Source organism: Amycolatopsis sp. NPDC114484, assembly GCF_055633755.1.
On the sequence record NZ_JBVKDQ010000003.1, the window covers coordinates 115344 to 169406 of the forward strand.

General features: G+C 68.4%; 61 protein-coding genes (2 of these 61 running past the window's edge). 28 read left to right on the forward strand and 33 right to left on the reverse strand.

Annotated elements, in window-relative coordinates; genetic code table 11:
- The 3 genes from ACZ7SW_RS09955 to ACZ7SW_RS09965 all read left to right on the forward strand — a co-directional run.
- Positions 1 to 383: the final stretch of a VOC family protein gene (locus tag ACZ7SW_RS09955; protein ID WP_470230029.1), read on the forward strand. Its footprint begins 538 nt before the window's first position; 383 of the gene's 921 nt are visible here — the last part of the coding sequence; its start codon lies off the left edge, out of view; it ends in the stop codon at positions 381 to 383.
- Positions 384 to 405: 22 nt separating this feature from the next.
- Complete coding sequence (locus ACZ7SW_RS09960; RefSeq protein WP_470230030.1) at positions 406 to 921, forward strand: SRPBCC family protein; 516 nt, start codon at positions 406 to 408, stop codon at positions 919 to 921.
- Positions 922 to 1000: 79 nt separating this feature from the next.
- Positions 1001 to 1888 carry an SDR family oxidoreductase gene (locus tag ACZ7SW_RS09965; protein WP_470230031.1) on the forward strand — a complete coding sequence of 296 codons (888 nt, stop codon included), beginning with the start codon at positions 1001 to 1003 and terminating at the stop codon, positions 1886 to 1888.
- On the opposite strand, the gene ACZ7SW_RS09970 is transcribed toward ACZ7SW_RS09965, so the two are convergent.
- A complete protein-coding gene (locus tag ACZ7SW_RS09970) occupies positions 1872 to 2312 on the reverse strand; it encodes a hypothetical protein (RefSeq protein ID WP_470230032.1) in 441 nt (146 codons plus the stop codon). The two genes, ACZ7SW_RS09965 and ACZ7SW_RS09970, sit on opposite strands and share 17 nt — an antisense overlap.
- Before the next feature lie 318 nt (positions 2313 to 2630).
- Here ACZ7SW_RS09970 and ACZ7SW_RS09975 point away from each other — a divergent pair, with 318 nt between their 5' ends.
- Positions 2631 to 3839 (forward strand): hypothetical protein, encoded by a 1209-nt coding sequence (locus ACZ7SW_RS09975; protein ID WP_470230033.1) that lies wholly within the window; start codon positions 2631 to 2633, stop codon positions 3837 to 3839.
- Positions 3840 to 3905: 66 nt separating this feature from the next.
- Here the strand turns inward: ACZ7SW_RS09975 and ACZ7SW_RS09980 are convergent, their stop codons facing one another.
- On the reverse strand, positions 3906 to 4364 hold the full coding sequence (locus ACZ7SW_RS09980; RefSeq protein ID WP_470230034.1) for a MarR family winged helix-turn-helix transcriptional regulator: 459 nt from the start codon (positions 4362 to 4364) through the stop codon (positions 3906 to 3908).
- 76 nt (positions 4365 to 4440) lie between these two features.
- Here ACZ7SW_RS09980 and ACZ7SW_RS09985 point away from each other — a divergent pair, with 76 nt between their 5' ends.
- Together ACZ7SW_RS09985 and ACZ7SW_RS09990 are read left to right on the forward strand one after the other, a co-directional pair.
- Positions 4441 to 5298, forward strand: a complete 858-nt coding sequence (locus ACZ7SW_RS09985) for an NAD(P)-dependent oxidoreductase (RefSeq protein ID WP_470230035.1) — start codon at positions 4441 to 4443, stop codon at positions 5296 to 5298.
- Positions 5295 to 5756: a VOC family protein gene (locus tag ACZ7SW_RS09990; RefSeq protein WP_470230036.1), complete on the forward strand. Its 462-nt coding sequence runs from the start codon at positions 5295 to 5297 to the stop codon at positions 5754 to 5756. The genes ACZ7SW_RS09985 and ACZ7SW_RS09990 overlap by 4 nt, the downstream gene beginning before the upstream one ends.
- 9 nt (positions 5757 to 5765) lie before the next feature.
- On the opposite strand, the gene ACZ7SW_RS09995 is transcribed toward ACZ7SW_RS09990, so the two are convergent.
- The 11 genes from ACZ7SW_RS09995 to ACZ7SW_RS10045 form a co-directional block, all read right to left on the reverse strand.
- Positions 5766 to 6221 carry a hypothetical protein gene (locus ACZ7SW_RS09995; RefSeq protein WP_470230037.1) on the reverse strand — a complete coding sequence of 152 codons (456 nt, stop codon included), beginning with the start codon at positions 6219 to 6221 and terminating at the stop codon, positions 5766 to 5768.
- Between the two features lie 31 nt (positions 6222 to 6252).
- Complete coding sequence (locus ACZ7SW_RS10000) at positions 6253 to 6600, reverse strand: hypothetical protein (protein WP_470230038.1); 348 nt, start codon at positions 6598 to 6600, stop codon at positions 6253 to 6255.
- A 173-nt stretch (positions 6601 to 6773) separates the two neighbouring features.
- Complete coding sequence (locus tag ACZ7SW_RS10005) at positions 6774 to 7028, reverse strand: hypothetical protein (RefSeq protein WP_470230039.1); 255 nt, start codon at positions 7026 to 7028, stop codon at positions 6774 to 6776.
- Positions 7001 to 7231 carry a hypothetical protein gene (locus ACZ7SW_RS10010; protein ID WP_470230040.1) on the reverse strand — a complete coding sequence of 77 codons (231 nt, stop codon included), beginning with the start codon at positions 7229 to 7231 and terminating at the stop codon, positions 7001 to 7003. The genes ACZ7SW_RS10005 and ACZ7SW_RS10010 overlap by 28 nt, the downstream gene beginning before the upstream one ends.
- A 23-nt stretch (positions 7232 to 7254) precedes the next feature.
- A complete protein-coding gene (locus ACZ7SW_RS10015) occupies positions 7255 to 8769 on the reverse strand; it encodes a DHA2 family efflux MFS transporter permease subunit (protein WP_470230041.1) in 1515 nt (504 codons plus the stop codon).
- 29 nt (positions 8770 to 8798) lie between these two features.
- The gene (locus tag ACZ7SW_RS10020) at positions 8799 to 9701 is read right to left on the reverse strand and encodes an NADP-dependent oxidoreductase (protein WP_470230042.1); all 903 of its coding nucleotides are present in this window, start codon (positions 9699 to 9701) and stop codon (positions 8799 to 8801) included.
- A complete protein-coding gene (locus tag ACZ7SW_RS10025) occupies positions 9698 to 11260 on the reverse strand; it encodes a carboxylesterase/lipase family protein (protein ID WP_470230043.1) in 1563 nt (520 codons plus the stop codon). The genes ACZ7SW_RS10020 and ACZ7SW_RS10025 overlap by 4 nt, the downstream gene beginning before the upstream one ends.
- A gap of 270 nt (positions 11261 to 11530) precedes the next feature.
- A complete protein-coding gene (locus ACZ7SW_RS10030) occupies positions 11531 to 12247 on the reverse strand; it encodes a TetR/AcrR family transcriptional regulator (protein WP_470230044.1) in 717 nt (238 codons plus the stop codon).
- A 217-nt stretch (positions 12248 to 12464) separates the two neighbouring features.
- On the reverse strand, positions 12465 to 13277 hold the full coding sequence (locus ACZ7SW_RS10035) for a class I SAM-dependent methyltransferase (protein ID WP_470230045.1): 813 nt from the start codon (positions 13275 to 13277) through the stop codon (positions 12465 to 12467).
- A gap of 9 nt (positions 13278 to 13286) precedes the next feature.
- Positions 13287 to 13739: a GbsR/MarR family transcriptional regulator gene (locus tag ACZ7SW_RS10040; RefSeq protein WP_470230046.1), complete on the reverse strand. Its 453-nt coding sequence runs from the start codon at positions 13737 to 13739 to the stop codon at positions 13287 to 13289.
- 33 nt (positions 13740 to 13772) lie between these two features.
- Entirely contained in the window at positions 13773 to 14705 is a 933-nt protein-coding gene (locus ACZ7SW_RS10045) for an alpha/beta hydrolase (protein WP_470230047.1), read from the reverse strand.
- A 108-nt stretch (positions 14706 to 14813) separates the two neighbouring features.
- On the opposite strand from ACZ7SW_RS10045, the gene ACZ7SW_RS10050 reads away from it, so the two are divergent.
- The 3 genes from ACZ7SW_RS10050 to ACZ7SW_RS10060 all read left to right on the forward strand — a co-directional run bounded on the left by ACZ7SW_RS10050 (position 14814) and on the right by ACZ7SW_RS10060 (position 16062).
- The gene (locus ACZ7SW_RS10050; protein WP_470230048.1) at positions 14814 to 15152 is read left to right on the forward strand and encodes a PadR family transcriptional regulator; all 339 of its coding nucleotides are present in this window, start codon (positions 14814 to 14816) and stop codon (positions 15150 to 15152) included.
- A complete protein-coding gene (locus tag ACZ7SW_RS10055) occupies positions 15149 to 15469 on the forward strand; it encodes a hypothetical protein (protein WP_470230049.1) in 321 nt (106 codons plus the stop codon). The genes ACZ7SW_RS10050 and ACZ7SW_RS10055 overlap by 4 nt, the downstream gene beginning before the upstream one ends.
- Positions 15470 to 15531: 62 nt before the next feature.
- Complete coding sequence (locus ACZ7SW_RS10060) at positions 15532 to 16062, forward strand: hypothetical protein (protein WP_470230050.1); 531 nt, start codon at positions 15532 to 15534, stop codon at positions 16060 to 16062.
- Positions 16063 to 16246: 184 nt separating this feature from the next.
- Here the strand turns inward: ACZ7SW_RS10060 and ACZ7SW_RS10065 are convergent, their stop codons facing one another.
- Positions 16247 to 17116 (reverse strand): cyclase family protein, encoded by an 870-nt coding sequence (locus ACZ7SW_RS10065; RefSeq protein WP_470230051.1) that lies wholly within the window; start codon positions 17114 to 17116, stop codon positions 16247 to 16249.
- 44 nt (positions 17117 to 17160) lie between these two features.
- Positions 17161 to 17517, reverse strand: coding sequence for a winged helix-turn-helix transcriptional regulator (locus tag ACZ7SW_RS10070; RefSeq protein ID WP_470230052.1), 357 nt, complete (start codon positions 17515 to 17517; stop codon positions 17161 to 17163).
- 86 nt (positions 17518 to 17603) lie between these two features.
- On the opposite strand from ACZ7SW_RS10070, the gene ACZ7SW_RS10075 reads away from it, so the two are divergent.
- A complete protein-coding gene (locus tag ACZ7SW_RS10075) occupies positions 17604 to 18899 on the forward strand; it encodes an MFS transporter (protein WP_470230053.1) in 1296 nt (431 codons plus the stop codon).
- Here ACZ7SW_RS10075 and ACZ7SW_RS10080 read toward each other — a convergent pair.
- The 3 genes from ACZ7SW_RS10080 to ACZ7SW_RS10090 form a co-directional block, all read right to left on the reverse strand.
- Positions 18883 to 20490, reverse strand: coding sequence for an ABC-F family ATP-binding cassette domain-containing protein (locus ACZ7SW_RS10080; protein WP_470230054.1), 1608 nt, complete (start codon positions 20488 to 20490; stop codon positions 18883 to 18885). The two genes, ACZ7SW_RS10075 and ACZ7SW_RS10080, sit on opposite strands and share 17 nt — an antisense overlap.
- A 275-nt stretch (positions 20491 to 20765) precedes the next feature.
- Positions 20766 to 21176 carry a Dabb family protein gene (locus ACZ7SW_RS10085; protein WP_470230055.1) on the reverse strand — a complete coding sequence of 137 codons (411 nt, stop codon included), beginning with the start codon at positions 21174 to 21176 and terminating at the stop codon, positions 20766 to 20768.
- Positions 21177 to 21188: 12 nt separating this feature from the next.
- Complete coding sequence (locus ACZ7SW_RS10090) at positions 21189 to 22031, reverse strand: SDR family oxidoreductase (RefSeq protein ID WP_470230056.1); 843 nt, start codon at positions 22029 to 22031, stop codon at positions 21189 to 21191.
- Positions 22032 to 22147: 116 nt separating this feature from the next.
- Between ACZ7SW_RS10090 and ACZ7SW_RS10095 the strand changes: the two genes are divergently transcribed.
- The gene (locus ACZ7SW_RS10095) at positions 22148 to 24814 is read left to right on the forward strand and encodes an AAA family ATPase (RefSeq protein ID WP_470230057.1); all 2667 of its coding nucleotides are present in this window, start codon (positions 22148 to 22150) and stop codon (positions 24812 to 24814) included.
- On the opposite strand, the gene ACZ7SW_RS10100 is transcribed toward ACZ7SW_RS10095, so the two are convergent.
- The 4 genes from ACZ7SW_RS10100 to ACZ7SW_RS10115 are packed head-to-tail and all read right to left on the reverse strand — an operon-like array spanning position 24811 to position 26477.
- Positions 24811 to 25038 (reverse strand): hypothetical protein, encoded by a 228-nt coding sequence (locus ACZ7SW_RS10100; RefSeq protein ID WP_470230058.1) that lies wholly within the window; start codon positions 25036 to 25038, stop codon positions 24811 to 24813. The two genes, ACZ7SW_RS10095 and ACZ7SW_RS10100, sit on opposite strands and share 4 nt — an antisense overlap.
- A gap of 32 nt (positions 25039 to 25070) precedes the next feature.
- Entirely contained in the window at positions 25071 to 25520 is a 450-nt protein-coding gene (locus ACZ7SW_RS10105) for a DUF2269 family protein (RefSeq protein WP_470230059.1), read from the reverse strand.
- The gene (locus tag ACZ7SW_RS10110; RefSeq protein WP_470230060.1) at positions 25517 to 25789 is read right to left on the reverse strand and encodes a hypothetical protein; all 273 of its coding nucleotides are present in this window, start codon (positions 25787 to 25789) and stop codon (positions 25517 to 25519) included. The genes ACZ7SW_RS10105 and ACZ7SW_RS10110 overlap by 4 nt, the downstream gene beginning before the upstream one ends.
- A 43-nt stretch (positions 25790 to 25832) precedes the next feature.
- Positions 25833 to 26477 carry a DJ-1/PfpI family protein gene (locus tag ACZ7SW_RS10115; protein ID WP_470230061.1) on the reverse strand — a complete coding sequence of 215 codons (645 nt, stop codon included), beginning with the start codon at positions 26475 to 26477 and terminating at the stop codon, positions 25833 to 25835.
- A 122-nt stretch (positions 26478 to 26599) separates the two neighbouring features.
- Here ACZ7SW_RS10115 and ACZ7SW_RS10120 point away from each other — a divergent pair, with 122 nt between their 5' ends.
- The 10 genes from ACZ7SW_RS10120 to ACZ7SW_RS10165 all read left to right on the forward strand — a co-directional run bounded on the left by ACZ7SW_RS10120 (position 26600) and on the right by ACZ7SW_RS10165 (position 37832).
- Positions 26600 to 27559, forward strand: coding sequence for a GlxA family transcriptional regulator (locus tag ACZ7SW_RS10120; protein ID WP_470230062.1), 960 nt, complete (start codon positions 26600 to 26602; stop codon positions 27557 to 27559).
- Between the two features lie 97 nt (positions 27560 to 27656).
- Positions 27657 to 28697: an ABC transporter permease gene (locus ACZ7SW_RS10125; protein ID WP_470230063.1), complete on the forward strand. Its 1041-nt coding sequence runs from the start codon at positions 27657 to 27659 to the stop codon at positions 28695 to 28697.
- A complete protein-coding gene (locus tag ACZ7SW_RS10130; protein WP_470230064.1) occupies positions 28694 to 29659 on the forward strand; it encodes an ABC transporter permease in 966 nt (321 codons plus the stop codon). The genes ACZ7SW_RS10125 and ACZ7SW_RS10130 overlap by 4 nt, the downstream gene beginning before the upstream one ends.
- The gene (locus ACZ7SW_RS10135; RefSeq protein WP_470230065.1) at positions 29656 to 30663 is read left to right on the forward strand and encodes an ABC transporter ATP-binding protein; all 1008 of its coding nucleotides are present in this window, start codon (positions 29656 to 29658) and stop codon (positions 30661 to 30663) included. The genes ACZ7SW_RS10130 and ACZ7SW_RS10135 overlap by 4 nt, the downstream gene beginning before the upstream one ends.
- The gene (locus tag ACZ7SW_RS10140) at positions 30663 to 31673 is read left to right on the forward strand and encodes an ABC transporter ATP-binding protein (RefSeq protein WP_470230066.1); all 1011 of its coding nucleotides are present in this window, start codon (positions 30663 to 30665) and stop codon (positions 31671 to 31673) included. The genes ACZ7SW_RS10135 and ACZ7SW_RS10140 overlap by 1 nt, the downstream gene beginning before the upstream one ends.
- Positions 31666 to 32607 (forward strand): LysR family transcriptional regulator, encoded by a 942-nt coding sequence (locus ACZ7SW_RS10145; protein ID WP_470230067.1) that lies wholly within the window; start codon positions 31666 to 31668, stop codon positions 32605 to 32607. Before ACZ7SW_RS10140 ends, ACZ7SW_RS10145 begins: the two co-directional genes overlap by 8 nt.
- Positions 32607 to 34307: an ABC transporter substrate-binding protein gene (locus ACZ7SW_RS10150; RefSeq protein WP_470230068.1), complete on the forward strand. Its 1701-nt coding sequence runs from the start codon at positions 32607 to 32609 to the stop codon at positions 34305 to 34307. The genes ACZ7SW_RS10145 and ACZ7SW_RS10150 overlap by 1 nt, the downstream gene beginning before the upstream one ends.
- A 35-nt stretch (positions 34308 to 34342) precedes the next feature.
- Positions 34343 to 35413, forward strand: coding sequence for a zinc-binding metallopeptidase family protein (locus ACZ7SW_RS10155; protein WP_470230069.1), 1071 nt, complete (start codon positions 34343 to 34345; stop codon positions 35411 to 35413).
- Positions 35414 to 35467: 54 nt separating this feature from the next.
- On the forward strand, positions 35468 to 36493 hold the full coding sequence (locus ACZ7SW_RS10160; protein WP_470230070.1) for a LysR family transcriptional regulator: 1026 nt from the start codon (positions 35468 to 35470) through the stop codon (positions 36491 to 36493).
- A 742-nt stretch (positions 36494 to 37235) separates the two neighbouring features.
- Positions 37236 to 37832, forward strand: a complete 597-nt coding sequence (locus ACZ7SW_RS10165; RefSeq protein ID WP_470230071.1) for a TetR/AcrR family transcriptional regulator — start codon at positions 37236 to 37238, stop codon at positions 37830 to 37832.
- 297 nt (positions 37833 to 38129) lie between these two features.
- Here ACZ7SW_RS10165 and ACZ7SW_RS10170 read toward each other — a convergent pair whose 3' ends face one another.
- Together ACZ7SW_RS10170 and ACZ7SW_RS10175 are read right to left on the reverse strand one after the other, a co-directional pair.
- The gene (locus ACZ7SW_RS10170) at positions 38130 to 39062 is read right to left on the reverse strand and encodes a TIR domain-containing protein (protein WP_470230072.1); all 933 of its coding nucleotides are present in this window, start codon (positions 39060 to 39062) and stop codon (positions 38130 to 38132) included.
- A gap of 162 nt (positions 39063 to 39224) precedes the next feature.
- On the reverse strand, positions 39225 to 39806 hold the full coding sequence (locus tag ACZ7SW_RS10175) for a TetR/AcrR family transcriptional regulator (RefSeq protein ID WP_470230073.1): 582 nt from the start codon (positions 39804 to 39806) through the stop codon (positions 39225 to 39227).
- 31 nt (positions 39807 to 39837) lie between these two features.
- On the opposite strand from ACZ7SW_RS10175, the gene ACZ7SW_RS10180 reads away from it, so the two are divergent.
- Positions 39838 to 40236 carry a PaaI family thioesterase gene (locus tag ACZ7SW_RS10180; RefSeq protein ID WP_470230074.1) on the forward strand — a complete coding sequence of 133 codons (399 nt, stop codon included), beginning with the start codon at positions 39838 to 39840 and terminating at the stop codon, positions 40234 to 40236.
- A gap of 3 nt (positions 40237 to 40239) precedes the next feature.
- Here ACZ7SW_RS10180 and ACZ7SW_RS10185 read toward each other — a convergent pair whose 3' ends face one another.
- Both ACZ7SW_RS10185 and ACZ7SW_RS10190 read right to left on the reverse strand, forming a co-directional pair.
- Complete coding sequence (locus ACZ7SW_RS10185) at positions 40240 to 41037, reverse strand: hypothetical protein (RefSeq protein WP_470230075.1); 798 nt, start codon at positions 41035 to 41037, stop codon at positions 40240 to 40242.
- Positions 41038 to 41104: 67 nt separating this feature from the next.
- A complete protein-coding gene (locus ACZ7SW_RS10190; protein WP_470230076.1) occupies positions 41105 to 42331 on the reverse strand; it encodes an MFS transporter in 1227 nt (408 codons plus the stop codon).
- Between the two features lie 171 nt (positions 42332 to 42502).
- Between ACZ7SW_RS10190 and ACZ7SW_RS10195 the strand changes: the two genes are divergently transcribed.
- Positions 42503 to 43063 carry a hypothetical protein gene (locus ACZ7SW_RS10195; protein WP_470230077.1) on the forward strand — a complete coding sequence of 187 codons (561 nt, stop codon included), beginning with the start codon at positions 42503 to 42505 and terminating at the stop codon, positions 43061 to 43063.
- 9 nt (positions 43064 to 43072) lie between these two features.
- Here the strand turns inward: ACZ7SW_RS10195 and ACZ7SW_RS10200 are convergent, their stop codons facing one another.
- On the reverse strand, positions 43073 to 43720 hold the full coding sequence (locus ACZ7SW_RS10200; protein ID WP_470230078.1) for an O-methyltransferase: 648 nt from the start codon (positions 43718 to 43720) through the stop codon (positions 43073 to 43075).
- Entirely contained in the window at positions 43717 to 44307 is a 591-nt protein-coding gene (locus ACZ7SW_RS10205; protein ID WP_470230079.1) for a nuclear transport factor 2 family protein, read from the reverse strand. The genes ACZ7SW_RS10200 and ACZ7SW_RS10205 overlap by 4 nt, the downstream gene beginning before the upstream one ends.
- Positions 44308 to 44443: 136 nt before the next feature.
- On the opposite strand from ACZ7SW_RS10205, the gene ACZ7SW_RS10210 reads away from it, so the two are divergent.
- On the forward strand, positions 44444 to 45214 hold the full coding sequence (locus tag ACZ7SW_RS10210; protein ID WP_470230080.1) for an AraC family transcriptional regulator: 771 nt from the start codon (positions 44444 to 44446) through the stop codon (positions 45212 to 45214).
- A 3-nt stretch (positions 45215 to 45217) separates the two neighbouring features.
- On the opposite strand, the gene ACZ7SW_RS10215 is transcribed toward ACZ7SW_RS10210, so the two are convergent.
- Together ACZ7SW_RS10215 and ACZ7SW_RS10220 are read right to left on the reverse strand one after the other, a co-directional pair.
- Positions 45218 to 46537: a carboxylesterase/lipase family protein gene (locus ACZ7SW_RS10215; RefSeq protein WP_470230081.1), complete on the reverse strand. Its 1320-nt coding sequence runs from the start codon at positions 46535 to 46537 to the stop codon at positions 45218 to 45220.
- 14 nt (positions 46538 to 46551) lie between these two features.
- Positions 46552 to 47457: an MBL fold metallo-hydrolase gene (locus ACZ7SW_RS10220; RefSeq protein ID WP_470230082.1), complete on the reverse strand. Its 906-nt coding sequence runs from the start codon at positions 47455 to 47457 to the stop codon at positions 46552 to 46554.
- A 102-nt stretch (positions 47458 to 47559) separates the two neighbouring features.
- Between ACZ7SW_RS10220 and ACZ7SW_RS10225 the strand changes: the two genes are divergently transcribed.
- Entirely contained in the window at positions 47560 to 48471 is a 912-nt protein-coding gene (locus tag ACZ7SW_RS10225; protein ID WP_470230083.1) for a helix-turn-helix domain-containing protein, read from the forward strand.
- Here the strand turns inward: ACZ7SW_RS10225 and ACZ7SW_RS10230 are convergent.
- The 3 genes from ACZ7SW_RS10230 to ACZ7SW_RS10240 form a co-directional block, all read right to left on the reverse strand.
- On the reverse strand, positions 48398 to 49972 hold the full coding sequence (locus ACZ7SW_RS10230) for a hypothetical protein (RefSeq protein ID WP_470230084.1): 1575 nt from the start codon (positions 49970 to 49972) through the stop codon (positions 48398 to 48400). The genes ACZ7SW_RS10225 and ACZ7SW_RS10230 overlap by 74 nt on opposite strands.
- A gap of 109 nt (positions 49973 to 50081) precedes the next feature.
- The gene (gene add / locus ACZ7SW_RS10235) at positions 50082 to 51125 is read right to left on the reverse strand and encodes an adenosine deaminase (RefSeq protein ID WP_470230085.1); all 1044 of its coding nucleotides are present in this window, start codon (positions 51123 to 51125) and stop codon (positions 50082 to 50084) included.
- A 247-nt stretch (positions 51126 to 51372) separates the two neighbouring features.
- Positions 51373 to 51771 (reverse strand): hypothetical protein, encoded by a 399-nt coding sequence (locus ACZ7SW_RS10240; protein WP_470230086.1) that lies wholly within the window; start codon positions 51769 to 51771, stop codon positions 51373 to 51375.
- Positions 51772 to 52720: 949 nt separating this feature from the next.
- Here ACZ7SW_RS10240 and ACZ7SW_RS10245 point away from each other — a divergent pair.
- From ACZ7SW_RS10245 to ACZ7SW_RS10255, 3 genes are all read left to right on the forward strand, one after another.
- Positions 52721 to 52951, forward strand: a complete 231-nt coding sequence (locus tag ACZ7SW_RS10245) for a DUF397 domain-containing protein (protein ID WP_470230087.1) — start codon at positions 52721 to 52723, stop codon at positions 52949 to 52951.
- Positions 52952 to 53101: 150 nt separating this feature from the next.
- Positions 53102 to 54004 (forward strand): Scr1 family TA system antitoxin-like transcriptional regulator, encoded by a 903-nt coding sequence (locus ACZ7SW_RS10250; RefSeq protein WP_470230088.1) that lies wholly within the window; start codon positions 53102 to 53104, stop codon positions 54002 to 54004.
- A gap of 30 nt (positions 54005 to 54034) precedes the next feature.
- Positions 54035 to 54063, forward strand: partial view of an SAM-dependent methyltransferase gene (locus ACZ7SW_RS10255; RefSeq protein WP_470230089.1) — the 5' end (the start) only. Its footprint extends 859 nt past the window's final position; only the first 29 of its 888 coding nucleotides appear in the window; the start codon lies at positions 54035 to 54037; the stop codon falls past the right edge of the window.

A 54063-nucleotide genomic window follows, 5' to 3' on the forward strand; every position in this document is an offset into this window, starting at 1 on the left:
TGCGCTGCTCAGTCGATCACCACAATGTACTGGCGCTCGCGGCGCCGGTGAACTTCCTGCACCACACGTCCTGGCAGGTCGACGACATCGACGACGTCGGCCGCGGCGCCGCGGCGATGCTCACGGGGCGCCCCGAGCGGCACGTCTGGGGACTCGGCCGGCATCACGCGGGTTCCAATTTCTTCTGGTATCTCAAAGACCCGGCGGGGAACTTCAGCGAGTACTACGCCGATATGGACTGCATCCCCGAGGACGAGATCTGGACGCCGGAGGTCTTCGAAGGCGCCCAAGGACTGTTCAGCTGGGGACCGCCCCCGCCGCCGTCGTTCCTCGAACCGGACGACCTCGGCGCCCTCATGACCGGACAGCACTCCCCCAAGTAATCACCGAAAAAGGAGAGAAATCATGACCGCAGACCTGTACGTTCCGCAGATCCCGGACAACCTGAACATCCGGTTCGTCGAAAACCGCATTGTCGTCAACCGCCCGGCGCAAGAGGTGTACGACTGGGCGACCACCTGGTCGAACCTGCCGAAGTGGCTGCCGATGGCGTCGGGGACCGAAGTGCGGCGCGGCACGGCGGACGTCCCCGCGGAACTCGGCGACGTGCTGCTCGAAAACATCGTCCCGGAGCTGAACGAAAAGCCGAAGCTGTACACCGTCGTCGCGCGGGTCCCCGGAAAGCTCTGGACCGTGGTCGGCCGCGACGTGCTCGACGACGGCACCCTGGCCCCGGCGATGCACGCGATCGCCACCTTCACCACCTTCGACCTCGGCGACGGGACCACCCTGTTCTGCCGCCTGTTCGAGCGGCTGGTCCCGCCCACCGAACCGGCCGGCCCGCACCCGGTCGAGGACTCGGCGCGCATCCAGCCCGGGCTGGAACTGCTGAAGGCGCACATCGAGGGCACCGCCGCGTAGTTCCGCGGTTGACCTCCACCAAGGTCGAGGGAACAAGATCTCGGTGGAGGTCTGAACCACACCGCGGAGGAGACTGCTGATGATCTTGGTGACGGGTGCGACCGGAAACATCGGGCGCGCGCTGGCCGGACGACTCGCCGAGGCCGGTGCCGAGGTCCGCGCACTGACCCGGTCCCCCAGCCGGGCAACGGTTCCGCACGGAGCCGAAGTCGCGGAAGGCGATCTCACCGATCCGGAATCGCTCCGACCGGCGCTGAGCGGCGTAGAAGCGATCTTCCCGCTGAAGCCCGGAACCACCGACATCAGCCAGGTCCTGAAGGCGGCGGCCGAAGCCGGCGTGGCGCGAGTCGTGACAGTGTCGTCACTGCTCGCGCAAACCCACCCCGGCTCGTTCATCGGCCGGAATCTGCGCCGCAGCGAACAGGCCGTGCGGGACAGCGGCCTCGAGTGGACCCTCCTGCGGCCTTGGGAATTCTCCTCGAATCTGCTGCATTGGGCCCCCGCGATCCGCTCGGACGGCGTCGTGCGAGCGCCTCGCTCGGGCCTGCCGTCGCCCGCCATCGATCCGCGGGACATCGCGTCGGTAGCGGCCCACGCGCTGCCGGAGGACGGCCACTGCGGAAAGACCTACCCGCTCACCGGTCCTGCGGCCTTGACGCCGCAGGAAAAGATCGCGGCGATCAGCGCGGCGCTGGGCCGTCCGCTGGTTTTCGAGGAGGACGCCAGCCTGGCGACCCGGGGAATTCCCCGACGAGGTCGCCGCCGCCGCAGCGTTCCCCGGGGTGTGCGCGGCGGCCAGCCCCGGCGCACTGTCCACAGTGGAAGAAGTCACCGGCGCTCCGGCGACGACCGTGCGGCAATGGGCGGTCGAGCACGCCGAGTCTTTCCGCTGACCGGCCGCTGGCACTGCGTCGCCCGGCTCAATCCGACGACGCAGTGCCAGCCGTTCGCTACCGCGAGACGGTGATCGTCGGGCCGTCCAAAGTCTCGTACGAGTAATTGTCCCCGACGAACTGGTGCTGAATCACATACTGCCCGAGCTGCGCGTTGGCGAGAACCCCGATGGAGAAGGTGAAGGTTTTGCTGCCGTTGATCGGAACGTCGCCCACGTCGTAGCGAATGGTGTTTCCGGCCTCGTAGCACAGCGCGCAGGTGCTGACGTCGAGGAGTTGATTGATCGCGCCGTTCGCCACGTCCAGTCCCAGCTTTCCGCCTTTCAGCGGATCCGCGTCGGCGTTCGACAAGGTCACCGAGAAGGTCAGGGCCGCTCCAGGCGCGACAGTGGTCGGCGTGATGCTCACTGTGCTCGACGGTGCCGGGTCCGCGCTGGCGGACGTGCTCATCACCAACAGGCCGAGAGCACACAACGCCGCGACAATAGCTTTTCTCATGACAGCTGATCACCCAATCCATGCTTTGGCACAACACGGGAAAAAGGGATAGGCCCGCCTCGGCCCGCCGAGCGCTCGCACGACCATTCGGAGCACGACTGCTCATTCTTTCGGCCGCACTGTATTTCGTCGCCTTCAAGCCGGATTGGCCACGGGCGGGGAATGCGACCTCCTTCTGGGCCAGACCCCCGACAGGTCGACGTTAGCCCGGAAATGATAGCGGGAATCCGGCCCGTCGCGCGAGAACTGTTCGCCGATGACCGCTATCGTCGAAGACGGGCCGCCCATTACCGGGGGTCGGCCGACGGGGGTCGACGCATGTATCTCAGCCCGCAGACTGTCGCTTTGCCCGGCCAGGTCTGGGGTCTGGCGGCACCCGGCCCGGACGGCCCGCTGGTCGCGACCACGTACGACGGCGGCGACCTGTCCCGCACAGTGCTTGTCGCACTCGATTCCTCGGGTGCGGTGCTTTGGGACTACCGCGCTGACGGCCACCCGTATCCGCCACTGGTCAGCGTCAGTGAGACGGTGTGGATCGCCCGCCGGGACGCAGGCTGCTACGTCCTGACCGAACTCGGCCTCACCGGCTCGGTCCTCCGCTCAGTGACGCTCGAACACGAACCGCACGAGCATCTCGGCGCGTTCGTCCTGATGCCGGACGGCTTCTGCGCGTCGTGGCTTCCCGCCGACAGATTCCACATCGTGCCGCCTGGCCGCACCCCGCGAGTAGCCCGCCACGACGAGCGCGGCCGGACAGTCTGGTCCACCGCCATCCCGCTCGACTCGCTGAAACCGGAGGACACCGACTCTCCCGAGCACCGCCCGGGGCCACCGCGAGAGCCCCGAACGCTCACCGCGGCGCACTGGCAGCCACTGCTCGTCTCCGCCGACCGCATCGCGGCCGGCTTCGCGGACGACGGCAGCGGGATCGGCGTGACACTCTTCCTCGACACCGCACACGGCAGCGTGATCTCCCAAACCCGGCCCGGCCCGCGCGGACGGTGCGCCATCGCGGCACCCGGCGAATTCCTGATCGGCGAACAGGGCTACAGCTTCTTCCGCACCACCCGGTACGACCGCACCGGAATGGCGACGCGAAGGTGGTCCAGCCACGGTTTACCGCTGATCGATCGACACGGCGGCATTCGCGGTCCCGAATCCGAAAACATCTGCGGTTCACTCTTGCGATTCCGCGGCCTGGCCGAAAACGGCACCCTGCTCGACGGGCCGGTGGTGCGCGGTTACCACACCACGTACCCGGCGCTGGACCGCAAAGGCACGGCAGTGTTCTGGCGCGAAGGCCGCCTGCTCACCGTCGACGCGGACTTTCACCTGCGCAAGCTCTTCCTCAGCGAAGACGACCGCGGGGCGCTGGGCCGGATCCTGCTGCTCGCGGACGGACTGGTCGTCTTCAGCCTGGGCAGCGAACTGCTGTTCTTCCGCGACACCGGCCTCGACCCCCTGGACGACGGGCCGTGGCCGTGCGACGGCGGCAATCTCAACGGCAACCCGGTGAGATACCAGTAGCGCTCAGCTGGAACGGCTGTCCGGCCTCGCCACTCAGCCGGAACGACTCTCTCTCCCCACACACACTCAACCGGAACCGCTCTCCAACCCCTCCACACCGAGCAAGCGCAGCCCTTCCTCCAACTCCGCCAATGCCGCCCCGTCAAGGAAGTGCTCTCGAACCGCGCGCGCATGAACGGGCAGCGCGGACTCATACGTGCGCAAACCCTCCTCAGCAAGGGAAATCCGCATCAACCTCCCGCGCCCCGCAGCCGCGCGGTCGACCAGGCCTCGCCGGTGCATGCGGGCGAGCTGGTGCGAAAGCCGGGTCGCGGTCCAGCCCGTCAGTTCGCCGAGCAGTTTCTGGCTCAGCTGCCCGTCCTGAGCCTCGTGCAGCCGCGCCAGGATCTGGAAATCCGCGCCGGACAACCCCGTCGCGGCGAACAGATCCCGCTCGACCGCCGCGACCACCGTGCCGCTGAACTGCACGAACGAACGCCACACCAGCGTCTCTCGCGAGGCGAGCGGATCCGGGTCGCGGTTCATGATCTCCCTTACGTCGTCGCTTGCGGTAGTATCGGACCTCTGACTTGATACGTCAAGTTGACACATCAGGAGGAACATGATGCGAACAGTGGCGGTGCTCGGCACGGGCGACGCGGGTTCCGCGATGGCGCAGCGGCTCCGGGAGCACGGTTTCGCAGTCCGCGCGTGGAACCGGACCGGATCCCGCGCCCGGCCGTTGGCGGCGAACGGCGTGGCGGTCTTCCCCACCGCAGCGGAGGCGGTGCGCACCGCCGAGGTCGTGCTCGTCACGGTCTTCGACACGGCAGCGGTGCTGGAGGTACTGAGCCAGATCGCCCCGGCCCTCGGCTCCGAAGCGGTCGTACTGCAGAGCGCGACCGTCGGCGCGGACATCGGCGGGATCGCCGAAACCGCGGAACGGCTCGGCGTGAGCCTGCTCGACGCGCCGTTCCTCGGCAATCCTCAGCGAGGCGGACTCACGATCATGGTCGCGGGAGCCGCCGAACCCAAGCGGCTGGCGAGCCCGGTTCTCGAGGCGCTCGCGTCCACTGTGGTCGATGTCGCGGACCGGCCGGGCGGTGCGAGTCTGCTGAAACTGGCCTGCAACGCCTGGCTTTTCGGCTTGAACGCGATGGCCGCACAGGCCGCTGTGCTGACCGAATCGTTCGGGCTGGACTTCCGGCTCTTCCTCGACGCTGTCGCCGGCTCGAAAGCTGACAGCCCGTACCTGCGATATCGCGCGGCCCAGCTGACCGGCGAAACCGACCAGGTGCTGAGCCCGGTCCGCGCGGCGGTCAAGGACCTCGCGCACCTCCGCGCCGCCGCGTCGTCGGCCGGAGTACCGGATCTGCTGCTGGACCGGCTCGCGCGGCTCTACACCCAGGCCGCGGACAACGGCCTCGGCGACCACGACCTGGCCGCGGTCCGCGCCGTCCTCGGAAAGCAGGCGGCATGACGAGCCTCTCCGGAGTGCACCACCTGAAGTTTCCGGTGAGCGACCTGGACCGCAGCCTGGGCTGGTGGGAACGCGCGTTCGGCGCGGCACGGCAGCCGCGGTGGGACCATCGCACGCCGGACGGGACGCTGTTCGGATACATCATCGCCGTCCAGGGAATAGCAGAGCCGATCGAACTCAGGCTCGCGCCCGGAACGGCCTCCGCGATGTCCGGCTTCGATCCGGTGACCTTCGCGGTGACCGACCTGTCCGCTGTGCGGGCATGGGTCAGCCGGTTCGACGCGGCGGGCGTGCCGAACTCCGGCGTGTTGCGCGGGTTGCTCGGCTGGCTGGTCGTGGTGCACGATCCGGACGGCGCGTCGATCCGGCTGTACAGCGAGCAAACCCATGACTGGGACGCCGAACGCGCGGACCTCGAATCTCCCTGGATCGCACCGCCGGCCCGCGACCGGCCCTGAACCGGCCAGTCACCGCACCGCGACGTAGTCTCCGCCGCCCCGGGCCGCGGCGGGATCGGCGTGCGTTGACGCGCTGGTCAGGAAACGCCCCCGCACGACGCGGACCCAGGAGCCGTCGAGCGGAAAGACGAGCACGACCTTCGCCCCGTCAGTTCCGCGCAGCATCGAGCCATCTCTCAGGTCGCCGAGAAATTCGATGATGTCGCGCTCGATTTCCTCGGCGAATTCGCGCTGGCTTTCGCGAGAGATGTCGTACAGATCGGTATCGATGTCGTAGGTGACCCGCTTGCCGGTCGCCGGATCACGGGCCTCGAACTCCACCCCGAGCCAGCGCCGCGGGTCAACGATCACCGTGGCCTGCCACGTCAACCCGCTGAGTTGCCATCTCACCGAGGCGTCGTCGGCGACCACCGTCCAGGCGGTGGTCGCTTCCAGCCCGCGAAGGAAGGCAAGGAGGCCGGTCATGCGGCCGATTCTAGGCCGCGGGCCACCCGCCTCAGCGGACGGTGAACGGCAAAATCGAGTACGAATGCTGACAGTCCAGCGCCACCCAGTAGTCCCCGTTTCCCGCCGGAGTGACGTCCGGCCGCACACTCGCCTGCGCGGTGCCGACGTAGGTGGGCGGGTTCGTCGGGAACCCGGTGAGCACGTTCGACCACAACTGGCGCACCGGACCGTCGTCCTTGCTGCATTGCCAGCTCATCGTCACCGGATCGCCGGGTGCGCCCGAGTTCGGATCGAGAGTCAGCCGCGAAGTCCTCGGCGCCGCGGCCGAAGCGGGTGCCACCGCGCCGATCCCGGCCAGCCCCAGCACGCCAAGCAAGACAATTGTCCGACGAATCATGACCCCTCCCCAGGTTCGAACTCCTTACGATAGAACCACGCGCTTCGCTCTGTCCAGGCAGATCCGCGACCAGACGCCGCCCAGCGCGGTTAGAGGGCGGCGTCTGGCGCATCGCGAAACCGGCGGTTCCGTGCCGCGGGTCCGGCGGGTGGCACCGGTTCGCGAAGTGCGGGTCAGGCCCCGGGAATCCGGGGCAGCAGCAGCTGCGGTCGCTGATTTTCGGTGCTGTGCAAGGTAGTCCGGCCGCGGTATTCCGCCCGGTCGCGATCGCCGGGAAGTTCGTGCCAGTACGCACCGCTGCCCCGGACTTCACGGCCGTAGGTCAACTCGTGCGGGCCGGGCAGATGGTGCTCGTAGTCCTGGCCGCGCACGGACACCCCGAGCGCATACCCGGCCGGCATCACGATCGACAACGGCCAGATCTCCACATCGGCCTCGTGACGGCGACGTCGAGGACCAGCGACTCGATCCGTCCCCACCGCCGGTAGATCGTCACCTCGTGCACACCCGACCGCTCGGACTCTTCCCGCACCGACGGCTGGTCGCGTCCCTCGGCGAACAGCTCGCGCACGGCGTTGTGCACCGCCGCGCGGGTGCGAGCGGTCCGGCCTCCAGGACGGGTGTCTGCCATACGACCAGGCTAGCGTTCGTATCTCAGGCAGCTGCTGTGTCGTGCTCGGACAGGGGCAAGGGACCGCTTCGGAACATCAGCGCGGCCAGCACCGCGCTGCTGAGGAAAACCGCCGCCGCGATCCAGAAGACCAGGTGGTACCCGGCGAAGGTCGCTGCGGCGACGGTCTCCGGGAGTGTCGCGGTCGCCGGGTGCGCGGCGAGGTATCCGGCGACCGCGGACGTCGTGAGCGAACTGAACACCGCGGTGCCGATGGAGCCGCCGATCTGCTGGGCGGTCGTCACCAGCGCGGACGCCACCCCGGCATCACTGGGCTGGACACCGCTGGTCGCGGCGTTCTGCACCGAGCCGAAGATGCACCCGAATCCCAAGCCGGTGACGAGCAGGGCAGGCAAGATGTTCGCCGCGTAGCTCGAATCGGCGCCGATTCCGGTGAGGACGACCATGCCGGCCGCGGCGAGGAGACATCCCAGGGTGACGATCGGTCGAGGCCCCCGGCGAGGCAGGAGCACCGCGCCGGAGAACACGGCACCCGCCATGACCAGGCCGATCATCGGAAGGAACGCCACGCCGGTCTGCACCGGACTGAACCCCAGTGTGTTCGCGAGGTAGAAGGTGAGGAACAGGAACACCGCGAACATCCCGGTCCCGCTGATCCCCAGGGTCAGATACGCCGCTCCCCGGACCCGGTCCAGGAGCACCCGCAGCGGCAGCAGCGGATGGGCGGTGCGGCGTTCGACGACCACGAAGGCGGCGATGAGCGCGACGCCCGCGAGCACCGGCCCGAGCGTCCGGATGTCGTGCCAGCCGTTCCGTTCCGCGGTGCCGAGGCCGAAGACGATCCCGATCAGGCCGAGCACGACGGCGGCCGTGCCCGCGACGTCGAGCCGGACCCGCTGCGGCCGATCGCCGTCGTGCAGGAGAACCAGCCCGCCGACGAACGCGACCGCCGCGATGATCAGGTTGACGTAGAGGCACCACCGCCACGACAGGCCCTGCGTGAGGACTCCGCCGAGCAGCAATCCCACCGCTCCGCCCGCGCCGGAGATCGCGCCGAAGATCCCGAACGCGCGGCCGCGTTCCTTCGCGTCGTCGGCGAAAGTGATGGACAGCAACGACAACGCGGCCGGCGCGAGCATCGCGGCGAACGCGCCCTGGCCGATTCGCGCGGCCAGCAGGGTCGCGAAGTTCCCGGCCGCGCCGCCGACCGCGGAGGCGAGTGCGAATCCGCCGACGCCGACGAGGAACAGCCGCTTCCGTCCAAAGTAGTCAGAGAGCCGGCCGCCGAGGAGCAGGAGGCTGCCGAAGGCGAGCGCGTAGCCGGTCAGCACCCATTGCCGGTAGTCGGCGGGGAATCCGAGGTCGTGCTGCGCGCTCGGGAGGGCGATGTTGACGATGGTGGAGTCGAGGATGTCCATCAGCTGGGCGAGGCTCAGCACGACGAGCGCCAGCCAGCGATGCTTGTGGTGCACGGCGTTTCCGGGCGCGCTCCGGGGAGCCGGCTGGGTGGTCCCAGCCGGCGAGAGGTCAGAATTCATGAGGTTCTTTCGCTTGAGTGAGGGGCCCGTCAGCCGGGCAGCAGCACGAGCTTTCCGCGCACACGGCCCGATTCGCCGACCCGGTGCGCTTCCGCGACCTCGGTCAGCGGGAACGTCTGCCCGACGGGCAGGGTGAACTTTCCGGCTTCGATCAGCTCGCCGAGCTGAGATATCACATAGAGCGCGTGTCCGCCGTCGCCGCGGCTGAACCGCACGCCGTACTGCTGAGCACCGGCGAAGTCGGTGATGGTGATGACGTGCTCCGGGCCGCCCGCGAGCTGGATCAGCTCGGGGAGGACCCCGCTTCCGGCGACGTCCAGCGCCAGGTCGACCCCGGCGGGCGCGAGCGCGCGGACCCGGTCTGACATACCAGGGCCGTAGGCAACGGGTTCAGCACCGAGCGAGAGCAGAAAGTCATGCGTGGCAGGGCTTCCCGTGCCGATCACGCGGGCACCCCGGGCCACGGCGAGCTGAACCGCCGCACTGCCGACACTGCCGGAAGCCCCGTTGACGAGCACCGTGGTGCCGCCCTCGACGCCGAGCTGGTCGAGCGCACGCGCGGCTGTCTCGGCGGCGGCAGGCAATGCGGCTGCCTCGGCGAAACCGAGCGACGGCGGGATCTGCTCGTAGCAGAACAGGACGGTCAGTTCCGCTTGTGCGCCACCGGAAGCGGAGAATCCGAAGACGCGGTCGCCGATCGCCACATCCGTGACGCCCTCGCCGAGTTCGTCCACGATGCCCGCCGCTTCGTGTCCCATGGTCTGCGGGAGTTCCTGGTCCATCAGGCCCTGGCGGTTCTTCCAGTCGCTCGCGTTGACGCCCGCGGCGCGCACGGAGATCCGGACCTCGCCGGGGCCGGGGTGCGGATCCGGGACGTCCGCGATCTCGAGGACTTCCGGACCGCCGAAGGTGCTGAACCGGACCGATTTCATGACGTACTCCCTTCTCGACCCGAGGCCGAGGATCGAAGAGGCAGGCACGGGAAATCGTGCCCCGCCCACAAGTTCGCGGACAGCTGTTCCGGATAAGACCGCACGATCGGGTCGGCGCCGATCACCCAGGTCGTCCCCGCGCCGTCGAACTCGCCCCACCCGGGACCCTCGCCGCGCGCGAAGGCGGTCCAGGCCGCTCGCATCGCCGCCGAGAGCGCGATGAGTTCGGCATTCGGTTGCGGTCCAAGCAGTTTCTCGACCAGCGGTCCGGTCAGGTTGCCGAACGTCAGCGCGACGTCGGCGCCGTGGCAAGCTCCCAGCACCCCGCCGGATCCGGGCGCTTCGACGACGAACTCGTACAGGAACGAGCGACCGGCGTGGTCCCGCGCGAGGTTTGCCGAGGGCATGCGGAACAGCCAGTCGGAATGGAGGGTTTCGTAGAGCTGTTCGGATGTCGCTTCCGGGAAAGCCGCGCGGTAGCCGTCCGGCGCTAATGCGACGAGTGCGTCCGCCGTCATTTCCTCCGTGACGAGCCCGAGCATCCCGCGTCCAGCAAGCATTTTCCGGAACTCGTCACGGGTGTGCCCGACGATCAACTCGACGTCCCCGGAAGCACCTTCTCGGAGGGCTTGCCAAGGCGTGGCAGGAAGAACGTCGCCGTCGACCACCGGCGAGAACGGCGTCGCCCCGTACGCGAAGGCACCCCAACGATCGGCGTACTCGCGCATATCAAGCGCACCCACTGCCGTGGCAAGAGCGACCGGTGAGATATCACGGAGCCCCTCGACCGTGGCCTCGGCTCCGGCTCCCGCCGCGATCGCGGCCATGACGTCCGCCGCCAATTCCGGCGAGACAAAGGTTCCCGGCACACTCTGCGCGATCGCCCGGTGGAACAACCCAACCGCCCGCGGCATCGCGAGCAGCGCGGCGACCGCGCCCCCGCCCGCGGAATGGCCGAACACCGTGACCTGACCCGGGTCGCCGCCGAACGCGGCCGCGTTGTCCCGGACCCACTCGAGCGCCGCGACCTGGTCCAGCAGCCCGCGATTCGCGGGAGCCCCGGCGATCTGCCCGAACCCCTCGACCCCGACGCGGTAGTTGAACGTCACCACCACGACGCCGCCCTCCTCGGCGAGGACTGCCCCGTCGTACACGGCCTCGGCCGAGCTGCCGGCGAGGTAGCCGCCGCCGTAGACCCACACCATCACCGGACGGCTGCCGAACAGGTCGGTGGTCCAGACATTCACGGTGAGGCAGCCGCGCCCGTCGTCGGCCGGACTCAGCGGCGGCGCCACGGCAGACGAAGGCACTTCCGCCTGGGCCGGGATCGGGCCGAATGTCTCGGCGTCGAGGACGTCCTCCCACGCACGAGGCGGCTGGGGCGCAGCGAAGCGCAGGTCGCCCACCGGCGGAGCGGCGAACGGGATGCCGCGAAAGACCGCGAGAGCACCGTCGGTCGTGCCGCGGACCCGGCCGTGGGAGGTCTTCGCCACGGGCCGCCGGGCCGGGGTCGGGGTGCCCGCCGATCCGGCTGGCCGCTGGTCTGTCAGGTTGTCCACGAACACTGTTCTATCAACGAACGGTGTTCCTGTCAACGCGCACGAAACCGCCTCCCGGGTGGAGAGGACGCGATTTCCAGCGGGCGGACCGCTGGGAAAAGGGGGTCTGAACTGGTCTTTTATCCGCTGCTGAGCATCTGCCAGCGGATGGGGCAGAACCGGGGTCGCCGCCCGCGGCTGATCACCGACGGGCGCGCGAAGTGGTCGAGCATCCGGACGAGGGAACTCCTCACCACCGGCCAGCTTCGCGCCAACGGCCGGGCCGCTCGCCTACCGACGCGCCAGACCGTCGATCATCAAAGCCACAGAGAAGTCGAACCGGTCATGCCCCTCACCGGCGGTAAGTTCGACAGCATGGCTTGCGGTGCAAGGAAATTCCTCCGCAGGCAACGAAGCGAGCCGACGCCGCATCTCTTCCCGCCCGACGACCCACACGGCGTCCTGCTCCTCGACCCGCCGCCGCACGATCGACGCCTCCAGGCAGTAAGCGGCCACGTAGAGCAGCAGCGCGTCAACACCCCAAGCGGCGGCCTGCGCAGTGACGCCGCCGTTCAGCAGGATCGCCAGCATCCCCTCGTTGAGCCGCGCGGTGTCGAGGTCGGTGGGGGCCACCGCGAAGGCCGCGCCGGAGATTCCCGGGTAGGCCAGGTACAGGTCGCGCAGCTGGGCGCACACGTCGCGGATCTGCTCGCGCCAGTTCGCGGCATCCGGCTTCGGCAGGACGATTTTCGCGCTCAGCCGCGCGATGAGCAGCTCGTCGAGATCGGTTTTGTTGACCACGTGCGCGTAGAGCGAAGCGGGACCCGTGTTCAGCGCGTCGGCCACGCGGCGCATGGACAGCGCCTCGTACCCCTCGGCGGCGATGATCTCCAACGCGGTGTCGACCACCTGCTCGACCGTGATCGGCACCGTGCGCCGCCGCGGTTTGGGGCTGGTTCCGGAGTTCGGTGACTGGTGCCGGGCCGCGCGGCGTTCTTTCGGATCCACCAGTGCACCTTATCTCGGAGTGTTCGTCCGCCGAACACTGTTCGTCCTGGAGACCCACTCCCCCTGGCCGGGCGGGGCCTGCCCGGAGCGGCCGGTTCGCCAGGCCAGGTAGAGCCCGGTCAGCGCGAGGGCGATCAGAGCAAGGGGCCACTGCATGCCGTCAGCGTTGTGACGGCTCGTGATCCTTTCAAGAAAGACGCAGTTGCGGCCCGAACGCCTAGAAGCGGTACCGAAGCACCCGCGTCCCCTGACGGGACAACACAGTGCTGCACCCCATCAACCGGGTCACCGCACGCAGCGGCTGCGGGAAATCGCGGACCTCCGGAACACGGGTCAGCAGCTGCTCGTCGACCAGGGTCAGACCGGCCTGCCAGCGCTCCGGCTCGTGCGCGTCGTCGAACCCCTGCGCGGCCGTGATCCCGATGGCCTTGATCGTCGGGTGGTACTTCATCGACCAGGCGGCGAACCGGGTATAGCCGTTGAGCGCGAGCTCCCCGGTCTCGAAATGCGCGGTCAGCTGCCGAGCCATCCGCTGGAACGCGTCACCGGGCAGGAACGGCAGCACGCCCTCGGCGACGATCATCGCCGGCCGGTCGCGGGGCAGCGCGTCGAGCCAGCCGGAAGTGGTCAGATCAGCACCCACGCACTGAGATCTCTCCGGAAGGAATTGGGATCGCAGGGCGACGACATCGGGGAAGTCGATGCCGTACCAGTCGACGCCGCCGGGCGGGTCGCAGCGGAGCGCCCGCGAATCGAGGCCGCACCCGAGGTCGAGCACGACCGCGTCGGGGTGGGCGGCGACGAACGCCCGGACCGCTTCGTCGAGTTTCTTGGCACGCAAGGCGGTACCGCAGACGAGGCTGGGTTTGACCTTGAGCCGGGCGAAGTCGTAATCGATCTGCTCGGCGATGCGGGCCGAATGGACGTCGCCGAGGATCGGGCGCGGCGACTGGGAATCCAGGGCCCTGGCGTGGAGGGTGAGCAGCAGGGTCTCCCGGAGCGGGTCCAGGTCAAGACGCAGGCGTGGCACGAGAAGTCCTTACGTTTTCAGGGGATTGCGCGCCGCGAGGTCGCGCAGCCAGGTCAGGGACCGTTGCGCGGCGCGGATGCGTTCGGTGTTCGGCCCGCCCCCGGCGAGTTTCATGCCCTCGTCGGCGATGTCGCCGAAGGCGCCAAGGCTGTCGAGCTTGCGCTGGACGACCTTGTTCCAGGCATCGTCTTCGATGCGGTAGTACGTGGTGCGGTCGCCGGGGACGCGGACCTTGCGGATGAGCCCGATAGTGGTGAGGAAGCGCATGTTCGACGTCAGCGAGGCGCGGCTGGCCTGGATCGTGTCGGCGATCTGGCCCGCGGACTGCTCGGGCGGGTCGCAGATCATCAGCAGGCCGAGGATGCGCCCGGTGATCGGCGGGAGCGCCCATTCCTCGACGCAGAACGTCGCCACCCGCTCGACCCACTGCAGCATCTCGCCCTGCTTGTCCTGATTGGACATCGCGCGCCCTCCTCGGCCAGCTCTTCAGATCCGTCACTCTGTCATGACGGCCCCTGTCACGCGGGAAGGCACCGGGGTGACGCCGGGCTGCGGGGCCTTGCGCAGGTGCTGGTCGAACCAGTCCACGGCCAGCGCCATCGCCTCTTCGAGACCGGGTCCGGTGTAGAGGCCGAGCACGTCATACGGCAGCACCTCAAACCGTTTCGGCTCACCTGCCTTGGCGAACGCGCTCTGCGCCTCCTCCAGCACGTGGTAGGGATCCCAGCCGCCGTTGGCGATCATCAGCAGCGGCGTCGGGGCCAGCCGGTGGATGAGCTGCTCCGGCGCGAAGGTGAGCATATGCTCGGTCGAGTCGAGCGTTTTTTCGTTGCGGTAGGAGGGAAACATCTCCGCGGCGACGTCCGGAGCGTCCTGAACGCTGTCCCCCAGCCTCAAATGCGGGACCCTCGCGCTGGCCTCGCCCTCGTAGCGACGCTGCCAGTCCTCGTCGAGCTGATCGCGCACCGCGCGCACCCCGGCCCAGCCGGCCAGCCGTTCCAGGTATCGCCACCCGTTCCACACGCTGGGGCTCTGCACCACGACACACTTCGCGCGCCGGTCCAGCACCGCCGCCTGCACCGCGACCGATCCGCCGATACTGACCCCCCACAACCCGATCCGTGCCATATCAACCTCCGGCCGCTGCTGCAGGTAGGAGATCGCGCTGCGAAAATCCTCCGCCTGCCGTTCCGGATAGTCCTGGCACCGCGGCTCCCCCTCGCTGCCGCCGACCGTGCGGTAGTCGATCGCCAGCACGGCGAACCCGGCGCGCACGAAGTACGGCGCGAACACAGCCAGCGCCTCCTTGACCATCACCCCGCTGTGCCCCAGCACCAGACCGGGAACCGGGCCCTCGACGTCCGGCAGGTACAAATCCCCGGCGCACGAGGTGCCGAGACTGGTGAACCTCACCTGTTCAAAGCTCATTGCCGTTCTCCCCTTCTTGCCAGTGATTTCAGTCTGGACTGAAATGACTAGCAATGTCAAGCCGTCAATCTGGCCGCCATATACAGCTCATCGGCATATGCTCCGGTCATGAATGACGGTGCTCTGCGCGAGCCGACCTTCCTGGTCCTCACCGCGCTGGCCGCCCAGCCGCAGCACGGCTACGGCGTGCTGCGCGACGTCGAGACGATCTCCGGCGGCCAGGTCACGCTGCGGGCCGGCACGTTGTACGCCGCGCTGGATCGGCTCAGCGCGGAAGGCTGGGTGGAAGTGGATCGCGAGGAAGTCGTGCACAGCAGGCTGCGCCGCTACTACCGCCTGACCGAACCGGGAGCCGCGCGGCTGGCCGCCGAAGTCCAGCGACGGCAACGCCACACCACCGCCGCCGAACGGCGGCTTCAGCTCCGCAGCGCGGAAAGACTGGCATGACCGGCCTCGAGCGGCGCTACCGGCGGCTGCTGGCTTTGTACCCGCGCGCACATCGGGCCGTACACGGCGAAGAAATGCTGGGCGTGTTGCTCGACTGTGCCGGAAACCGAAGCAAGCCAGGGATAACGGAGACGCTGGACCTCACGCGGGGAGCAGTCCAAGTGCACTGGCGGCACACCCTGAGCGGCCACGACCGCCGGGACACCCTGGCGATAGTCAGCCTGCTGGCACCGGTGGTCCTGCTGACCGCAGCCGCTTCGACAGTGCGCGAGATCCGCAGTGTGGTCCGGCCGGACGGTTGGCCAGCGAGGGTGTAGGCGGGAGCGCTCTCTGACATTCCAGTGTGGACGGTTTGGCGGGCCGCAGCTGTGCTCGGCGTGTGCGGTATGCGACGGGCGTCAGTGGCCTCGCCTGGTTGGCCACCGCCGGTTTGCTTACTGCCACCATTCTCGATCCCACCCGGCATTGGTCAATGGACGTGACCGCGGGCTGGGTACTGCTCAGCGTTTTCGCGGCAGCTGCGATGACCACGTCTTCGGGCCCACTCCACGGTTTGACCCTGCTGGGCCGACGGTGCCTGACCATCCTCACTGGCACTGTCGCAATGTTGCTCGCCCTCACGACGACAGCTCGGGGCATGCACCTTCCCCTTGCCCAGCTCGTGCAGCTGATGGTGCTCGCGGTCGGCGTCTTCGCCGCTTGCCGCGTTAGCACGCGAAGCGGCCGTCGTGCAGCGTTGATCCTTCTCGCGCCGCTGATCGCGGTGCCGGTCGTCGCGCGCGTGCTCGGACAGCTCGATGCCTACACAGTTCTGCCGGTCGCCATTTACGCCGTACCGATAGCCATCACGTTGGGATGCGCCGTTCTGCTCCATCGTTTTGACCGGCATCCGCGCACGAACCGAAACTGAGCAGACCTTCACTTGGCGCGGCGGTCTCGCCTGTCCGGAACGCTACGGATTCCTCGAATGAGACACCCGCACCCTTTGTCACCATCAATTCCTCATCGGCGGACACTTCGGAATCCCTCATCCGCGAACAAGAGACTGCCCTTGCAGTCACCAAAAACGGCCCGACAGAGAAGACCAAAGCTGCTCAGAAGATCGCGAGCGGATTGACTGGCACCCCCGTCAACCCGAGGATCCGCGGCGGTGCAGCGACAAAGAGAAAGCTGTACCGGCCGAGCTCGGCACACACCGTGGCGAGTTCGTCGGCGTCCACGGCGTCGATCAGCGGCATGCCCAACCTCGGGAGGGCCACCCCGTGCATCGCGAACGGTCGCGAAGGCGGGTAAGCGTCCGAGAGGTCTCCGGCATACAGCGACACACCACGGTCGTGCATCCACCACACCGCGTCGAGGCTCATACCGGGCATCGGGTTTCCGCGGTAGCGAGTCCGCACCCAGCCGAACCGCGCGACCAGTGCGTCGCCGGGTTCGACGTGGACTCCGAAGCGTTCCTCCGCGGCATCGAGGTCCCGCCCGGTGATCGCGCGATCGGCGGGCACCGGGCCGTCGGCACCGAGATCCAGCAGGACTCCCCTGGTCACAATCCCTTCGGCGAACGCCGAGGTCGACCCGTGCACGACGCCGCCCATCGTGACGCTCTCGTTCGCCGAGCGGCCCGGGTACACCTGTCCGTCCTGCGGGATGTGCGCCAGCGCGTCCAGGTGCGTGGACAGGGTGTGGTGATTCGTCACCGTCATGACGTCCGCGTGCGCGAGCGCGGGGCTTCCGGTGTACAGCATGAGCTGCTGCACCGGCGACTCTTCGGCGGTCCGAGGCGGGAAGGGACCGCTCAGCACTGGTGCGGGCCGGATCGGCACCGCGAGGGAGACCGAGCGGCCGGTGCGCGCTTCGCGCCCGCCTCGTTCGCGGACCTGGTCGGTGATCAGGTTCAGGGTGCCGCGTTCGTCGTCGGCGCCCCAGCGACCCCAGTTGCTCGGCAGTTCGTCACGCTCGCTCATGACCTTGATCATACGGAGAATCCGCTGCCGGAAAGGCCGGCGAATCACCGGCCAGAGTCGTGCTTCGCGGCGTAGGACCGGCCCCACGCCGCCATCGCGTTCAGTACCTCCTGCGCATTCTCGCCCAGCTCCGTCAGGCTGTATTCGACCTTCGGCGGCACCTGCGGGTACACCACGCGCCGCAGCAGGCCGTCGGCTTCCAGTTCGCGTAGTTGGCGGGTCAGGACGCGGTCGGTGAGATCTGAGAGCAGGCGCGAGAGTTCGCCGAAGCGGAGCACTCCGTGGTCGGACAGTGCGTGCAGGATGCTCGGCTTCCACGCGCCGCCGAGCACCATCGTCGTGATCTCGGCGGCGCAGGTCGTTCGCCACGCTCGCACGGCCTTCTCCGTTTGCGGACGCATCCGGCCTCCTCACTATCCATTCGGTTAGTACTGGACGGCGAAGTCCGTACTTGTCGGCCAAGGGGGTGTCCGGACAGGATCGTCGCATGGCGTTGACCCGGGTGGAGCCGCGGCGCGGGCTCGTTCTGATTCCTTTGCTGGCTGGCGTGCTCGGCGGAAGTCTCGCCCTTGGCATGGTCAACACCGCGCTGCCGCGGATCGCTTCCGAACTGCAGGTGTCCGCCCCGGCGCGTGCGTGGATCGTCGACGTGTACCCGCTCGCGCTGGCGGTGGCGATGGTCGGGGCGGCGCGCGCGGGCGACCGGTACGGGCGGAAACGCGTGCTGTTGCTTGGGGTGAGCGCGTTGGCTGTGTTTAACGCGGTGGCCGCGGCCGCCACCAGCGCAGCGTTGCTCATTGTGTGCCGGGGGTTGCTCGGAGTCGCCAGCGCGCTGATTCTGGCCGGAGTCGTCGGCACGATCGGATCGCTCTTCTCCGGGCGCGCTCTCGCGTTCGCCAACGGGATGTGGGTCACGACGCTGGGAGCGGGGAACGCGCTCGGGCCGGTCGTCGGCGGGCTGCTGACGGAAGGCCCGGGCTGGCGCTGGGTTTTCCTCGCGCTGGTGCCGCTCGCGGTGCTCACGATCGCGCTGGCGGTGTGGTTGCTGCCCGAATCGGTCGGGCAGGCGGTTGCCGGATGGGAGATCCCGAGCCTGCTGTGGTCGGTGGCGGCGATCGGCGGGATTGTGTACGGGCTGCAGGAAATCACCGTCGCACCGTTGCGCGGATTGTTGTGCACTGCGGCGGGCGTCGTTGCGGGGATTGTGTTCGTACGCCGGCAGCTTCGGCTCCGGGAACCGCTGTTGCAGGTACGGCTGTTTCTGCGGCCGGGGTTCGCGTCGGCGTTCGCGCGGATCGTCGTTTCCGCCGCGACAGCCGCCGCCTGTCTCTATCTCGTCAGCCTCGAACTTCAGCACGCGCAAGGGCGTACTCCCATCGAGGCGGGTTTCGCGCTGGCTCCGCAAGCTGTGGCCACGGCGGTGGGCGGGTTGGTCGCACCGTTCAGCGTGAACTGGCTGCGCAGCCGGACGTCGACGTCCATTGCGTTGGTGATTCAAGCTGCTGGTCTAGCGGCGATTCCGTTGACTCACACGGTGCTTCCGGTTGCGTTGGTCGGATTCGGATACGGCGCGATCGGCACTTTGGCGACCACCGCGCTGTTCGAGGCCGCGACCGCCGAGCACGCCGGAGCGGCCGGGGCGACTCAGGAGGTGGGGTTCGCCATCGGTGCGGGCGGCGGGGTCGCCGTGTTCAGCACGATCGCCAATCTCGGCGGCGGGACGGGGTTCGCCGCGGCGCTGATCGCGGCGGGAGCGGTCACGCTCCTCACCGCGATCCGCTGACCGCCGTTTCCTCCACTGTGGACCCCAAATGCACCCACCTCGTCGGCCCTAGTGTCCGCAGGAACGGGATATCGTGACTCACCACGACAAGGGCCCCGGAGTAGGACTTCAGCGCCTTCGACAGTTGCCGAACACTGGCCAGGTCCAGGTTGTTGGTGGGTTCGTCCAGCAACAGCAGTTGCGGCGCTGGTTCCGCCAGCAGCAACGTCGCGAGCGTCGCCCGGAAACGCTCACCCCCGGAAAGGCTTCCGGCCGCCTGGTCCACCCGGCTGCCACGCAACAGGAACCGCGCGAGTTGAGCGCGGATCTCGTTGTTCGACGCGGACGGAGCTGCCCGGGCCACGTTCTGCGCGGCGGACAGCGCGTCGTCGAGAAGGTCGAGCCGTTGCGGCAGCCAGCGCACCGGCACCGGGACTTTGATTGTCCCGGATCGCGGCTCGATCGCTCCGGTGATCGTTTGCAGCAGCGTGGTTTTGCCGGAACCGTTCGGCCCGACCAACGCGACGCGCTCCGGCCCGCGCAGTGCGAGATTCACCGCGAGACCGTTCCGAAGCTCCACATCGGACAGCGTGAGCACTTCTTTTCCGGACGGCACCGTGGTTTCCGGCAAGTCGATCCGGATCTCGTCGTCGGCGCGGACCGCGTCCTCGGCCTCCTTCAGCCGGTCCTTGGCCTCCGCCACCTTGCCGAGATGCATCGTGCGGTGTTTGCCCGCGGCGATTTCCGCGTCCTCCTGGCGTTTGCGCATCCGGACCTTGGGCTCGCGCTTGTTCTCCCACTGCTTCCGGCCGTACCGAGCCCGCCGGTCCAGCTTCGTCCGCGCCTCGATCAGCTCCCGCTTCTGCCGTTTGAGATCCGACTCCGCGGCACGCATCGTCCGCGAAGCCGCCTCCTGTTCGACGGCCACCGCCGCCTCGTAATCTTCCAGGTTCCCGCCGTAGAAGGTCACCTCCCCGGAACGCAGCTCGCCGATCCGGTCGACGTGCCGCAGCAACTCGCGATCGTGAGATACCAGTACCAGCACGCCTTTCCAGGCCCGGACCGCCTCGCCGACCAGCCGCCGGGCCCGCAGGTCCAGGTTGTTGGTCGGTTCGTCGAGCACGAGCACATCCGGCTGCCGCAGGAACTGCGCGGCGAGACCGAGCAGAATCAGCTCACCGCCGGACAGTTGCCCCGCCCGTGCGTCGAGGGCGACGTGCGCGAGGCCGAGCTGAGCAAGCGTCGCGCGGGTGCGTTCCTCGACGTCCCACTGATCGCCGACGGTCGCGAAATGGCGCTCGTCGGCTTCCCCGCGTTCGAGCGCGGCGAGCGCGGCCCGGACCTCCGCCAGGCCGAGCACCTCGTCGACGCGGCGTTCGGAGGCGAGGATCAGGTTTTGCGGCAGGTAGCCGAGTTCGCCGGACACGCTGATCGAGCCCGCGGCCGGCCGCAGTTCGCCGGAGACCAGCCGCAGCAGGGTGGATTTCCCGGAACCGTTGAGCCCGATGAGCCCGGTGCGGCCCTCGCTGATCGCCAGGGTGAACCGGTCGAAGACGACCTCGCCGTCCGGCCAGGCGAAACTGAGGTCCGAGCACACAATGGACGAAGACATAGGCGTGACTCCTCGTTCGTGATGGACAGGAACGTGGAGACACCGCGGCACGGCACGCGGGTTACGGGACGGGATTCCGACTGCCGTCATCCGAGGCCAGACGCGCGACGGGCGGAAGAACCCGGGTCGCGGTGTCTCTGAACCTCAGAAGATCAATATCCCTCTCCGATGAACGGCAGCAGCTGACCTCAGTTTACCCAACGGCCCGGTCGTGGCGCGAACGAATTAACGCGGCGGGCGCGGCCCAGCGGCGGAACCACGCCCGCCCCGCGGGATCAGTGCTTGCCGGGCGCCGCGCTGCCGGTGTACTCGGCGAGGCCGGAGATGAGGTCCGCGATGTCCGGCACGTTCTCGAACCGGATCCGGTGCACCTCGGCGATCTTCGCGCCGATCTCCGGGTCCGGGTCGTCGGTGATGTCGGACGACATGAACTCGTCCACGAACGGCAGCCCCACCCGGTCCAGTTCGAGGTGCGCCGGGTGGTTCATGTAGTCCGAGTACCCCTCGATGTCCTCGATCACCAGGACCGCGCCGTACTCGTACTTCCCGCCGAAGTCCGGGCCGACGACGCGAGCCTTGACCGCCGGGATCTCGTCGAGCAGTTCGCGCATTTTCGCGAGGACTCGAGCCTTTTCCTCCGGCGTGACCTCGGGCTTGAGCGTGAACCGGATGCTGTGGTAGATCATCGAATTTTCCTTTCAGAGAGCCGCGAACGCGGCGGCGTAGTCGTGGGCGAAATCGGTGAGGTCACGCGCGGGGCGACCGGTGAGATCGGCGACGGAGGTGTGCACCTCGGCGGCCTCGCCGCGGGCGTAATGGGCGTAGTCCTCGACCAGGCCGCCGATCTGCCACGACGGGAGCAGGCCGGTCAGCGCGGCGGCGAACTGGTCGGGGGAGGCGTCGTGGAACGCGATGTCGCGTCCGGTGGCGGCCGAGAGCGCCTCCGCGATCTCAGCGTGGGTCACCGCGCGCGGGCCGGTGAGCGTGCAGGTGCGGCCGGAGTGCCCGGAGCCGACTAGTACGGCAGCGGCGGCGGCTGAGATATCTCTGGTGTCTATGGCGCTGACCGCCGCGTCGCCGATGGGCGCGGCGAAGAATCCTTGCGAGATGGTGGCGGAGAAGTTGAGCAACGCCTGCAGGTAGAGATTGGGGCGGAGGACGGTGTAGTCGAGCCCGATTTTCTCGACGTGGGCCTCGACTTCGGCGTGCCAGCGCAGGAAGCGCACCGGCGAATCGGCGCGGGCAGCGTATTGGGAGAGCAGCACGAGCCGGTTGACGCCGGCGTCGCGCGCCAGGTCGGCGAACTGGATCTGCAGCGCGGCGGCGTCGGGCGCGGACGGGCTGTTGAGGAACACCGCGTCGACCCCCTTCAGCGCGGCGGCGACCGAGACCGGATCCTGCAGATCGGCGACGACGGTCTCGACGCCGTCGATCGGGCGGCCCCGGGTCATGGCGCGGACTGTGCTGCCGCGAGCTTGCAGAGCGGGAATCAGCGCGGAACCGACGGTTCCGGTCGCTCCGGTGACGAGCACGGTGTCCATTGTGGAATTTCCTTTCCTCGGGTGGCCTGTCACCACCTTCGCCTGAACACGCCGGCGCTCGCGTCGGTGACAATCACCTACTTCGCCTACGGCCTGCCTGCCCTAAGGTTCGGATCATGTCCACGACGTCCTCCCTCATCGGCCGGCACGACGAGATCGATCGCCTTCTCGCGCTGGTCCGGGCGGCGGAGCGGGGCGAGGGCGGGGTGCTCGTCCTGCGCGGCGAGCCGGGCATCGGCAAGAGCGCGCTGCTGGACCACCTCGAACAGGCGGCGGAGCGGTTTCAGCGGATCCGCGCGTCCGGGTCGGAGTTCGAGGGCGAGCTGCCGTTCGCGGCGCTGCACCAGCTGTGCGTTCCGGTGCTGGAGCACCTCGACACCCTCTCGCCGCCCTACCGCGACTCCCTCCTGGTCGCCTTCGGGCTGGCCGACGGCGCACCGGACCCGTTCCGCGTCGGTCTCGCCGCGCTCGAACTGCTGGCCACCGCGGCCGCGGAACGTCCGATGCTGTGCGTGCTCGACGACGCGCACTGGCTGGACGCCGCCTCGGCGCGGGCGTTGACGTTCCTGGCCCGGCGCGTCTCGGCCGAGCCGATCGCGATGGTGTTCGCCGCCCGCGACCAGGACCCGGTCCCCGGGCTGGACGAACTGCCCGGGCTGACCGTCCGCGGGCTGAGCGACGCGCACGCACGCGTCTTGCTGGCCGAGGAGAAGACCGTGACGCTGGACGAGCGAGTGCGCGACCGCCTGCTCGCCGAAGCGCGCGGCAACCCGCTGGCCCTGATCGAGCTGCCGAAAGCAGGCGGTTTCGCGCTGCCGACTCCGTCGCCGATCGCGAGCCGGATCGAGCGGAGTTTCCTCGCCAGAATGGCGGAATTGCCGCAGGACGCACGGGAGCTGCTGATCCTCGCGAGCGCCGATCCCACCGGCGATCCGAGCCTCCTGTGGGCAGCCGCGCGACAGCTGGACCTCGACGTGCCCGGCGCGAGCGCCGCAGCTGAAGCGTCCGGGCTGATTCAGTTCGACACCCGGGCCCGCTTCAGTCATCCGCTGGCGCGCTCGGCCGCTTACCGCGCGGCTGAGCCAAAACAGCGGCAGGCCGCGCACCGAGCGCTGGCCGAAGTCACTGATCCGGACACCGCCGGCGACCGTCGAGCTTGGCACCGGGCACAGGCCACCGCCGGACCGGACGAAGAGGTCGCGGCGGAGCTGGAGCGGTCGGCGTCCCGCGCGCAGGCACGTGGTGGTGTCGCAGCCGCTGCCGCGTTCCTCGAGCGTGCCGCCGCGCTGTCGCTCGACCACGATAAGCAGGTCGAACGCACGCTGGCAGCCGCGCGGGCGACGCTCGCGGCGGGCCGGACCGACGCCGCGGCCGACCTGGTGACCAGCATCGACACCTCGACGCTGGCGGTCCCGCAGCACGCTTCGGTCGATCTGTTGCGCGGGCAGATCGCCTTCGTCCAAGGCGCGGACGGGGCTGTTCGCGGACCGGAAATCATCCTGCGAGCCGCGCAGCAGCTCGCGGACAGCGATCCGGAACGGTCGCGCGAGTTCCTGGTGGCGGCGCTGGAGATGGGGCTGGTCGTCGGACGGGCCGCGGGAGTGCTGGACCGGGTGCTCGCCGCCGCGCCGCCGGCCGGGCCGCCGGATCTGCTGACCGCGCTGGTGCGCTTGACCACCGAGGGGCACCGCGCCGGGGTGCCCGCCATCCGGCAGGTCCTCACCGGCGACGACGTGGGCTGGACCCGCACGCCCGCGCTGGCCACCGTGCTCGCGGGCGAGCTGTGGGACCTCGACCTGCACCGGACGATCGTCGACTGGCTGACGCGGACCGGACAGTCGACGGGCTCGCCGATGACCGTCCGGCTCAGTCTCTCGCAAGCAGCGGTGCACGCGGTGCTCACCGGGAACTTCGGACCGGCGATGGCCGCGATCGCCGAGGAAGAAGCCATCGCCGACGCTCTCGGCGATCCGCCGCAGCTCTACCCGCGGCTGCACCTGGCCGCGATGCGCGGGCGCCGGCAGGAAGTGCTCGATCTGTTCGCCGAGGCCACGAGCCGGCGCACCGACCAGCTGACCGCGAATGCTCACTGGGCGACGGCCGTGCTGCACAACGGCCTTGGCGACTATCCGGCCGCTTTCGAAGCAGCCACGCGTGCCGTAGCGAGCGGTGACCTCTTCCTGACCGGCATCGCGCTGCCCGAGCAGATCGAGGCCGCCGTCCGGTGCGGGGAGGACGCCGTCGCCCAGTCAGCGCTGGACGCGCTGGTCGAGCGCACGGAACCCGCTGGCACCCACTTCGCGCTCGGCGTCGCGGCGGGCGCGCGGGCGATCGTCACCGACGCGGAAGACGACTACCTCGCGGCGCTCTCGTATTTGACGGACAGTCCGCTTTCCGTGCAGGCCGCGCGGGCGCACTTGCGGTACGGGGAATGGCTGCGCCGCGCGGGCCGCCGTCGCGACGCGCGCGAACACCTGCGGACCGCACATGCGCAGCTGTCGAAGATCGGGATGGAGGCGTTCACCCGAAGGGCCGCCGATGAGCTGCGCGCTACCGGTGAGGTCGCGCGCAGCCGCTCCTCGCATACCTATGACCGGTTGACCATGCAGGAGATGCACATCGCCCGCGAGGTCGCGGCGGGGGCGACGTCCAAGGAGGTGGCGACGCGGCTGTTCCTCAGCCCTCGGACGGTGGACGCCCACCTTCGTAATATCTTTCGCAAGCTCGGTATCACGTCACGGAGGCAGCTCAGAGATATGCCTGATCTCCGAGACTCGGACTAGGCACGCGGCTGCGCGGGCGAAGCAGCCCGTGCCGCGAGGAGCCCGCCGATTCCCGGGATCAGCGCCAGCAGCCACGCCCGATGACGTCCGCCCATCACCAATACAGCAGCGATCACCGTTGCCGTATAAGCCAAACCGTGCACCGGACCGAGCACCCGCGAGATCTCCGGCTGATGCACGGTAACCACATTTCCCAGCAGCAGCACCAGCGTCGCCAACTCCACCGAGCCAATGATTTCCAGAATCCGCCGCGGGCTCACAATCCGACTCCCGTCGTCGAGCCGGGACGGTAGATCATCAAAACGACGACCGCCGCCCAGAGCAGGTTGAAGATTCCCGTCGGCATTCCCAGGCGAACGGCCACGGGCTGCTCGGACCCGAGTGCGTCAAGGACGCGTTTCTGCCCGGGCAGGACAAGAGCGACCAGAATTCCGGCAGCAGAGACGGTCAGGAGCAGCGAGACGATCAGCCAGGTGTCCCCCAGCACTCCGATCCGCGCACCGGTCGCGATGCCGAAAACCGGCACGAGCACCCCGATCACCGCGTAGACGCGGGTCGTTCGGTGGAGAACTTGCAGTGTCGCAGCCTTTTTCGGGTCTTCGGGAGCGAGCCGGGCGGCGGCCGGGAACATACTCGCGGCGACGGCGACCGGGCCGATGGCGAGAATGGCCGCTAATACATGAACCGACAACAGGAAAGCGTTCACGCGGAGATCCGCTCCCCGGTCACCGTGGTGCGCGGAAGCCGCCCGGCGCGCGATTCCCCGGAAAGGGAGTCGCCCTTGACGGTGACGTCGTAGTCGAGGTTGAGCCGCAGGGGCCGGGTGATGCGTTGCCGCCAAGTGAACCTGTCCCCGGAGGCCGCGAGGTCAGCGAGCGGCGTGGTTTCCCCGCCACCGCTGGCGCCGCCCTGCAACACGCCATCCGCTTCTTCAAAGGTGTAAGTGGCTTCCATGGTTCCGATCGGCGTTTTCATTCGCAGCAACCAGGTACCGACAATGGGGTGCACGTAGTTCCTTTCAGGATTGCGAAGATTTCCAGGTGGTGCCACGGCGTTCGTATTCGAAAAGCTCCTCGACGGCATGCGCGGTGTGCGAACCGAAATCGCGCTCCAGCACGTAAAGAGCCACGTCGAGACCCGACGTGACGCCGCCGCCGCTGATGAGGTCGCCGTCGTCCACGACCCGGGCGCGGACAGCGTTCACTCCGGCGGCGTCGAGCAGGTCGATGCCGAGCACGTGCGTCGTCGCGGTCCGGCCTTCGAGCAGACCGGCCATCGCCAGCGCGAGCGAGCCCCCGCAGATGGTCACGACTGTGCTGTCCGGGTTGTCGAACGCGCGACGCATCAACGGCATCGCGTCGCCCGACGCGAAGCGCGACAACAGGACCGGGATGGTCTCGGCACCTGAGTCCGGGTCGCCGTCGACCGGACCGGCGGCTCCGGGGACGAGGACGTAGCCGGACGCGTCCGGGTCGAACGCTGCGGTCGCGGTCAGGGTGAGCCCGGGGACGCCGGAGCGCACGACGCCGGGGCCGTCCGCGCTCACGAGTTCCACGGAGAGCTTGCCGCCGAGGAAGTCGTTCCCGGCCGACAGCACCTCGAACGGCGCGATCGTGTCGAGCGGGTCGAACCCGTCGAAGAGCACGAACTGGGCGCGGAGCATGCGCGGTTCCTTTCGATGGACGCTTTCGTCCATCGAAAGCCCTCGGCGATGATCTCCACAATGGCTATCTAGACAGCTTTCACCGGTATCTGGCCAACCAGTGGATGCCTTACTCTGCCAGGATGTACACCACTGCGGTGCTCGCGCTCCCGGACACGATCCCCTTCGATCTGGCCACGCCGATCGAGACCTTCGGGCGCGTCCGGCTCCCGGACGGCCGCCCGGGTTACCGGACCGTCGTCGCCGGTCCGGAGCGGTCGATCGAGGCCGGCCCGCTGCGGCTGGCGATCGACGAGGGCCTGGACGCCCTCCAGCGCGCCGACCTCATCGTGGTGCCCGGCCGGGAGAACCCACGGGCGCCCGTACCGCCCGCCGTCCTCGATGCGTTGCGCGCCGCCGCCGACCGCGGCACGCGAATCGCGTCGATCTGCGTCGGGGCATTCACGCTCGCCGAAGCAGGATTGCTCGACGGCCGGGACGCGACAACGCATTGGCTCGCCGCCGACGAATTCGCGCGCAAATACCCGGCCGCCCGATTGAATCCCGACGTGCTTTACACCGACAACGGGAAAATCCTCACCTCCGCGGGTGCCGTGGCCGGAATCGATCTGTGCCTGCACATCGTCCAGAACGATTACGGAACCGCGGTCGCGGCCGATGCCGCGCGCCTCGCCGTCGCGCCATTGCACCGGCCCGGCGGACAGGCGCAGTACATCGTCCGCAACCGCGCCCCCAGCCGCGCGACCGCTCTCGACCAGGTGCTGCCGTGGATCGAGGAAAACGCCTACCGGGACCTCGCGCTCGCGGACATCGCCGACGCGGCCGGGCTCAGCGTGCGCACGTTGAGCAGGCGGTTCAAGGAAGAAACCGGGCAAAGCCCCATGCAATGGGTGGCCGGGGTGCGCCTGCGGCAGGCGCAGGAGCTGCTCGAAACCACCGAGCACACTATCGACCGGATCGCCGCGCAGACCGGGTTCCCCACGACGAGCAACTTCCGTTCCCAGTTCGGCCAGGTCGTCGGCGTGACGCCCGGCGCTTACCGGAAAGTGTTCCGGCCGGGAACAAATCGGTCAGCCCATTAGGCCGACTTATCGAATGCGATGCCGGTCTTCTTGCCGAAAAACGTGAACCTTCTCTAGCTTTTGCCCACAGGAGGGCGAATCCGAGGGGGGTGGCCAGGTGACCGAGCCCCGTCCCGCGCAGCCGGCGGTCGTCGGCCCGCGAGCAGTACCGGAGTCCGGCGGCGGGCCGTGGCGGCGAGGCCTCCGCGCCCTGCTGGGCAATACCCGGGTCCTGGAGTCGGCGGCGATCCTCGCCGCGATCGTGGTGCTGTGCCTGCTCGCGCCGCTGTACGCCAGCCACGTCTCCGGCACCGATCCGTTCGTGGCCGACCCGGTCGGCACCACCGTGCTCGACGACGGGGCCGTGGTGCCGCTGCTGCGACCAGCGCCCCAGGGCGTCGGCGTGCTGCCGATCGGGCCGACCGGACAGGCGCATTTCCTGCTCGGCGCGGACGGGGACGGCCGGGACGTCGCCGCGCGGATCCTGTACGGCGGCCGGAACACCCTGGTGATCGGGGTGCTCGCCGGCCTCGTCTCCTGCGCCGGGGGCCTGGTGGTCGGGCTGATCGCCGGGTACGTCGGCGGTGTCGTCGACGGCGTGCTGTCCAGGATCCTGGACGTGGTGTGGGCGTTTCCGGTCCTGATGCTGGCGATCTCGATCTCCGCGATCAGCTTCGCGTCCGGGATCAGCCTCGGTTTCGTCCGGGTCGGTTCCGGCAGTCTGGCGCTGCCGGTCCTGATTATCGGTGTGGTCTATGTGCCTTATGTCGCGCGGCCGGTGCGCGGCGCGGTGCTGTCCGTGCGCGCCGCGGACTACGTCGGCGCGGCGACGTCCTACGGCGCCGGGCACGGCCGGATCATCCGCCGGGAAATCCTGCCGAACGTGCTGTCCCGCGTGATCGTGCTGTTCCCGCTGATGGTGGCGACGGCGATGCTGCTGGAATCCGGGCTGTCGTTCCTCGGCATCGGCGTGCACCCGCCCGCCGCGAGCTGGGGGACGATCATCGAGGACGGCACGCAATTGCTGCGCAACCGGCCGCTGATGGCGATCGTGCCCGGCGCGCTGCTCGCGATCACCGTGTGCGTGCTGAACATCCTCGGCGACGCGATCCGGGACGCCTTCGATCCGAAGGCCGAACTGCGGATGCGTGCCCGGTGATCGGCTACCTCGTGCGCCGGGTGTTCTCCGCGGCGGGCGTGCTGATCGCGGTGAGCGTCCTGGTGTTCCTGATCTTCTTCAAGACCCCGGGCGTCGACCCGGCGCGGCAGATGGCGGGCAAACAGGCGACCCCGCAGGTGATCGCGCAGATCCGGGCCGACTTCGGTCTCGACAAACCGTTGCCGGAACAGTACTTCTCCATGATGAAGCGCCTGGTCATCGACCGGGACCTGGTGTCCTACACCGATCGCGGCCCGGTGCTCTCCCGCGTGGCCAAGACGATCCCGGTCACGCTGTCCCTGGTCGGCGGGGCCGCGGTGATCTGGCTGCTGCTCGCGCTCGGCGCGGGCACGCTCGCCGCGGTTTTCCGCGGCCGGGCGGTCGATCCGCTGCTGATGGGCCTCGGCCTGATCGGCATGTCGCTCCCGGTGTACTGGCTAGGCGGCGTAGTTAACCTGCTCACCCAGGGCACCTGGCATACCAGTCTGTTCAGCTGGCTGCCGGAGCTCGGCTACACGCCGATCAACGTCAACCCGCTGAAGTGGTTCGAGCAGCTGCTGTTCCCGTGGATCACGCTGGCGGTCGGCACCGCCGGGCTGTACGCGCGCGTGCTGCGGGCCGATCTGATCGAGGTCGACCGGTCCGAGTTCGTGCTCACCGCGCGGGCGAAGGGGCTTTCCGAATCCCGGGTGCTGCTGCGGCACGTGCTGCGGAACTCGCTCATCCCGTTCGTCAGCCTATTCGGCCTCGACCTCGGGGCCATGCTCGGCGGGGCCGCGGTGCTCACCGAGCAGGTGTTCGGCCTTCCCGGGGTCGGCAACCTCACCTTCCATTCGCTCAGCCGATCCGACCTGCCGGTGCTGATGGCGGTGACGCTGTACGGCGCGTTCACCGTCGTGCTGGTGAACCTCCTGGTCGACCTCGGCTACGCCGCCCTTGACCCGAGGATCCGAGTGCGATGACGACCCTGTCCGCGAAAGTCCTGTCCGCAGAAGGCCTGACCGTGGAATTCCGCACGCGCGGCGGCTTGGTGCGGGTGGTCGACGACGTGTCGTTCGAGCTGCGGGCGGGCGAAACCCTCGGCGTGGTCGGCGAATCCGGTTCCGGCAAGTCGGTCTCCATGCTCGCGCTGCTCGGCCTGATCCGCGACGGCGACGCGGTCGTCAGCGGCCGGGTGCTGTTCGACGGCCAGGATCTCCTCGCCCTGCCCGCCAAGAGGATGCGCGAGTACCGGGGCGACCGGATCGCGATGATCTTCCAGGACCCGATGACGTCGCTGAATCCGGTGTACCGCGTGGGATGGCAGATCGCCGAACAGATATGCCAGCACCGTCGGATCGGGATGCGAGCGGCCCGCCGCCGAGCGGTCGAACTGCTTGAGATGGTCGGCATTCCGAGTCCGGGCACTCGCGCGCGGGACTATCCGCACCAGTTCTCCGGCGGCATGCGGCAGCGGGTGATGATCGCGATGGCGCTGTCCTGCGAACCCGACGTCCTGATCGCCGACGAGCCGACCACCGCGCTGGACGTCTCGGTGCAGGCCCAGATCCTGCGCATCATCCGGGACCTGAGCGCCCGCACCGGCACCAGCGTCATCCTGATCACGCACGACCTCGGCGTGCTCGCCGGAATCGCGTCGCGAGTGCAGGTGATGTACGCCGGGCGGATCGTCGAGCAGGCGCCCGCCGCGCAGTTGTTCGCCCGGCCGCGGCATCCCTACACCGTCGGGCTGCTCGGCTCGATTCCCCGGCTGGACGTGCCCCGGCCCGCTCGGCTGCCCTCCATCGAGGGTCTTCCGCCGCTGGCCGCCGACATCGGACCGGGCTGTGCGTTCGCGCCGCGATGTCCGGACGCGGAAGCGGTCTGTGTCCAGCGACGGCCGGTTCTGCTGCCTTCGGCGCAGGAGCATTTCGACGCGTGCCTGCTGCGGCACGCGCCGGCCCCGGACGAAAAGAGAACCGCCTGATGTCTGCCTTGCTCAGCACCACAGACCTGGTCAAATGGTTCCCGGTACGGAGAAACCGGCTGGGCCGCCCCGGGCGGCTGCGTGCGGTCGACGGGGTCTCGTTGTCCGTGCGGCGCGGCGAAACACTCGGTCTCGTCGGGGAATCCGGCTGCGGCAAGTCCACCCTCGGCCGCTGCCTGGTCCGGCTGCACCAGCCGAGCAGCGGGTCGATCACCTTCGACGGCGGCGAGATCAGCCGGACCGGCCGGCGCGGGCTGCGCCCGGTCCGCCGCTCGGTGCAGATGATTTTCCAGGACCCGTACGCCAGCCTCAATCCGCGCCGCCGGATCGGCGATTCCGTCGCCGAACCGCTGCGCGTGCACCGCCTGCCCGCGACCCGCGCGGACATCGCCGAACTCCTTGTCCTGACCGGGCTTTCCGCCGAACTCGCCGACCGGTTCCCGCACGAACTGTCCGGCGGGCAACGGCAGCGCGCGGTGATCGCCCGAGCGCTGGCCCTGCGCCCGCGCGTCGTGGTCGCCGACGAGCCGGTGTCCGCATTGGACGTTTCGGTGCAGGCGCAGATCCTGAACCTGTTCGACGATCTCAAGGAACGGCTCGGCCTCACCTACGTGTTCATCGCGCACGACCTCGGCGTCGTCCGGCACACCTCCGACCGGGTCGCGGTGATGTATCTCGGCCGGATCGTCGAACAGGCACCGGTCGCTGAGATCTTTACGGCACCGCAGCATCCCTATACTGCCGCGCTGCTGGCTTCGGTGCCGATCCCCGATCCGGCGGCGGGCTCGGACTGGCGGGACATCACGCTGGCCGGGGACGTACCCAGTCCGCTCGACCCGCCGAGCGGCTGCCGGTTCCATCCGCGCTGCCCGCGCGCCACCAGCGTGTGCCGCGCCACGGAACCGGTGCTGACCAAGGAAAACGCAGGCCACGAGGTCGCCTGCCACCATCCGCTCGAACCGGCGGTCCAGCTGGCGCCGGCCGAACCGAAGGCCGCTCGCGATGACTAGCGCCGACACCGAACAGTCCGCCCGTCCGACACTGCCGCAGCTCGCGGCGCTCATCGCGATCTCCGCGACCGGTTCGTTCGCCGGGGCCGCGACCGCGCTCGGCTGCACCCAGTCGGCGGTGAGCCAGCGCGTCGCGAGCCTCGAACGCGGGCTCGGGGTTTTGCTGGTACACCGGTCCCGGCAGCAGCGCCGGGTTTCGCTCACCGAGGCGGGTGACACCCTGGTCGCCGCCGCCGAACAGGTCGGCGGGATCCTCTCGGTCGCGGTCAGCCAGGTGGAGACGATCCGCAAGGGCCTGAACGCGACCGTCCGGATCGGCTTGTTCACCAGCGCGAGCGAGCGGGTGATCCCGCCGATGATGGCGGCGCTGCGCCGGCAGCCGGTCGACTACCGGATCGAACTGGTGGAACTGGATCAGCAAACTGAAGTATCCCGGCTGGTGCGCAACGGGGACATCGATCTCGCCTTCGTGAAGCTGCCGATCGCCGATCCGGCGCTGCTCACCGCGGAACTCCTCACCGACCCGTTCGTGCTGCTCGTGCCCGCCGGCGCGGAGCGGGTCTCGCCCGGACGGCTCGCCGGGCTGCCGTTGATCGGCCTGCGCGGCCAGCGCGACCCGATGGAAGCCTGGGCCGCGTCCGTGGGCGCGGAGCTGAACTGGGTGCTGGAGATGGAAACCAACCACGCCGTCGAGGCGATGGTCGCCGCCGGTCTCGGCTACGGCGCGGTGCCCCGGCTCACCCTCGGCGGCCGAACCCCTGGCGTACGAAGGATTTCCCTCGCCGGCACTGTCCCGGCGCGGGCCGTCGGCATCGCCTGGCGGCGCTATCACCCGAGACTGGCGTTCATCCGCGGCGTCATCGACATCATCCAGCGGGTATGCGCCCGCTCGGCGGAGATCCTGCCGCCGGTCGACGGCGAGGGGATGGCGTGATGAGACGGATGCCAGCGGTGCTCGCGTCTTTGGTGCTCCTCGGCGCGAGCGGATGCGCGGTGGACGACACGCTGGACCTGACGTCGGTCGAACCGGGCGATCACGGGCACCAGGGCGGGATCGAGGTCTTGCTGTCGTCGGGCAACGTCGGCACGGCCGATCCGATGGTCAATTTCTCGACCTCGTCCTGGACGCTTTTCACCGCGACCTACGACGGTCTCACCGCGTTCACCAAGTCCGGTCCGGAAACCGGCCAGCACGTGGCGCCGGATCTCGTGACCGAAATACCGAAACCCACCGACGGCGGTCTCAAGTGGACTTTCACGCTGCGGCCCGGGATCAGGTTCAGCGACGGGCGCGAGGTCCGGCCGAAGGACGTCAAGGCGTCCTTCGAGCGGATGTTCAAAGTGCACGGACCGACGACGTCCTCGCAGTTCGACGTTATCGCCGGCGCGAAGGAATGCCTCGACACCCCGGAGACCTGCGATCTGTCGAAAGGCATCGCGATCGACGAGGCGACCGGCAAGATCGCTTTCACCCTCACCGAACCGGATCCCGAACTCCCCCAGCAGCTCGGCCAGCCGCTGGCGTCGATCCTGCCCGCGGACACCCCGCCCGCCGACGTCGGCTCGGACGTGTCGAAACTGCGCTCGACCGGGCCGTACTACTGGGCGAGCTACAACACGACCGACCGCGTCGTCATGAAGCGCAATCCGTACTTCCGTTCCTGGTCGCCGCTGGCCGCGCCGGAGGGATACCCGGATCAGATCGTGCAGAAATTCGGCCTCGAACCGACCGACCAGGTCACCGCGGTGATCAACGGGCAGGCCGATCTCGCGGTCGACCAGCCGCCGCCGGACCGGCTGAACGAAATCAGCGTCGACCATCCGCGGCAATTGCATCTCGACCAGCTCGGGCACGTCTGGTATTGGGCGTTGAACACCCGGATCCCGCCATTCGACAATCTCAAGGCGCGGCAGGCGCTCAATTACGCCTTCGACCGGAACTCGGCGGTGCTGCAGGCGGGCGGAGCCGGGCTCGCCATCCCGACGTGTCAGGTGCTGGTGCCGAATATCCCTGGCTACCAGCAGTATTGCCCGTGGACGAGCAACCCGGGGCCGAACGGCCGCGGTCCGTGGCGGGGCACTGATCTCGCGAAAGCGAAACGCCTGGTCGCCGAATCCGGTACCGCCGGAGCCGCGGTTTCGGTCGTACCCGGAAACAACCGGATGCATATCGCGATGGGCGAGTACATGCAGACGCTGTTGACCGATTTAGGCTACCGTGCGACACTGAAACCGATGGACGAAGGATTGCAGTATCCCTTCGTCCAGAATTCCGGAAACCACGTCGAAGTCGCCCTGACCGACTGGTCCCAGGACTATCCGGCTCCGAGCGATTTCCTGAAAGTGCTCACGTCCTGCGCCGCGTTCGTGCCGAATTCGGACGCGAGCCCGAACGTCGGCGGCTTCTGCGATCCGGCCGTCGACGCCCGGATGGCCGAGGCGCTGCGGCTGGCCAGCACCGACCCCGACGCGGCGAACGTGGTGTGGTCCGAGGTGGACCGCGCGGTGACCGACCAGGCCCCGTGGGTGTCCATGTTCGTGCCGAAATGGATTGATTTCACCTCGGCGCGGCTCGGCAATTACCGGTTCAGCGGCCAGTTCGGCTTTCTGCCCGGTGTCGCCTGGCTGCGTTGATCTGCCCCGAAATCCCCGCCCAGTGAAGGAGTGGCATGCCGAACCCCGACGGTTCCTCGCGATACGCGCCCGACGCCGCCACGTTGCGCCGGCGTCTCCTGCCGCTGCTCGCCGCGCGCGGGCCCTCCGGCTACGAGGAAGAACCGGTGCGCGCCTGGGTCGAACTGGCGGGGGAATTCGCGGACGTGCACGTCGATCCGCTCGGCAGCGGGCACGCGGTGGTGAACCCGGGCAGCACGCCGCGGATCACGTTGATCGGGCACATCGACGAAATCGGGCTGAGCGTCAGCCACATCGACGACGCCGGACGGCTGTGGGCGGTCAGCATCGGCTGCTGGGACGCCGCGATCCTGTACGGCCAGCACGTCGTGGTCCTCGCCGAGGACGGCCGGGTGCCCGGGGTGATCGGGACCGCGCCGCCGCATTTGAACGACGGGGATTCGACGCCGAAAATGACCGATCTGTGGATCGACATCGGCGCCACCGGCAAGGCGGACGCGCAATCGGTGATCACCGTCGGCGACCCCGTGGTGTTCGGCGCGTCCCCGGTCCAGCTGCTCAACGGCCGGATCGCCGCCCCGGCATTGGACAACCGGCTCGGCGCCTTGGCCGTCCTCGAAGCGGCTCGCGCGGCAGCCGCGGCGTCGGTCACCGCCGAGATCTCCGTCGTCGCCAGCGTCCGCGAGGAAACGAGTTACCACGGCGCGATGGGCGCCGTTTACGCGACGGAACCGAATTACGCGCTCGCGATCGACACCACTTTCGCCAGCGACATCCCGGAAGACGGCATCGAACACAAAACCGGTGACCACCGGCTCGGCTCCGGCCCGGCCATCGGCCGCGGCGCCGTCACCGACGAACCCATGGCACGCAGCCTGCGCAGGCTGGCCAAGGAACTCGGAATCCCTTACACCATCGAAGCCTACGGCGACGAGAGCGGCTCCGACGCCGATGCCATGGCAGCTGTCGCCGCTGGTATCCGTTGCGGCGTCATCAATATCCCTATCCGGCACATGCACAGCTCCGGCGAAGTGGCGGATCTGGCCGACCTGGCCAGTACGATCGATCTCGCCACCGCGTTCTGCCTCGCCGGAGGGACCCGATGAGCCCGCTCCGGGAACCCTGAGTTTCCCGGAGACACCCGGCAAGGAGGCCAGCCCATGATCGGCGCGGAACGACGGAACCGGCTCGGCCGGGTGGTGCTCGACGCGATCTGGTCCGACGGCGGCCGCCTCACGCTGCTCCAGCTGAGAGCGCTTTACGCGGTCGCCAACGAGGGCTCCTTCGCGGCGGCCGCGGTAGCGCTCGGCTGCAGCCAGCCCGCGGTGAGCCAGCGCATCGCGTCCATCGAACGCCGGCTCGGCGTCGTGCTGGTCCGCCGGATGTCCGGGCAACGACAGGTGCGGCTCACCGACGCCGGGATCGCCCTGGTCAACGCCGCCGAACAAGTGCAGGTCATCCTCCGCACCGCGACGAGGCACATCCAGGACATGCGGGACGGCCGCGAACCGACCGTCCGGATCGGCGTGTTCTCGAGCATCGCGGTGCGGGTGATGCCGCTCGTGCTGGCCGCGATGCGCACACAGCACATCCCGTGCCGCATCAAACCCATCGAGGTCGACGACGACGTCCGCTTGCAGGAACTGCTGCGCTTCGGCGAAATCGACATCGCGTTCGTGATCTTCCCCTTGCAAAGCGGGGAAGCGCACGGCCTGGAACTGTTCAGCGACCCGTTCATCCTGCTCGCCCCCCGCGACGCCCCGCTGGCCTCGGTGCCCCGGATCCGGCCGGCGGACCTGCGCGGCCTGCCGATGGTGTGCCTGACCAGCGAACAGATGGAGGTCGCCGCCGAACTCCGCCGCCAGGGCATCGAGCCGAACTGGGTCTTCGACACCGACAAGATCCACGTCGTCGAACCGCTGGTCGCCGCGGATGTCGGCTACTCGATCGTGCCGCAACTGGCGCTCGGGCAACGCCATCCCGGCGTCACGCGGTTCTCGCTGAGCGAGATCGTGTCGCCGCGGGAGATCGGGATCGCTTGGCCTCCGCATCACCCCCGGCTCGGGCTGCTGCTGCGGGTGGCGGACGTGATCCGCGGGGTGTGCGCGGAGCCGGCGGATATCTTGCCGCCGATCGACGAGCCGGGGTGCGCTTCGGTGGAGCAGGCGGTGCTTCGGCTCCAGTGACCGCTCGCTCTCGTCGCTGATGCTTGCTTTCCGCGGTGGAGACGCGGCACCGGGACGCCATTGGCCCGGCACCGCATCGTGGTGATCATGCCCGGAACGTCAGACCATGATCACGCGTTGGGACGGTAATTCGAGTAGCAGCCCTTCCAGGCGCCGTCCGCGCCGCCTGCCGGGCCGATTAAGCATTCACGACCGAAACGATCTCCGGCGGACCTGACGACCGCGAGCGAAGCCGCTCTGGCGATCTTCGGAGAAGCAGGCCCCATTCTTTCCCGCTTTACCCCGGAGCAGACTGTTCCGCGCCTGAGCGGAAAATTCAGGTGCGCACCCAGGGCGGGCAAGAATCCCGGCGGGCAGGCACGAACGCACAGTCGCCGCAAACCCGCCGACCTGCGGCGATAGCTACTTCGTCACAGAACGCCGCGTCTCATGCGCGGCGCGAAAAAGAGCGGTGAAAACACCTGGATCCCCCTAGCGCTCGACTCCCCAATCTGACGCTGTCACAAAATACTACCGAACGTGCCCGCAATCCGCCAAACGTCTCTCCGTGTTGTCACTGAGATGGCGTAGCAACTGCCGGAGCGTCGCCCACTTTACTGCCACCCAGACCAACCAGCGCCGCCAAATGCCACCCCGCTCTTTCCTCCCCCGCATTTCCCGGATACCCCGCCCGTTTCGCAATACCGCCCGCTCGCAGGCTGGTAGAATCGCGGGGTAACCGCGGACAGGAAGGACCCGCGCGGTGTCACGCGCTGCTGATCCGGAAACGCCCGTCGAGCGCCCCGGCGCCTACCGGAGCCGCTTCACCGGCGCGCTGGAGTCTTTGCTGGCGGAGAAACGGTTCCCGAAGATCACGATCGGCGACCTCGTCGGCCGGGCGCACACCTCCCGCCGCGGCTTCTACGAGCATTTCGATTCCAAGGAAGCCTGTCTGCTCGCCTTGCTCGCGGAAGCGGCCGAGACCGGATCCGCGCAGGTATCCGCCGCGGTCGACCGCACCGCGCCCTGGCAGACGCAAATCCGTCAGCTCGTCACAGCGTGGATCGGCGTCGTCGACGCCCGGCCCTCGATCATGCTGAGCTACCTCCGCGACGTGCCGCTGGTGGACGCCCCGATCACCTCCGGCTTGAATCACGACGCCTACGTCAACGTCGTCCGCACCATCTCGGCCGGCGACGAATTCCGGGAATCCGGCGGCTCTCCGCTGTCCCGGACCCGCGCGCTGATCCTGTTCGGAGGCTTGGAAAAACTGGCCCAGGACGCATTACAGCACGGCGGGACGGCGAGCGCGCACATTGAGGAAGCGGTGCGTACTGCGCTTCTTTTCGCAGCTTCGTAAGGATGCAGAGGCCGAACTGGCCGCCCTGGAACTACGTAAGACTTCCGCAGCTGAGACCTGCAGATCGAGCAATGTTGGTCGAACTGAGGCCCCAGACCGCTCGGAGAACACGTCGTCGTTGCCGCTCCCCGCGCCGCGGTCGACAGTCGCGCCGGATAGTCGCTGCCCGAGGCCTTCGCACGCGGCGCGATGACATCGTCAAACGTCGCAGACAGTCGACCTTCGTTGAATCTCCGCTTGCTGGCAGCTACTTCCCACGGCCCCAACCGAACGGTCGCCAAGAGGCTAGCGGCCAGGTCAGACCCGCCGCTCAATGAAACTCACGATCTTTTCCCACAGATGAACAAAGAGCTCGTCATAAGTCAGCAGTGGTTTCGACGGACTTCCCATTCCGAACAGACTCAAGTCGTTCAACTCGAGCTTCGCCCGACTCGTATTGGAGTCCCACGCCGCGGACACAAACCCGTTGACGGAATCACCATTGACACGTGGCCAAGCGAAACTCAATACGAGCCGACCGCTCCAGCCACTCCCACCATCTCGAAGAACCAGTTCGCAAACGGGTTTTCCACGCTCTTCAACGAGCACTTTTACCGCAGTTTCAGAGCTGCACACACTGCAATGGAAACCGTAGCTCTCCAAGGTGCCAACTTTTTGCGTAAATAGTTCTCCAATCCGGCTCAGCGCGGCATCGAGCGTCGCTTGCGCACTGAAGCTGTTCGGGGCGATACGCGGCAGCCTGACTTCGACGGCGTCCTCGACGACCTGACTGACGTCGCGAGGCTCTTGGCGCCGACTCCGAGCCACGCCAACCTTCTCCGCGATAGTCTCAGCGAGCCGGTCAGGCCTTTGCCCGTCTGCCCGAATATAGACAACCGCAGGGTTCAGAACCTCCGGCGGAACCGCTACGTCGTCCATCAGAACAGGAAGAATATAACCGCCGCCGCGCTCGACGTCGGCTCTCATCGCCGCTGAGAACTCGTCCATCGGGTACGGGCCAGCCAGGTAGTCTCGCGACAGAAACGGCACGACATACCGTGCGGCGACACCACCGTAGACCCGCCGTAATTGAGGTATCACATCAGTTCCCCACAAGCGGACAGTTTCGTCCTGGTCGTAGAAGACCTTGACACCACGCTCCTGGCAACCCCGAACTACCCTTTCGACGTATTCGCGCTGTCTGCCACTGAATGAAACAGCGATGTCGTATTCATGATCAACCTCGGCCATGGGCGGAGATTCTACGTGACGAACCCCAACGCCGATCTGGCGAGCTAGCAACCGACACGCCCAGGTGGGCGACAGCTTCCAGGCAGACGGCCACGTTGTCGCTGCGCGTCATCCCTTGCAGCGAGGCAACAGCTCGCCTCCTGTGATCAGCGGGAGCGGAGTTCAATTCGCCTGAGCTGATACCGCGTCCACCAGCGTCCGATACACCTGTTGGCACCGCCGAATCCGCGCCGGTCCCGGATCGTTCGCGATCTCCTGCCCCAACGCGGTCAGCGAACCCAGCAAAGCGACCGCGAGCTCCTCGACCCCGCCGCCAGAACTGCCCGCCTCGCGCAGCAGTGCGACAGTCGGCTCGCGCCACCACTGTTCGTCCAGGGTCCGCCACCGTTCCTGGCCCAGCGCGGACGGGCCGTCGACCAGGAGGATCCGTCCCACGGCCGGGTCCGCGCACCGGCGGAGAAAGATCGAGCCGGAGGCCTTGAGCCGGTCGGACGGCGCTCCCGTGCCGCCGGATCGAGACCGCAGCACCCGGTGCAGATCGGCGTGCACCTGCTCGACCACGGCGTGGAACAGCTCCTGCTTGTTCTCCCAGTGGTGGTAGACCGCGCCCGTGGTGATCCCGGCCGCGGTGGCGATCTGGGCCAGCGAAGTACCCGCGTACCCCTGCTCGGCGAAGAGCCGGCGCGCAGCCTCGACCAGGTCGTGCCGGGTGGTCCGGGAGCGTTCCTCGTTCGTTCGCCGCATCCACATACCTAATCATGTTATGTTTCTGGACGTGGACACAGTGCGGGCTCAGGAGATCATCGACAGCAGCCCGTTCGGGCCGTGGTGGGGTTTCACGGTGAAGGCCGTCGACCCGGGCGCCGCGACTCTCTCCTTGCCGGCCCGGCCGGAGTTTTTCCGTCCCGGCGACGTTTTGCAGGGCGGTTGCGCCATGACGCTCGCCGACGTCACCTGCTGGATCGCGATCCTGTCCGTGATCGGCCCCGAGGAACCGGCCGTCACGGTGAACATGACCACCGCGTTCCTCGGGGCCGCGCGGTCCGACCTGACCTGCGAATCGTCCTTGACCCGGACGGGACGCAGGACGATCTACGGCACCGCGACAGTCACCGACGACGCCGGACGGCAGGTCTCCCACCACACCCTGACCTACCTGCGCCCAGGGCAATAAGCGTCAGCTCGAAGCACGACGCAGCACGACCCACCGCTCCCCTGGCCGGTCGACGGCGGTGGGATACCAGCGCGGTCCCATCGCCGCGGCCAGCTCGTCGCCGCGCTCGATCAGCGAGCTGACGGCGGGTTCGCCGACGACGATCACGGCCGACCAGTCGACATGAGCCATGAGGTGGTCCTCGGCGACCCCGAACTGCGTGTCCAGAAGAGAAACCACGTCGTGGCCGGTGTCCGGGCTCGACTGGATCCCCGTCGTATCCGGCACCTCGGCAATGGCTACCGGAAGGACGTCCTCAGCCTCTTCTCGTTCTTCGGATCGTTCTTCGGACCACACATGGTCCTCAAGCCGGTCGATGCGGCGGCAGAGGTCGAACGCCTGCTCGTCGGACATGCGCAGGGCCACGCTGCGGCCGTCGACCAGCGTGAACGTCAGCTCCGCTTCCGGAACCCCGGCGCTGCCCGGTTCGGCTTCGACGGTCCCCGCGACGTCGCCGAACAGCACTAGTTCGGCGGGACTTTCGTTGCCCTGCCCCAGCGACGGCAGGTTCGCCGCCATCTCGACCACGGAATACGCGGCGGTCCAGAACGCTTCCTTGTCCCGGAAGTCCTTGCGGCTCTGGCTTAACGTCCGCCCGATTCCGGCCGGTTCGACGTATGCCTCAACCCGGCCGGTGCCGGGACCGTCGTCCCAGGTCGCGGTGACCGTGACATTGTTGGCCAAGCGTCTGCGGTAAGCCTCGACGCGATCGTGCCGGGCGAGTTCCCAGCCGTCGACCTGCTCGGGCCAGTCGTCGTTCACCAAGAAGTCCTTTCGCGGCGCACGGTGCGGATACGACGATCCGACGTGTGGCGCGCGGGATTCGTTCCTAGCTCCGCGTCGTAACCGATTCTGCGGCGTCCGGCAGAGATCCGGTTTCGGTGTGCTGCGTGCGAGCGAGCAGGGTGACGACCGCGGCGGCCACGATCACCGCTGCGGTGACGAGCGTGGTCAGCGGCCAGCCGATCCGCTCGGCCGCCGTCGCGCCGAAGGCGGTTCCGAGGCTTCCACCAGCGAAATAGACGACCATGTAGGCACTGTTGAACCGTGCTGGCGCGCTCGGCTCGATCGCCAGGACGGTGCTCTGGTTCGCGACCTGGGCGGAGAAAAGCCCGGCGTCGAACAGGGCCAGGCAGACCAAGGTCGACACCGTGCTCGGCAATGCGACGGCGAGCACCGTGCTGGCGAGGCCAGCCAGGCTCAGGCCGCAGAGGATGACCCGGCGGGCACCCACGCGATCGGTCCAGACACCGGCGATTCGCGTAGCGAGCATTCCCAGAATTCCAGCGAACGCGTACAGCCCGATGCGTTCGGCGGAATACGAAAAGGGCGGCTTCGACAGCGCGACCGCGATTCCGGACCACACCGCGCAGAACGCGAAGAACCAGAGCGTGCCCCGGACCGCGGCGAGCCGAAGCGCGGAGTATCGCAGGTACAGCCCGGGAATCGAGCGCAAAGTGGCGAGGTAGCCACGATTGTTCGCACCGGACACCGAGGGAAGCACCAGCAGCACCGCCACCGCGACAACCGCGCTCGCGGCGGCGAAAACGCCCAGCATCGCTCGCCAGCCGATGAGGTCGGCCAGCCAGCCGCCGACGATGCGTCCGGCGAGGATCCCCGCTGAGATACCAGCGGTGACGATCCCCAGCGCGGTAGCGCGCCGATCCGGGCTCGCCAGCCGGGCAGTCACCGAACTCAATCCGGCGCCGACCGACGAACACGCGCCGAGCACGCCGAGCACCAGCCCGAGCAGCCACACCTGTCCGACGATCGCGTTCAGCCCCAGCGCGACGGCGAGCGCGCCGAATTGCGCGGACAGAACGTAGCGCGGCGGGAACTGGTCGACGAGCGGCACCAGCAACGCGAGTCCGCACAAGTAGCCGACCGGGCCGCAGGCGAGCGCGACACCGACCGCGCCGAGCGACGTGCCGAGCGCGCCGGAGACCTCGGCGATCGCGGGCTGCAACGGGTAGATGGCCGCGGTGCCCAATGCGGCAGAGAGGGAGACGAATCCTACGACCGAGCCGCGAAGGCGCGGCGTGATATCTGAATGCACGGGCCGAGCGTAAGAACAGCAGCGCCGGTAACGCTGGCGAAAAATCGCCATCACCCGTCGCTTCCGCCAAGGACCGGACAGCGGCGCCGTTGTTGTGGGATGATCGAGTTCCATGACGACGCCACAGCGGGTGCCCGCCGTACGCTTCGAGCCGCTGGGCCTGGACGAATCATGACCGGGCGCCACATTGACGTCGGCCGTCTTCCCGAGGACGTCGTGGCCCGCATAGACGCGCTCGGTCCTGGCGAAAACCTGGTCCTCACCAGGGACGGAGACCCCGTCGCGACGATCTCCGGCACCGGCTTCCGGCCCGAGCCTCCGCGGACGGACTACGACGACGTCACGGTGGTCGCCACCGCGATGAAGCTGTCGGCCTCGGCCCGGATGTCGCTGTCGGCCGAACTCGGCTCGGACTACCTCGTGCTGGACCTGCACTCGGCGCCGACCACCGCCGACGTCCTGCTCGTGCCGCCGGTCAGCCCGCAGCTGATCGGGAGTCTCCGTGCGAAGTTCCCGAAGGCCCGGGTCGTCCTCGCCGAGGTCGAGGACGCGGAGCTGGGCGTCAGCTACCACGGGCCGGTCCGGCGGCTGCTCGACGCGGGCGCGGAGACGTACCTGACCTCGGCGAACGTTCCGCATTTGGCGCGGCAGCTCGACCACGCCGTCACCCAGCGGCAGCAACTCGCCAGCGGGTCCGCCGCGCCGTTGGAGATCGGCCCGGCGGACTCGTGACCGCGGCGGCTAACGTCCCTGCCGCTCGGCGACCTTGACGCACAGTTCCGTACCGCCGTGCAAAGGCAGCGAGACCGACACGAATCCGTTGGCCGGATCGCGGACGTAGGCCAGGAAATCGGGTTCGGCGTTGTCGTTCATGACGTAACCGCCGATCCGGATCTGCGGCGCGACGAACTCGATGACCTCGCGGGCCAGCGACGGTTCAGCGCCCAGCCACCCGTCGATCAGGGCGAAGTCGACCTCGCCGCCGAGATCGCGCAACGTGACCCGGGCGTCGCCTTCGCGGATTTCGGCGTAATCAGCCAGCCCGGCCTCGGCGAGGTTCTGCCGGGCGGCAGCGATTTTGGCCGGGACCAGCTCCGCGCCGATCACCGTGCCTCCCCCGTTGTCGCGCACCGCGGCTGCGGCGTAGAGCGTCGACATGCCGACCGAGGTGGCGAATTCGACAGTCCGGGTAGCGCGGATTCCCCTGCACAACAGATAAATCAGGTCGCCTTGCTCCGGAGAGATCGAGAAGCCGTATTCGCTGTATTCGTGCGGGTCACGTTCGAGGCCGGAGCGCGGGTCGTCCGCCGGATATTGTTGTGCGGCAACGAGCTTGTCGATGACCGCGTGGACGACTGGGTCGCGAAGCGGGCGATGGAGGTCAGTCATGCGGAAACTCCCGTCAACCAGGCGTGGCCTTCTTCCAAGATCTCTTGTTCGCGTTTGCTGAAGCGGGTCGGGCAGGTGTCAGGAACCTGATGTCCGCTGCGCTCCAACAGATATGCCAACGCGGCGTACTCGCGTGGATGCCGTCGCGGGTCGAGGTCGTCGGTGGGTCGGACTCCGTAGGGGTAGGTGAAACCGCCCATGTCGTAGACGGAATCGCGACGCGTGATGCGCCAGGTGCCGCCGCGCCGTTCGACCCAGTCAAGGAATCTATTGTGGACAGTCACGCCGATCCCCAGTTCGAGGTGGTCGGCGACGAGCATCGCGTTGGTCTCCACGAGGGCGCGATCACCGGCGGCCTCGACGACTGGCGAACCGATGAAGTGCTTGCTGCGCAACGGACCGCCGCTCATCCCGCGCGATCCTTCGACAAAGTCCCTGGCCGGTCCGGAAAACCACAGGATCGTCAGGGTCGCGTCGTCGTGGAACAGGTTCGCCAAGGCGTCCCAATTCTCTCGGTCGCGATGGATCCAGCCGGTCATCAGGTCGGTGATCGCCTGCCGGTCGGCGGCTCGGATTTCTTCTGTCACAAGGCATCTCCCAGGCACCAGGCTCGTCTAGCCAGGATCGCCCGGAGGAGAACCCGCTGCCACCGTCCGCCGGACAGCGGATACCGGTATCCCGCCAAGATCACCACCTGGCCGTTTTCCGGTATCCTGGGAACCGATGCCGAACCGCCGCCACCTCTGCTGGTCGGGCGACGATCCCATCCAGGGCCGCTGGTCGCTGGCCCACGGGGATGGGGTCGCCGCGCATCGGCATGCCCAAGGACAGCTGCTGTACGCGGCGAGCGGGCTGCTGGCCACGACCACCGAACGGGGCACGTGGGTCGCGCCGGCGGACCGCATCTCGTGGACGCCGCCCCGCTTCGAGCACGGCCACCGCGCCTACGGCGAGACCGAGATCAGCATCCTCGAGGTGCCCGCCGAGCTGTGCTCCGCGCTCCCCGCCGCGCCAACCGTGTTCACCGTCTCGGCACTGCTGCGGGCCGCGGTCTTGAAACTGACCGGCGGCGCGACCCTGCGCCCGGACGTCGGCGACCGGCTGCTCCGGGTGCTGGTCGACGAGCTGACCGAACTCCCCGAGCAGTCGGTGTACCTGCCCGAGCCAGCCGACGACCGGCTCCGCGCGGTCACCGATCTCCCGCGCGAAAACCCGGCCGAGACCGCCACCTTGGGCGAACTCGGCCGGGCTGTGGGGGCCAGCGAGCGGACGCTGAGCCGGCTGTTCCGCGGCGAGCTGGGGATGAGCTTCTCGCAGTGGCGCTCACAGCTGCGCATTCAGCACGCGTTGGTCTATCTCGGGCAGGGCCGTTCGGTCACCGACACTGCGCTGCGGTGCGGATGGGCCAACCCGACCAGCTTCATCGAAACCTTCGCCGCGATCCTCGGCCAGACTCCAGGGAGCTATCAGGCCGCGCTTCGGGCGGCTCGGTGAGTGTCAGCCGCCGAAGCGATGCGCCTCAGGCCGCTGCGGGTCATACGCCGCCCAGCCCGGCTTCCCATCCCGTGCGAACGCGACCCAGGCGGCGTGCACCTCCGCCGCGAGACCGGCCGGAGCGGCGTCCGGACCGAGCAAGCCGGTGTCGCCGTGCAGCCAGGGTTCGTCGGCGAGATCGAAGACGAACGGCAGCTCGACGGTGTGCGCGGCCCCGAGCCTGCCGTCCAGAGCGGTGGAGCGATAACCGAACGAATAGACATAAGTGCGACCAGCTGAGATCTCAGCGTGCGCTCGTGCCATACGAGTGGTGCCGGTTCCGAACAACGCCTCGCCCAACTGATCGGCGGCGTCGTCCGGTTTGCCTTGCGGCACCACGTAAAGCCGTCCCTCCTCAGTGTTCGTGCCGATCAGCAGGTCGACGTCGCCCACCAAGCTGTCAGCGGGCTGTACCGGCAGGATCAGGCTGAACGGGCTGAGCCCGGCCAGCGGGTCCGCCGCCGTGTCGGTGCGCAGGTCCAGCCCGGCCAGCGCGGGCAAGATATCCAAGAACCGCTCGTCTGAGATCTCAGCGAACGCCGCTGCGGTCGGTTCGACGCCCAGCGCAGCGGCCGCAGCCGCGGTGACCCGCTGCGCCTGCTCCGGAGTGAACGCTCCCGTGCCGCTTCCACTTTGGACAATCGCGCGCCGGAACAACCCGTTGGCGTCCGGGGTCGCGAGCAGCGCACCGGTGAGCGTCGCCCCCGCGGATTGCCCGAACACCGTGACGTTCCCCGGATCCCCGCCGAACGCGGCGATCGAATCGCGCACCCACCGGAGCGCGGCGAGGACGTCGAGCAGTCCGCGATTGTCCGGCGCTCCTTCCAGGGCGAGGAAGCCCGGAATGCCGAGACGGTAGTTCACCGTCACCAGGACGATGCGGTCACGGGCGAAGGCCCTGCCGTCGTAGAGCGCGGCGCGGGTCGACCCGGTGACGAACCCGCCGCCGTGCACGAAGACCATGACCGGACGGCTGCCAGAATCCGCGGCTGGCGTACGAACGTCGACCGTCAGGTATTCCTCGCCAGGAACCCAGCCCGGCCCGAAGTACGGGGTCAGGTCGAGACGGCCGAAGTCGCGGACGGGCTGCGGGGCGGTCGGCGACGGCTGGGTGCCGTCGCGGACTCCGGACCATCCCGGATGCGGCTCGGGCGGAGCGAACCGGCCAGGACCGGCCGGAGCGGCGGCGTAGGGAATGGCCCGGTAGAGCTCACCCGCCGCGGCACGAAGGCCGCGGACAGCGCCGGCCGCGGTCTCGACGACTGGATTCTGCCGCTGGGACATAGGAATCACTCCTTTCAGGAGATCCGGGAGAGCCCGGCCCACTTCTTGATCGCGAACTTCGATCCGTCCCGCTCGACCTCCGCCGCGCCCGAACCGGGGAAGTGCGCCGGGAACAAGAGCGCGTTGTCCTCGGCGGCCCGGCCGAGCAGCGTGCGCCGGGTCGCCCGCGCCTGCGCCGGGTCCTCGCAGAAACAGGAGTTGGTCTCCGGCTCCGCGATCTGCAACGGGGTGTGCACCAGGTCGCCGACGAACAACGCCCGGTCGCCGCCGGAATCCAGCTTCAGGACGGACGAACCGGGAGTGTGCCCGGGCGCGAGTTCGAGGCGCAGGTTCTTGTCGATCTGGTACGTCCCGTCCCACAGCTGGGCCTGGCCGGCTTCCCGCACCGGAGCGACGCTGTCCTCGAAGACGTTCTGGTTCCCCCGGCCGAACACGGTCTCGTTTTCGTTGGCCGGGTCCCAGAACTCGAAGTCCCGCAACGGCATAAGGTACGTGGCGTTCGGGAAGGTCGGCACCCAGGAACGCCCGTCGAGGCGGGTATTCCAGCCGACGTGATCGATATGCAAGTGGGTGTTGATGACGACATCAACGTCCTCGGGTGAGATACCAGCGGCGGCGAGGTGATCGAGGTAGCTGGTGTCGAGGCGGCTCCACACCGGCGCGTACGGCCGCTCCTTGTGGTTGCCGACGCCGGTGTCGACGAGGATCGTGCGGCCCTCGCTGCGCAGCAGCCAGGACTGGATCGCCGACTGGCATTCGCCGGTCTCCGGATTCCAGAAATCGGGGGCCAGCCAGCCGCGGTGCTCGTCCCACGAGCCCGCCGGGCTGTCCGGGAAGAACTGGTCCGGGCTCATTTCGACCGTCCCGTAGAACTCCTTGACGCGGGTGACCGTGACGTCGCCCAGAATGATCTCGTCCATACGACCGAGCCTCGGCGCGTCGACGCGCCCGGACCACTCCCGCGTTTTCCTACCCCGCACAGGGTGTGGCAGTGATATCTCACGCGGCGGATAGTGGAATCCATGACCGCTGGCCCGTTAGGAGACTTCCTGCACGCCCGACGAGCCCGGCTGCGCCCCTCCGACGTCGGACTGGCGGACGTCGGACCGCGCCGTCGGGTCGCTGGCCTGCGCCGGGAGGAGCTGGCACACCTGGCCGGCGTCAGCGTCTCGTACTACACGCGGCTGGAGCAGGGACTTTCCCGCGGCGCGTCAGCCGAGGTGCTCGACGCGATCGCGCGCGCCCTGCAGCTGGACGCCCACGAACGCGCCCACCTCGACCGCCTCGCCGAGGCAGCGCGGCGCACGCCCCAGCCGCGCCGCCCGCGCCCGGAGAAGCTGGCCGACGAAACGCGCGACCTCCTCCGCGCGGTCGACGGCGTCCCGGCACTGGTACTGGGCCGCCGGACGGACGTGCTGGCGTGGAACGCCCTCGGCCACGCACTGCTGGCCGGGCACCTGGACCTGGCCCAACGCCCCAACCTGAGCCGGATGCTGTTCCTGGACCCGCACTGCCGCGAGCTGTACGCGGACTGGAAACGCAAGGCCCGCGCGGTGGTCGGCAACCTGCGCATCACCGTCGGGAAACACCCGGACGACCCGCTGCTGGCCGAGCTGATCGGCGAGCTGACGATGAAGAGCCCCGAGTTCGTCTCGCTGTGGCGGGATCACCGGGTCAGCCCGTGCGACGCCGACTCGTACGAACTGCGGCACCCAGTGGTCGGCCGGGTGACGGTGACGCAGCAGACGCTGTCGGTGGCCCGGTCGCCGGAGCAGGTGCTGATCGTGTGCACGACGCCGGCCGGGTCGGCTTCGGAGGAGGCGTTGACCTTGCTTCGGCAGGTCAGCGGGCCGGAGCCGGTCAGAACGGCAACTGCCGCCGCAACCGGTTCAGCCAGCGTTCGACCGTATCCTGCGGCTGCCCAGGATCATTAGCCGGCGCGGCCTGCGTGACCGCCTCCTGGACGTGCGAGCCCACCGTCCCCGCGTACTGCGGCAGCGCGTACACCACCTGCCAGTAACCCTCGCGCAGCTGCACGGAGTTGACCCGCACGTATCCGGCAGTGCCGCGGGCCAGGTCGAAGCCGTACCGTCCCGCGGTCGGCTCCGGGTCGGCGGAGGTCACCACGACTACCGTCGGGCGGGCGCTCGCGACCACGTCGGTCGGGTCGGCTCCGTGGGCGATCGCGCGGTCGTTCAGGCCGATGTAGTCGATCGATTCCCAGCCGCTGAAGTACGGGATTGCGCCCGCGTCGGTCACCGCGAGAGTGCGGTTCGCGGCCGGGACTTCCGCCTTCGCGAGGCCCTTGCCGATCGCGATGTGCGCACGCTGCAGGTCCGGCCCGTAGTTGGTGATCGCGCCAAGATCCGGTGCCGTCGCGCCCGCCCACGCGGACCAGCCGACAGCGACCGCGCCCAGAACCGAGCCGACTACGCGGCTGCCCAGCGTCCCGACGGCCAGCGCGGCGCCCAGGCACAGCACCGGCACCGCGTGGTCCGCGAAGCGGTCCAGATAGTCCATCGTCGGGCCGGAGACCGCATACGTCACATACGTGACACCAACAGTCACGACCAGTAGTACGCCAACCGCGCGCGTTGCCCGGCGGAACAACAGCGAGAGAGTCAGCAGCAGCAACGGCAGAAGGACCAGCGTCGTGTGCTTCGTCCAGATCCAGCCGAGCGAGAGGTTGCCGAACTTCACGTAGAAGGTGTTCGGCAGCAGCTGTCCGTAAAACTGCCAGCGCCAACCGAAATAGCCCGCGCCGACCAGCGCGGCGGCCGCCGTCCACAGCCACTGTGCCCGGCCGCGCTGGCGCACCAGCCACCACAGGAGGACCGGCAGCGCGGCCAGCGCGCCCTCCGGGCGGATCATGCCGAGCAGGACCAGCAGCGCGGGCGGCTCCCACGCGCGCACCCGCGTCCCGTCGAGCACACGGAGCCCGAGCACGACGATTCGCAGCAGCACGGCGGCGAACGCGGCGGTTTCGAGGCCGCCGGTGATGTGGAAGTAGGTCGGGAGGAACACGACGTACGCGCCGGCCCCGACGAGCAGGCCCAGCATCCCGGCGCGGCGGTGCCCTTCGCGCAGGAGCATCGCCAGCGTGGCGAGCCCGAGCACCAGCGAGGTCAGCTTCGTGAACAACGGCAGCGCGAAGCCGAGCACCGAGCCCAGCGCGCCCCACACGACCCAGGCGAAGTTCGTGAAGCCCTCGACCGGCTGGCCCTGCAGATTCCACACCGGACCGTGCCCGTCCGCGAGGTTCGCGGAGTAGCGGAAGCTGATGAAAGCGTCGTCGATGGTGAAGAACCAGGCCGCCCACGCGCCGACGAGGAACACGACGAGGAGTCCGAGCGACGCGAGCACCGTCGGCAGGGCCCGCTTCCGGCGGTCCTCTTCCGGCACTGTCGAATCGATGTCGGCGTGGACAGCCGTCATACCCTGCTCCCTGGCTGTGGACAACGGTCGTCACCTTACCGGGTGAACTTTCTAGAGCTTCGGCACGCTGCGCTGTTCGTGGTGAGCGGCCGATTCCCGGGGCGATTCGCTAACTCAGTCGCGCTTCTGCGTGAGCTTCCCGCGCCACCAAGTCAATCTCGGCCAGCATCTCCGCCTTACCCGCTTCCCCCAAGAACGACGCCCGCACCGCGTTCCTCGCCAGTGCAGCCACCTCCGCCGTCCGCAGGCCGAGTGTCGTCGCGACCTCCAGGTACTCGCCTTCCAAGGTCGCGCCGAACATCGGCGGGTCGTCGGTGTTGAGGGTGACGACGAGCCCGTGGTCGAGCATGCGCCGGACCGGAGGTGCCGCGATCGAGGGCACCTGGCGGGTCCGGACGTTCGACGTCGGGCACACTTCGAGCGGGATGCGGTGTTCGGCGAGGTAGGCCAGCAGCGCCGGGTTCGTCGCGCAGCTGGTGCCGTGGCCGATTCGTTCCGCGCCGAGGTCGTGCACCGCCGACCAGATGGTCGCCGGGCCGCTCGTTTCCCCGGCGTGCGGCACGCTGTGCAGGCCCGCCTCGCGCGCGGCGGTGAAGAACGGCTCGAATTGTGCCCGGCCGACGCCGATTTCCGGGCCTCCGAGGCCGAAGCTGACCAGTCCGTCCGGACGTTCCCGCAGCGCGAACACCGCGGTCTCCCGTCCGGCGCGGACGCCCTTCTCCCCGGGAATGTCGAAGCACCAGGCCAATTCCACGCCATGCTCCGCCTTCGCGACGGCGCGGCCTTCGACGAGCCCGGCGAGCAGTTCGTCGCCGGGCAGGCCGTCGAGGAGGTGGTTATAGGGCGTGACGGTCACTTCGGCGTAGCGGACGTTCTGGCGGGCGAGTTCCGCGGCCAGGCCGATCACGAGCGTGCGGATGTCGTCGCGGTCCTTCAGCATCGACTGCACCGCCCAGTAGACCTTGAGGAAATGGTCGAAGTCGCGGAACCCGAAAAACTGTTCCAGCGCAGCGCGATCCGCGGGCACGCCGGCTTCCGGATGCCGCCGGGCCAGAGCGAGAACCGTGTCGACGCTGGCGGATCCGACGAGGTGGACGTGCAGTTCGGCTTTGGGCAGGGCGTGAATGAACGCGCGCAGGCTTTCGCCAGGCATGAGGAGGCTCCCTGAAAAGAGAAAGAGGCGACGGAGGCAGAAAACGGGACGACTCAGGGAGCGAGGTCGCCACGATCGCGGTCGGCTCCGTAGAGCGGCAGCTGGAACTCCGGCACGGCCTCCACTGTAGCGGAGATCAGCTGCTGGCACGGAAAATCCGCTCCGTTTGTCGCATTCCTCGCCTCGCCGGACGCGGACGCCATCAACGGTCAGGTTTTCGTCGTGCACGGCGGCATGCAGGAATCCGCTACCGGCGATGGCCGGGCCGCGCCTGGTTGAACAGCACCGCGCTGCAGATCAGCACCAGCCCGGCGACCGCGACCCCGACCACCGGGCTGATCAGCAGCACCACCGCGCTGATCACGCTCGCGACGAAGGCCACCTGCAGACAAGCCCACAACCCCGGCGTCAGCCACTCCAGCGCCCCGGACGCCGCGCACAACCACCGGCCCCTCGCGACCGGCTTGCGGTGCCGGCCCGGACCTCGGCGGGCGAAGACTTTCGTTGCGGCGGCCAGCATCTCGTCGCGGGTGGCGATCCGCCGCCCGCCGCGGGCCGGTGCGACGGCCGCGCCGAATTCGACGCGTTCCACCCGTCCGGCGCGGTCGTCGTCTAGCGGGCCGGTGTTCTCCAGCGGTAGAGTCATGGCGTCTGTTTCCTTGCCTAGAAGAGGGTTTCAGACATTTCCGTGGCCCCCTGTTCGCGCAGGGGGCCACATCTATCTCCCCGGGCGCGCGACCCGGTTCGATAGTTCCCATCTTGGCCACGAGCGCCCACAGACCTCGATAGCCACTGACGGTCGTCTCGCCGAGCGGCATCCAGCTGTCGATTAACGGTAAAGAGACACGACGAACTACCGTGCGCAATATCAGTCCGTCGGTTCAGCCCGGCACTTCCGCGAACTTCGGCGAAAACGAACCCCCCGGCCGAACTCCGGTTCGCGCGCGTCCAATCAGGTGCCTACCTGCACCCACCTGGATAAACGTTCGAGTCACGCTCCGTGCGCGCGGACAAGGACACGGGACAAAACGCCCAGAAACCTGGATGTCCGCGGCGTTTTGTAGCGCACCGGGAACCACTTTTCATCACTCACAAGAGTGATAGCATGCGATTGACGGAAACGGAACACGAAGAACGGCGTCAGCAGCGCCGCCTGACCCCCTCGAGAGCCCTGACCAGTGATTTTCTCGCAGAAACCGGACCGCTGGGAAATATTGGCATTCAGCCAACCCGACGCGAAGTCCTCCGCTCATCGCTCACCCAAAGGCATCTGCCGACTGGAATATGCATGCCTTCCGGGACAAGCCAGAATATTCTTACATACCGCGCCGCCGCGGCTTCCGGCGCCCCGGCCACGGCTCGCCGGAAAGCTGCCGATCAGCCAATAACACTGCCGCACTGGACAAATACCGGCCAGGAACAGGACAGAGCCCGCTCCCCCGATCACCGCGAGAAAACCGTCCCGACGCCAAACAGGTGAACCTATCGGCCCATTTCGGGATAATGCAAGTCCGCGCCTTGCTTCAGCATATTCCATCCTCGATCCTGAGTTTGAATATGCCAGAAAAAGACGACGGCTTGACAAGGAAGAAACCATGAGTTCTTACGATCCGGACACCGTGAGTTCTTCGCTCGACGCCACCGCCTGGCAGCGGCCCTCGGCGTGCGGCGGCAACGGCGGGGACTGCGTCGAAGTCAATCTGAGCGATCCCGACCTCGTCGCGGTGCGGGATTCCAAGATCGGCCGTTCCCCCGCGCTCGTCTTCGACAACCGGGAATGGGCGGCCTTCGCCGGCGCGTTGCGCGAGGGGCAGTTCGACCGCTGACAGATCGTCATCCCGGTCCCCCCGTTCGAAGCGCGCCCCGGAACGACCGGGCGAGCCCGCCCGTCTTGGCCGGGCGTAATGCGAGGACTACAGTGATTTCGTGCCCGGCAACGGTATCTCCTCCTCCCCCGATCGGACGGCTCACCCCTCGTGAGCCGGCTTTCCGTTGAGGTCCAGCTTGTCGAGCTGGGCAGACTTCTCGTCGCCGCCCGGGTCGAACGCGGGCTGACCCAGGGCGAACTCGGCGACGCGCTCGGCTACACGCAGCCGAACATCAGCAAGATGGAGCGGGGCAAGACCCGTGTCCACCCGCATCTGCTCGACAAGTGGATCGACGTCCTCGAGGTCGGCCCCGCCGAGGCGGCGACGATGCGGCAGTACAACCTGGCCTCCCGGGCCGACCGGGTGTGGAACGCCCGCCGCCTCGCGGCCAGCCCGGCCTGGTTCCATCCGGTGTTCGAGGCGGAGCAGGAAGCCGCGATCGTCCTGAAGTGGACCGGCGAGCGCATCAGCGGAATGCTCCAGACCGAGGACTACATGATGGAGCAGTTCCAGGCCTACGGCCGCACCGACGTGACCGACGCCGTGCACGAACGCAAGCTGCGGGCCAAGCTCCTCGACGACTACCCGGACCGGACGTACAAGTTCATCCTCAGCGAAAGCGCGGTCCACCGGCTGACGCGGGCGCGCACGGACAACCCGTACGTCGCGCTCGGCCAGGTCCGGCATCTGCTCGGCCTCGCCCGCAACCATCCCGGGGCGACGATCCGGTTCGTGCCGTTCGACAAAGGCCCGCTGCACGTCGGCCCCGATTTCACGATTTTGCAGTTCGCCAACAACAAGCTCGACCGTTCCTTCGCCGAAACGTCGAATGGCGTCCAGACGTTCATGAACGACTCCGAAACCTACGACACCGATCTGCAATCGTGGGAATCCCTTTCGAGTGTCGCCCTTTCGGCGGAGGAATCGGCAATTCTGCTCGAAGAGGCCGAAGCGGATCTGATCAGCACCCGTACGCCCGCTCCCCGGCGGCCCGGAGAGCGGCTACGCTGATCCCGCGCCGTCGACCACGAGGAGAAGCTGGTGACTGGCCTGGAGCAAGAGTCCTTTCC

Bases quoted from the DNA above. Each gene is read 5' to 3' on its own strand.
- ACZ7SW_RS09960 (WP_470230030.1), top strand. From the start codon at position 406: ATGACCGCAGACCTGTACGTTCCGCAGATCCCGGACAACCTGAACATC.
- ACZ7SW_RS09965 (WP_470230031.1), top strand. From the start codon at position 1,001: ATGATCTTGGTGACGGGTGCGACCGGAAACATCGGGCGCGCGCTGGCC.
- ACZ7SW_RS09970 (WP_470230032.1), bottom strand. From the start codon at position 2,312: ATGAGAAAAGCTATTGTCGCGGCGTTGTGTGCTCTCGGCCTGTTGGTG.
- ACZ7SW_RS09975 (WP_470230033.1), top strand. From the start codon at position 2,631: ATGTATCTCAGCCCGCAGACTGTCGCTTTGCCCGGCCAGGTCTGGGGT.
- ACZ7SW_RS09980 (WP_470230034.1), bottom strand. From the start codon at position 4,364: ATGAACCGCGACCCGGATCCGCTCGCCTCGCGAGAGACGCTGGTGTGG.
- ACZ7SW_RS09985 (WP_470230035.1), top strand. From the start codon at position 4,441: ATGATGCGAACAGTGGCGGTGCTCGGCACGGGCGACGCGGGTTCCGCG.
- ACZ7SW_RS09990 (WP_470230036.1), top strand. From the start codon at position 5,295: ATGACGAGCCTCTCCGGAGTGCACCACCTGAAGTTTCCGGTGAGCGAC.
- ACZ7SW_RS09995 (WP_470230037.1), bottom strand. From the start codon at position 6,221: ATGACCGGCCTCCTTGCCTTCCTTCGCGGGCTGGAAGCGACCACCGCC.
- ACZ7SW_RS10000 (WP_470230038.1), bottom strand. From the start codon at position 6,600: ATGATTCGTCGGACAATTGTCTTGCTTGGCGTGCTGGGGCTGGCCGGG.
- ACZ7SW_RS10010 (WP_470230040.1), bottom strand. From the start codon at position 7,231: ATGGCAGACACCCGTCCTGGAGGCCGGACCGCTCGCACCCGCGCGGCG.
- ACZ7SW_RS10015 (WP_470230041.1), bottom strand. From the start codon at position 8,769: ATGAATTCTGACCTCTCGCCGGCTGGGACCACCCAGCCGGCTCCCCGG.
- ACZ7SW_RS10020 (WP_470230042.1), bottom strand. From the start codon at position 9,701: ATGAAATCGGTCCGGTTCAGCACCTTCGGCGGTCCGGAAGTCCTCGAG.
- ACZ7SW_RS10040 (WP_470230046.1), bottom strand. From the start codon at position 13,739: ATGTCCAATCAGGACAAGCAGGGCGAGATGCTGCAGTGGGTCGAGCGG.
- ACZ7SW_RS10045 (WP_470230047.1), bottom strand. From the start codon at position 14,705: ATGAGCTTTGAACAGGTGAGGTTCACCAGTCTCGGCACCTCGTGCGCC.
- ACZ7SW_RS10050 (WP_470230048.1), top strand. From the start codon at position 14,814: ATGAATGACGGTGCTCTGCGCGAGCCGACCTTCCTGGTCCTCACCGCG.
- ACZ7SW_RS10055 (WP_470230049.1), top strand. From the start codon at position 15,149: ATGACCGGCCTCGAGCGGCGCTACCGGCGGCTGCTGGCTTTGTACCCG.
- ACZ7SW_RS10065 (WP_470230051.1), bottom strand. From the start codon at position 17,116: ATGAGCGAGCGTGACGAACTGCCGAGCAACTGGGGTCGCTGGGGCGCC.
- ACZ7SW_RS10070 (WP_470230052.1), bottom strand. From the start codon at position 17,517: ATGCGTCCGCAAACGGAGAAGGCCGTGCGAGCGTGGCGAACGACCTGC.
- ACZ7SW_RS10075 (WP_470230053.1), top strand. From the start codon at position 17,604: ATGGCGTTGACCCGGGTGGAGCCGCGGCGCGGGCTCGTTCTGATTCCT.
- ACZ7SW_RS10080 (WP_470230054.1), bottom strand. From the start codon at position 20,490: ATGTCTTCGTCCATTGTGTGCTCGGACCTCAGTTTCGCCTGGCCGGAC.
- ACZ7SW_RS10085 (WP_470230055.1), bottom strand. From the start codon at position 21,176: ATGATCTACCACAGCATCCGGTTCACGCTCAAGCCCGAGGTCACGCCG.
- ACZ7SW_RS10090 (WP_470230056.1), bottom strand. From the start codon at position 22,031: ATGGACACCGTGCTCGTCACCGGAGCGACCGGAACCGTCGGTTCCGCG.
- ACZ7SW_RS10095 (WP_470230057.1), top strand. From the start codon at position 22,148: ATGTCCACGACGTCCTCCCTCATCGGCCGGCACGACGAGATCGATCGC.
- ACZ7SW_RS10110 (WP_470230060.1), bottom strand. From the start codon at position 25,789: ATGAAAACGCCGATCGGAACCATGGAAGCCACTTACACCTTTGAAGAA.
- ACZ7SW_RS10115 (WP_470230061.1), bottom strand. From the start codon at position 26,477: ATGCTCCGCGCCCAGTTCGTGCTCTTCGACGGGTTCGACCCGCTCGAC.
- ACZ7SW_RS10120 (WP_470230062.1), top strand. From the start codon at position 26,600: ATGTACACCACTGCGGTGCTCGCGCTCCCGGACACGATCCCCTTCGAT.
- ACZ7SW_RS10135 (WP_470230065.1), top strand. From the start codon at position 29,656: ATGACGACCCTGTCCGCGAAAGTCCTGTCCGCAGAAGGCCTGACCGTG.
- ACZ7SW_RS10140 (WP_470230066.1), top strand. From the start codon at position 30,663: ATGTCTGCCTTGCTCAGCACCACAGACCTGGTCAAATGGTTCCCGGTA.
- ACZ7SW_RS10145 (WP_470230067.1), top strand. From the start codon at position 31,666: ATGACTAGCGCCGACACCGAACAGTCCGCCCGTCCGACACTGCCGCAG.
- ACZ7SW_RS10150 (WP_470230068.1), top strand. From the start codon at position 32,607: ATGAGACGGATGCCAGCGGTGCTCGCGTCTTTGGTGCTCCTCGGCGCG.
- ACZ7SW_RS10155 (WP_470230069.1), top strand. From the start codon at position 34,343: ATGCCGAACCCCGACGGTTCCTCGCGATACGCGCCCGACGCCGCCACG.
- ACZ7SW_RS10160 (WP_470230070.1), top strand. From the start codon at position 35,468: ATGATCGGCGCGGAACGACGGAACCGGCTCGGCCGGGTGGTGCTCGAC.
- ACZ7SW_RS10170 (WP_470230072.1), bottom strand. From the start codon at position 39,062: ATGGCCGAGGTTGATCATGAATACGACATCGCTGTTTCATTCAGTGGC.
- ACZ7SW_RS10175 (WP_470230073.1), bottom strand. From the start codon at position 39,806: ATGCGGCGAACGAACGAGGAACGCTCCCGGACCACCCGGCACGACCTG.
- ACZ7SW_RS10195 (WP_470230077.1), top strand. From the start codon at position 42,503: ATGACCGGGCGCCACATTGACGTCGGCCGTCTTCCCGAGGACGTCGTG.
- ACZ7SW_RS10200 (WP_470230078.1), bottom strand. From the start codon at position 43,720: ATGACTGACCTCCATCGCCCGCTTCGCGACCCAGTCGTCCACGCGGTC.
- ACZ7SW_RS10210 (WP_470230080.1), top strand. From the start codon at position 44,444: ATGCCGAACCGCCGCCACCTCTGCTGGTCGGGCGACGATCCCATCCAG.
- ACZ7SW_RS10215 (WP_470230081.1), bottom strand. From the start codon at position 46,537: ATGTCCCAGCGGCAGAATCCAGTCGTCGAGACCGCGGCCGGCGCTGTC.
- ACZ7SW_RS10220 (WP_470230082.1), bottom strand. From the start codon at position 47,457: ATGGACGAGATCATTCTGGGCGACGTCACGGTCACCCGCGTCAAGGAG.
- ACZ7SW_RS10225 (WP_470230083.1), top strand. From the start codon at position 47,560: ATGACCGCTGGCCCGTTAGGAGACTTCCTGCACGCCCGACGAGCCCGG.
- ACZ7SW_RS10230 (WP_470230084.1), bottom strand. From the start codon at position 49,972: ATGACGGCTGTCCACGCCGACATCGATTCGACAGTGCCGGAAGAGGAC.
- add (WP_470230085.1), bottom strand. From the start codon at position 51,125: ATGCCTGGCGAAAGCCTGCGCGCGTTCATTCACGCCCTGCCCAAAGCC.
- ACZ7SW_RS10240 (WP_470230086.1), bottom strand. From the start codon at position 51,771: ATGACTCTACCGCTGGAGAACACCGGCCCGCTAGACGACGACCGCGCC.
- ACZ7SW_RS10245 (WP_470230087.1), top strand. From the start codon at position 52,721: ATGAGTTCTTACGATCCGGACACCGTGAGTTCTTCGCTCGACGCCACC.